General features: G+C 66.7%; 39 protein-coding genes. 11 read left to right on the top strand and 28 right to left on the bottom strand.

Going from position 1 to position 42426, the window contains the following annotated elements:
* The 6 genes from holA to LPZ50_RS02115 form a co-directional block, all read right to left on the bottom strand.
* Positions 1-807 (bottom strand): DNA polymerase III subunit delta (holA, locus tag LPZ50_RS02090; RefSeq protein WP_230657010.1); only part of this gene is annotated, 807 nt, incomplete at its 3' end.
* Positions 808-810: 3 nt separating this feature from the next.
* Positions 811-1467 carry an LPS assembly lipoprotein LptE gene (gene lptE, locus LPZ50_RS02095; RefSeq protein ID WP_230657012.1) on the bottom strand — a complete coding sequence of 219 codons (657 nt, stop codon included), beginning with the start codon at positions 1465-1467 and terminating at the stop codon, positions 811-813.
* 10 nt (positions 1468-1477) lie between these two features.
* Positions 1478-4135 carry a leucine--tRNA ligase gene (gene leuS, locus LPZ50_RS02100; RefSeq protein WP_230657013.1) on the bottom strand — a complete coding sequence of 886 codons (2658 nt, stop codon included), beginning with the start codon at positions 4133-4135 and terminating at the stop codon, positions 1478-1480.
* Between the two features lie 78 nt (positions 4136-4213).
* Positions 4214-5437, bottom strand: coding sequence for an MFS transporter (locus LPZ50_RS02105; RefSeq protein ID WP_230657015.1), 1224 nt, complete (start codon positions 5435-5437; stop codon positions 4214-4216).
* A gap of 37 nt (positions 5438-5474) precedes the next feature.
* Positions 5475-5999, bottom strand: a complete 525-nt coding sequence (locus tag LPZ50_RS02110; protein ID WP_230657017.1) for a MarR family winged helix-turn-helix transcriptional regulator — start codon at positions 5997-5999, stop codon at positions 5475-5477.
* A gap of 132 nt (positions 6000-6131) precedes the next feature.
* Positions 6132-6578, bottom strand: coding sequence for an HU family DNA-binding protein (locus LPZ50_RS02115; RefSeq protein ID WP_230657079.1), 447 nt, complete (start codon positions 6576-6578; stop codon positions 6132-6134).
* A 330-nt stretch (positions 6579-6908) separates the two neighbouring features.
* Between LPZ50_RS02115 and LPZ50_RS02120 the strand changes: the two genes are divergently transcribed.
* Genes LPZ50_RS02120 through LPZ50_RS02130 form a run of 3 tightly spaced genes read left to right on the top strand, consistent with a single transcriptional unit; the run spans position 6909 to position 10459 of the window.
* Positions 6909-8723, top strand: coding sequence for a chloride channel protein (locus tag LPZ50_RS02120; RefSeq protein ID WP_230657019.1), 1815 nt, complete (start codon positions 6909-6911; stop codon positions 8721-8723).
* Between the two features lie 11 nt (positions 8724-8734).
* On the top strand, positions 8735-9886 hold the full coding sequence (locus LPZ50_RS02125; protein ID WP_230657081.1) for a D-alanyl-D-alanine carboxypeptidase family protein: 1152 nt from the start codon (positions 8735-8737) through the stop codon (positions 9884-9886).
* A 27-nt stretch (positions 9887-9913) separates the two neighbouring features.
* Positions 9914-10459, top strand: coding sequence for a hemerythrin domain-containing protein (locus tag LPZ50_RS02130; protein WP_230657021.1), 546 nt, complete (start codon positions 9914-9916; stop codon positions 10457-10459).
* A 10-nt stretch (positions 10460-10469) separates the two neighbouring features.
* Here LPZ50_RS02130 and LPZ50_RS02135 read toward each other — a convergent pair whose 3' ends face one another.
* The 3 genes from LPZ50_RS02135 to LPZ50_RS02145 are packed head-to-tail and all read right to left on the bottom strand — an operon-like array spanning position 10470 to position 14287.
* Positions 10470-11717: a biliverdin-producing heme oxygenase gene (locus tag LPZ50_RS02135; protein WP_230657022.1), complete on the bottom strand. Its 1248-nt coding sequence runs from the start codon at positions 11715-11717 to the stop codon at positions 10470-10472.
* Between the two features lie 8 nt (positions 11718-11725).
* On the bottom strand, positions 11726-12088 hold the full coding sequence (locus LPZ50_RS02140) for a response regulator (protein WP_268903139.1): 363 nt from the start codon (positions 12086-12088) through the stop codon (positions 11726-11728).
* Positions 12089-12106: 18 nt separating this feature from the next.
* On the bottom strand, positions 12107-14287 hold the full coding sequence (locus LPZ50_RS02145; RefSeq protein ID WP_230657026.1) for an ATP-binding protein: 2181 nt from the start codon (positions 14285-14287) through the stop codon (positions 12107-12109).
* 328 nt (positions 14288-14615) lie between these two features.
* On the opposite strand from LPZ50_RS02145, the gene LPZ50_RS02150 reads away from it, so the two are divergent.
* Entirely contained in the window at positions 14616-16457 is a 1842-nt protein-coding gene (locus tag LPZ50_RS02150; protein ID WP_230657028.1) for a SulP family inorganic anion transporter, read from the top strand.
* On the opposite strand, the gene LPZ50_RS02155 is transcribed toward LPZ50_RS02150, so the two are convergent.
* The 6 genes from LPZ50_RS02155 to LPZ50_RS02180 form a co-directional block, all read right to left on the bottom strand.
* Positions 16452-17213, bottom strand: coding sequence for an ABC transporter ATP-binding protein (locus LPZ50_RS02155; RefSeq protein ID WP_230657030.1), 762 nt, complete (start codon positions 17211-17213; stop codon positions 16452-16454). The genes LPZ50_RS02150 and LPZ50_RS02155 overlap by 6 nt on opposite strands.
* Positions 17210-19087 carry an ABC transporter permease gene (locus LPZ50_RS02160; protein ID WP_230657032.1) on the bottom strand — a complete coding sequence of 626 codons (1878 nt, stop codon included), beginning with the start codon at positions 19085-19087 and terminating at the stop codon, positions 17210-17212. The genes LPZ50_RS02155 and LPZ50_RS02160 overlap by 4 nt, the downstream gene beginning before the upstream one ends.
* Positions 19087-20301 (bottom strand): ABC transporter substrate-binding protein, encoded by a 1215-nt coding sequence (locus LPZ50_RS02165; protein WP_419195554.1) that lies wholly within the window; start codon positions 20299-20301, stop codon positions 19087-19089. Before LPZ50_RS02165 ends, LPZ50_RS02160 begins: the two co-directional genes overlap by 1 nt.
* A gap of 124 nt (positions 20302-20425) precedes the next feature.
* Positions 20426-20593 carry a 50S ribosomal protein L33 gene (gene rpmG / locus LPZ50_RS02170; protein ID WP_003810296.1) on the bottom strand — a complete coding sequence of 56 codons (168 nt, stop codon included), beginning with the start codon at positions 20591-20593 and terminating at the stop codon, positions 20426-20428.
* 35 nt (positions 20594-20628) lie between these two features.
* A complete protein-coding gene (gene rpmB / locus LPZ50_RS02175) occupies positions 20629-20865 on the bottom strand; it encodes a 50S ribosomal protein L28 (RefSeq protein WP_012250213.1) in 237 nt (78 codons plus the stop codon).
* 250 nt (positions 20866-21115) lie between these two features.
* Positions 21116-22309, bottom strand: coding sequence for a multidrug effflux MFS transporter (locus LPZ50_RS02180; RefSeq protein WP_230657034.1), 1194 nt, complete (start codon positions 22307-22309; stop codon positions 21116-21118).
* A 140-nt stretch (positions 22310-22449) separates the two neighbouring features.
* Between LPZ50_RS02180 and LPZ50_RS02185 the strand changes: the two genes are divergently transcribed.
* The 4 genes from LPZ50_RS02185 to LPZ50_RS02200 all read left to right on the top strand — a co-directional run bounded on the left by LPZ50_RS02185 (position 22450) and on the right by LPZ50_RS02200 (position 27435).
* Positions 22450-23709 (top strand): class I SAM-dependent methyltransferase, encoded by a 1260-nt coding sequence (locus LPZ50_RS02185; protein WP_230657036.1) that lies wholly within the window; start codon positions 22450-22452, stop codon positions 23707-23709.
* 469 nt (positions 23710-24178) lie between these two features.
* Entirely contained in the window at positions 24179-25180 is a 1002-nt protein-coding gene (locus tag LPZ50_RS02190; RefSeq protein ID WP_230657037.1) for an ABC transporter substrate-binding protein, read from the top strand.
* Positions 25181-25348: 168 nt separating this feature from the next.
* Positions 25349-26206: an ABC transporter permease gene (locus tag LPZ50_RS02195; protein ID WP_230657040.1), complete on the top strand. Its 858-nt coding sequence runs from the start codon at positions 25349-25351 to the stop codon at positions 26204-26206.
* Entirely contained in the window at positions 26203-27435 is a 1233-nt protein-coding gene (locus tag LPZ50_RS02200; protein ID WP_230657042.1) for a quaternary amine ABC transporter ATP-binding protein, read from the top strand. The genes LPZ50_RS02195 and LPZ50_RS02200 overlap by 4 nt, the downstream gene beginning before the upstream one ends.
* A gap of 131 nt (positions 27436-27566) precedes the next feature.
* On the opposite strand, the gene LPZ50_RS02205 is transcribed toward LPZ50_RS02200, so the two are convergent.
* Genes LPZ50_RS02205 through LPZ50_RS02215 form a run of 3 tightly spaced genes read right to left on the bottom strand, consistent with a single transcriptional unit; the run spans position 27567 to position 30312 of the window.
* Positions 27567-28538, bottom strand: a complete 972-nt coding sequence (locus LPZ50_RS02205) for a Bug family tripartite tricarboxylate transporter substrate binding protein (protein ID WP_230657044.1) — start codon at positions 28536-28538, stop codon at positions 27567-27569.
* A gap of 56 nt (positions 28539-28594) precedes the next feature.
* Complete coding sequence (locus LPZ50_RS02210; protein WP_230657046.1) at positions 28595-29065, bottom strand: MaoC family dehydratase; 471 nt, start codon at positions 29063-29065, stop codon at positions 28595-28597.
* A complete protein-coding gene (locus LPZ50_RS02215; RefSeq protein WP_230657048.1) occupies positions 29062-30312 on the bottom strand; it encodes a CaiB/BaiF CoA transferase family protein in 1251 nt (416 codons plus the stop codon). The genes LPZ50_RS02210 and LPZ50_RS02215 overlap by 4 nt, the downstream gene beginning before the upstream one ends.
* Positions 30313-30382: 70 nt before the next feature.
* On the opposite strand from LPZ50_RS02215, the gene LPZ50_RS02220 reads away from it, so the two are divergent.
* The 3 genes from LPZ50_RS02220 (at position 30383) to LPZ50_RS02230 (ending at position 33404) form a co-directional block, all read left to right on the top strand.
* The gene (locus LPZ50_RS02220; RefSeq protein ID WP_230657050.1) at positions 30383-31294 is read left to right on the top strand and encodes a LysR family transcriptional regulator; all 912 of its coding nucleotides are present in this window, start codon (positions 30383-30385) and stop codon (positions 31292-31294) included.
* A gap of 95 nt (positions 31295-31389) precedes the next feature.
* Positions 31390-32349, top strand: coding sequence for a Bug family tripartite tricarboxylate transporter substrate binding protein (locus LPZ50_RS02225; protein ID WP_230657052.1), 960 nt, complete (start codon positions 31390-31392; stop codon positions 32347-32349).
* Between the two features lie 161 nt (positions 32350-32510).
* Complete coding sequence (locus LPZ50_RS02230) at positions 32511-33404, top strand: LysR family transcriptional regulator (RefSeq protein WP_230657054.1); 894 nt, start codon at positions 32511-32513, stop codon at positions 33402-33404.
* A 14-nt stretch (positions 33405-33418) separates the two neighbouring features.
* Here LPZ50_RS02230 and LPZ50_RS02235 read toward each other — a convergent pair whose 3' ends face one another.
* The 10 genes from LPZ50_RS02235 to LPZ50_RS02280 form a co-directional block, all read right to left on the bottom strand.
* Entirely contained in the window at positions 33419-33793 is a 375-nt protein-coding gene (locus LPZ50_RS02235) for a tautomerase family protein (protein WP_230657057.1), read from the bottom strand.
* An 82-nt stretch (positions 33794-33875) separates the two neighbouring features.
* Positions 33876-34970, bottom strand: a complete 1095-nt coding sequence (locus tag LPZ50_RS02240) for a mandelate racemase/muconate lactonizing enzyme family protein (RefSeq protein ID WP_230657059.1) — start codon at positions 34968-34970, stop codon at positions 33876-33878.
* Positions 34967-35749: an ABC transporter ATP-binding protein gene (locus LPZ50_RS02245; protein WP_230657061.1), complete on the bottom strand. Its 783-nt coding sequence runs from the start codon at positions 35747-35749 to the stop codon at positions 34967-34969. The genes LPZ50_RS02240 and LPZ50_RS02245 overlap by 4 nt, the downstream gene beginning before the upstream one ends.
* Positions 35749-36504 (bottom strand): ABC transporter ATP-binding protein, encoded by a 756-nt coding sequence (locus LPZ50_RS02250; RefSeq protein ID WP_230657066.1) that lies wholly within the window; start codon positions 36502-36504, stop codon positions 35749-35751. Before LPZ50_RS02250 ends, LPZ50_RS02245 begins: the two co-directional genes overlap by 1 nt.
* A complete protein-coding gene (locus tag LPZ50_RS02255) occupies positions 36501-37508 on the bottom strand; it encodes a branched-chain amino acid ABC transporter permease (protein WP_230657069.1) in 1008 nt (335 codons plus the stop codon). The genes LPZ50_RS02250 and LPZ50_RS02255 overlap by 4 nt, the downstream gene beginning before the upstream one ends.
* Positions 37505-38365, bottom strand: a complete 861-nt coding sequence (locus LPZ50_RS02260) for a branched-chain amino acid ABC transporter permease (RefSeq protein WP_230657071.1) — start codon at positions 38363-38365, stop codon at positions 37505-37507. The genes LPZ50_RS02255 and LPZ50_RS02260 overlap by 4 nt, the downstream gene beginning before the upstream one ends.
* Before the next feature lie 27 nt (positions 38366-38392).
* Positions 38393-39577 (bottom strand): ABC transporter substrate-binding protein, encoded by a 1185-nt coding sequence (locus LPZ50_RS02265; RefSeq protein WP_230657073.1) that lies wholly within the window; start codon positions 39575-39577, stop codon positions 38393-38395.
* An 86-nt stretch (positions 39578-39663) separates the two neighbouring features.
* Positions 39664-40785 (bottom strand): mandelate racemase/muconate lactonizing enzyme family protein, encoded by a 1122-nt coding sequence (locus LPZ50_RS02270; RefSeq protein ID WP_230657075.1) that lies wholly within the window; start codon positions 40783-40785, stop codon positions 39664-39666.
* Between the two features lie 14 nt (positions 40786-40799).
* Positions 40800-41771 carry a quinone oxidoreductase family protein gene (locus tag LPZ50_RS02275; RefSeq protein WP_230657077.1) on the bottom strand — a complete coding sequence of 324 codons (972 nt, stop codon included), beginning with the start codon at positions 41769-41771 and terminating at the stop codon, positions 40800-40802.
* 56 nt (positions 41772-41827) lie between these two features.
* The coding region (locus LPZ50_RS02280) for an acyl-CoA dehydrogenase family protein (RefSeq protein ID WP_268903146.1) at positions 41828-42426 on the bottom strand (599 nt) is incomplete at its 5' end.

Genomic DNA, 42426 nt, shown 5'->3' on the forward strand with positions numbered 1-42426 from the left:
GGCCACGCGCGCCAGCAGGCGGATTTCGTCGCCGACGGCCCACAGCACCAGGGGCAGGGCTTCGCCTTCGGCGCGCAAGCCGGAGATCATGCGCACGGTGCGCGGCGCGTCGCCCGCCAGCATGGCATCGCGCAGGCCGAAAACATCGTAGCGGGCCACGTTGAGCACGGCGCGCTCGACATCTTCGGCGGCCAGTTGGCCTTCTGGGTACAGCAGGCCGAGTTTCTGGATTTCCTGGTGGGCCGCCAGCAGATTGCCTTCGACTTTGTCGGCCATCCATTGCAGCGTGGCATTGTCGGCGCGCTGGTTCTGGCGGGCCAGGCGCGCGCCGATCCAGGCCGGCAGGCGGCCGCGTTCGATGGTGGGCAGGTCGACCATGATGCCGCCCTGGGCCAGGGCCTGCGCCCATTTCGAATCGCGCGTGGCCTTGTCCAGGCGCGGCAGTCCGACCAGGATCAGTGTGTCGGGATCGGGCTGCGCGGCCGCCTGGGCGGCCAGCCGCGCCAGGGTGTCGGCCCCCGCCTTGCCGGGTTTGCCGGTGGGCAGCTTGATCTCGAGGACGCGCCTGTCGCCGAACAGCGAGACGCTTTGCGTGGCCGCCACGACCGCGCTCCAGTCGCTGCGGGCATCCATGACCAGGCTGGTGCGGTCGGTGTATCCGGCGGCGCGCGCGGCCGCCCGTATGGCGTCGATGGCTTCGGTCACCAGCAGGGGCTCGTCGCCCGACAACGTATACAGGGGCGCCAGGCGCTGCCCCGCGCGCTGCAGGTGGTCGGCCAGCCGTTCGGCATCGAGCGCCTGTGCCATGGCTTACCAGCGGCCGGTACCGGGGGAACCGGGGGTGCGCCAGGTCTCGGGCCGCCCGTTGGGCTGCGTGGCGTTGGGATCGAACACGGGTGCGTCGGCAGCGGGTTCGCCCTGCGCCGCGGCGGCCGCGGCACGTACGTCGGGGGCCGTCAGGCGCCGCAGCAGCCGGCTGACCAGGGATTGCTGCATGGATTCGTACAGGCTTTCGATCTGGCCTTGCTTGGCCTGCACCACTTGGTCGTCGTACGGCATTTCGCGGTACACGGTCAGGGTGGTGTCGGGCAGGATGGCCACGCCCTTGTTGCTGACCAGGCGGAAAGTGAAGACGATGCCCAGTTCGTATTCTTCGACCCGGCCCTGGGCGTTCAGCGACACCTCGCGCAGCGAGCGGTCGTTGCGCACCATTTGCAGGACGGCCTGGGCGTCTTCGGGCTGGCCGACCAGGCGAGTGTCGGGCGAGGCCGCGCGCAGGGCGCGACGCACGTCGGCGCCGAAGCGGGTGTTGTCGGGAATGCCGACATACAGGGACTCGAACGGCAGGGGCGTGACGCCGCGCAATGCGAAGCCGCACGCCGCCAGCAGCAGCACGGCCGCCAGGCTGGCGCCGCGCAGCAGCCAGCGCGATCGTAGGAATGGCAGGCGATGCGGGGCGAAATGCATGAAGAACCTCTTAGCCTACGACGTTGACCAGCTTGCCCGGCACGACGATCACCCGCTTGGGCGGACGCCCCTCGAGAAAGCGGGCCACTTCGTCCTGGCCGGCGGCCAGTTTTTCGATGTCTTCCTTGGCGGCCTTGGCCGACACGCGGATGGAGCCGCGCAGCTTGCCATTGACCTGCAGCATCAGTTCGATTTCCTCGGCCACCAGGGCGGCTTCGTCCACGTGCGGCCAGGGCGCGTCGAGCAGGTCGCCCATGGAATCGGCATAGCCCAGGTCGCGCCACAGATGCCAGGTGACATGCGGCACCACGGGGTACAGCACGCGCAGCAGGATGCCCACGGTTTCGGCCCGGGCGGCATCGGCATGCGCGCCGTCGGGCAGTTGGGCGTCGTCGATGGCGTTGAGCATTTTCATGGATGCCGACACCACCGTGTTGTACTGGATGCGCTGGTAGTCGTAATCGGCCTGCTTGAGCAGGCCGTAGACTTCGCGGCGCAGGTCTTTGACGGCGGCGGGGGCCTGGGCCCAGTCGGCACCGGCGGCCAGGCCGCGCGCCACCGCCGCGTGCTGCGCGTGGCAGTGCGACCACAGGCGGCGCAGGAAGCGGTTGGCGCCGTCCACGCCGGAATCGGACCATTCGAGCGTCTGTTCCGGCGGGCTGGCGAACATGACGAACAGGCGGGCAGTGTCGGCGCCCAGCGTGTCGATCAGGGCTTGCGGATCGACGCCGTTGTTCTTGGACTTGGACATGGTGCCCACGCCGCCATAGGTGATGCCGGAGCCGTCGGACTTGAGCCTGGCGCCGGTGATGGCGCCCTTGGCGTCGTAGGTGTTCTCGACTTCTTCGGGCCAGAAATACTCGATGCCGCCCTGGGCGTTCTTGCGCGAGTAGATATGGTTCAGCACCATGCCCTGGCATAGCAGCTTGGTGAAGGGCTCGTCGAAGTTCAGCAGTCCGAGGTCGCGCATGACGCGCGTCCAGAAGCGGGCATACAGCAGGTGCAGCACCGCGTGCTCGATGCCGCCGATGTACTGGTCCATGGGCATCCAGTAATCGTTGCGGGCATCGACCATGGCATTGTCGTTGCCCGGCGAGGTGTAGCGCATGAAATACCACGACGAGTCCACGAAGGTGTCCATCGTGTCGGTTTCGCGGCGCGCCGGCTTGCCGCAGCTGGGGCAGGCGCACGACAGGAAGGCCTCGTGCTTGGCCAGCGGGTTGCCGCTGCCATCGGGAATGAGGTCTTCGGGCAGCACCACCGGCAGGTCTTGTTCGGGCACCGGCACGGGGCCGCAATCAGGGCAATGGATGATGGGGATGGGCGTGCCCCAGTAGCGCTGGCGCGAGATGCCCCAGTCGCGCAGGCGCCAGGTGGTCTGTTTTTCGCCCAGGCCTTGAGCGGCCAGATCGGCGGCGATGGCGTCCACGGCTTCGGCATAGGCCAGGCCGTCGTATTTGCCGGAATTCACGGTGCGGCCGCCTTGCTTGTCGCCGTACCATTCTTGCCAGGCGTCGGTGGAATAGGCCTTGTCCTGCACGGCCACCACGGGCTGGATGGCCAACTGGTACTTCTTGGCGAAGGCGAAGTCGCGCTCGTCGTGCGCGGGCACGCCCATGACGGCGCCGTCGCCGTAGCTCATGAGCACGTAGTTGCCCACCCAGACCTCGACCTGGTCGCCCGTGAGCGGGTGCGTGACGGCAAGGCCGGTGCGCATGCCGGCCTTATCGCGCGTGGCGATCTCGGCTTCGGTGGTGCCGCCCAGCTTGCATTGTTCGATGAAGTCGGCCAGTTCGGGGTTGGACGCGGCCGCATGCGTGGCCAGCGGGTGTTCGGGCGCCACGGCGCAGAATGTGACACCCATGATGGTGTCGGCGCGGGTGGTGAAGACGTACAGCTTGCCGTCCTGGATGAGCTGGCCGCCGGCGTCGGAAATGGTGTGCGGGAAGGCAAAGCGCACGCCTTCCGACTTGCCTATCCAGTTTTCCTGCATGACGCGCACGCGTTCGGGCCAGCCGGGCAGGCCGGAGCGCACCTGTTCCAGCAGTTCGTCGGCATAGTCGGTAATGCGCAGGTAGTATCCGGGGATCTCGCGTTTTTCCACCGGGGCGCCGGAGCGCCAGCCGCGGCCGTCGATGACTTGTTCGTTGGCCAGCACGGTGTGGTCGACCGGGTCCCAGTTGACCACCTGGGTTTTGCGGTAGGCGATGCCTTTTTCAAGCATCTTCAGGAACAGCCACTGGTTCCATTTGTAGTACTTGGGATCGCAGGCGCACATTTCGCGCGACCAGTCGATGGCCAGGCCCATCGCCTTCATTTGCTTCTTCATGTAGGCGATGTTGTCGTATGTCCATTTGGCCGGGGGCACCTTGGACTTGATGGCGGCATTTTCGGCCGGCATGCCGAAGGCGTCCCAGCCCATGGGCATGAGCACGTTGTAGCCGCGCATGCGAAGCTGCCGCGCCATCATGTCGTTGATGGTGTAGTTGCGCACGTGGCCCATATGCAGTTTGCCGCTGGGATACGGCAGCATGGAGCACGCGTAGAACTTGGGCCTTTCGGAACCATCGGCGTTCAGGGCGTGTTCGGTGACGCGATAGGCGTCGCGGGCCTGCCAGTCTTGGTGGGCGGCTGCTTCGACGGCGGTGGGGCTGTAGCGTTCCTGCATGGACTCGTGCGCGTTTCTGGTGGTAGGTGGGCCGCCGCCGCAGATGCGCGGCGGTCAAACCCCTAATTATAGGTGTAGCTATGTCCGAACAGGCCCGGGCGGGGTTTCGGGGATGCGCGCCGAGGGCGAACGGGCCGCATAGGCCAGCGCGATCGCGCAGACCAGGGCGCCGCCGGCGGTGACGCCCGGCCACCCTGCATGGGCGTACAGCGCGGATGAGGCCAGCGAGCCGGCCGCTCCGCCCAGGAAATACGACGTCATGTAACCGGCGGTGAGCCGGCTGCGGGCGTCGGGCCTCAGGCGGTACAGGGTGCTCTGGTTGGTGACATGTACCCCCTGGATGGCCATGTCCAGCACCACCACGCCGGCCAGCAGCGCGGCCAGCGAATGCCCGCCCAGCGCCAGCAGCGCCCAGGAACCCAGCAGCAGGGCCAGGCCCGCGTAGGTGGCCTGGTTGCCGCGGCCGCGGTCGCTGATGCGGCCGAACCGGTTGGCGGCAATGGCGCCGGCGGCGCCCGCCAGCCCGAACAGGCCGATCGTGCTGTCGCCATAGGAATAGGGCGGATTGGCCAGCAGGAAGGTCAGCGGTGTCCACAGCATGCTGAACGCCGCGAAGATCAGCGCGCCCAGCAGCGAGCGGGCGCGGAACAGGGGCTCGCTGGCATACAGGTGGAAAATGGACCCCAGCAGGCCGCGATAATCCAGGTCGATGGGGCTTTTGTAGCGCGGCAGCACGCGCCACAGGGCGCCAGCCATGCCCAGCATGAGCAGCGCGGCCACCCAGTACACCGTGCGCCAGCTGCCCAGTTCGGCCAGCACCCCGGCAAAAGTGCGCGCCAGCAGAATGCCGAGAAGCAGGCCGCTCATGACCGTGCCCACGGCCTTGCCGCGCTGCCGGGGCGCGGCCAGCGTGGCCGCGAAGGGCACCAGGACTTGCGCCACCACCGACAGGAAGGCGGTGAGGGCGGTGCCTGCCATCAGCATGGCGATGCTGTTCGAGCAGGCCGAGACCAGCAGGCCTGCCGCCGCCAGCACGGTCATTGCCACGATGAGGCTGCGCCGCTCCAGCATGTCGCCCAGGGGAACCAGCAGGATGAGGCCGGCCGCGTAGGCCAGCTGGGCGGTGGTGACGATGCCGCCGGCGGCGGTCTCGGATAAATGGAAATGCTGGCCGATGGTGTGCAGCAGCGGCTGCATGTAGTAGTTGCTGGCCACGATCAAGCCCGTGGCCGCCGACATCAGCAGGATGATGGGCGTGGTCAGGGGCGGTGCCGGGGTGGGCTGGGGGGATTCGAGAGGCATGGAAAGCGCTGCGGGGATAGAGAGTGTCCGGCGTGGGTCAGGGCCTGGCGCTGGCGCGGATGGCGCCGGGCGTGCGCCGATCGTGCGCGGACAGCAACCGGCGCAGCAGCAGCGCCAGGCGTTTACGGTCGGCGGCAGGCAGGGGGGCAAGCAATTGCTCGAGTTCTTGCAGATAGTCGCCGAGCGCGGCCTTGATGAGCCGCAGGCCCGGCGGCGTGAGCGACACCACGACGCTGCGGCGATCGCCTGGATTGGGTTCGCGGACCAGCAGGCCCGCTGTTTCGAGGCGGTCCAGCCGGTTGGTCATGGCGCCCGACGACAGCAGCAGGGCGCTGACCAGCGCCTGCGGATTCAGCGCATGCGGCGGGCCGGCCCGGTACAGCGTGGCCAGCACGTCGAACTCGCCCTGGTGCAGGTCATGCTTGCGGAAAGTGGCGTCCACCTCGCGCACCGCCAGCGTATGCAGGCGGAACAGGCGGCTGAAGACCGCCATGGGGGCAACGTCCAGGTCCGGGCACTGCTCGTGCCACTGTGAAATGACGAAGTCGACGTGGTCGCGCATATATCTTTATATCAAGTATTTTGACGTAAAGATAATTGCCAAGCCGGGCCGTGTCAAATCAGGGGGGCCGGAAACGGCAAGGCCCGCCTCTTGCGAGACGGGCCTTGCCGATGAAACTGCGGGGACGAGCGCTTATTGGGCGGCGTCTTTCAGCTTCTTGAGCGGGCGAACCTTGACCTTGACCGAAGCGGGCTTGGCCGGGAACCAGCGCTCTACGCCGGTGAAAGGATCTTTGCCGAAGCGCTTGGCCTTGGCGGGAACCTTCTGCACGGTGACTTTGAACAGGCCGGGCAGCGAGAATTCGCCAGCGCCCTTTTTGTCGACCGAACCCAGCACGGCGCCTTCCAGGCTAGCCAGAACGGCCTTCACCGATTTGGCTTCGACACCAGTCTGTTCGACCAGGTGAGCAACCAGTTGCGATTTGTTCAGCGCTTGCTTGATGGCGCGGGGAGCCGGGGCGGCCGCTTTCTTCACGGCAGTCTTGGCAGCGGTTGCCTTTTTGGCCGGAGCCTTCTTGGCGGGGGCCTTGGCGGCCGTTTTAGTGACTTTCTTGGCGGGAGCTTTTGCTTTGGTAGCCATGGTCGAAATCCGTATGTTGAGGACACGAGATAGCGCGGCACCGAAGATCGGCACTTGGCACCTCGCGCCCGATGATAGCGGAACTTCGCATTCCTGCGAGTATTTCTGCGTTTTGATGCCCTAAAACATGTTGTTTTCCGACAATGCGGCGTTATGGCTCGGTGCCGCGTTCGATGCGCGCGGTTCGCATGCGTGGCGAGTTGGATGACGCGCGGACACCCGGACCGGCAGCGAGGCGTCAGGCGTCTGTAATTTATATCGTTGTACGATATATTTCTTGCCAGGACCGCCATGTGGCCGGTCCTGTTTCTTTTTGTCCGTCTTCCTTATATGGCTTCCCCTGCCTCTTTTCCTGCCGCCCGCGCGCCGGGCACTGCCCGCCTGGGCGACTTCACGACCGATCGCCGCGTGCTGCTGCTGATGCTGCTGGCCGCGGTGGTCGGGCTGGCCGGCGTGGCCGCTGCCTGGGTGCTGCTGCGCCTGATCACGCTATGCACCAACCTGGCCTACTACGGACGCTTTTCCCTGGAGGACCTGCCCATTGCCGGCAACACCCTGGGTTGGGCGGCCGTGGCCGTGCCGGTGGTCGGATGCCTGATCATCGGGCTGATGGCCCGCTACGGTTCGGAGAAAATCCGCGGCCATGGCATTCCCGAGGCCATGGAAGCGATCCTGATCGGCAAGAGCCGCATCCAGCCGAAGGTGGCGGTGCTAAAGCCGGTGTCGTCGGCCGTGTCCATCGGCACTGGCGGCCCCTTTGGTGCGGAAGGGCCCATCATCATGACCGGCGGCGCCATCGGATCGTTGCTGGCACAGATGGTGCACGTGAGCTCCGGCGAACGCAAAACCCTGCTGGTGGCCGGCGCCGCGGCCGGCATGACCGCCGTGTTCGGCACCCCGGTGGCCGCCATTCTGCTGGCGGTGGAGTTGCTGCTGTTCGAATGGAAACCGCGCAGCTTCCTGCCGGTGGCCGTGGCGGCCGTGGTGGCGGCCGCCACGCGCCCCCTGTTGCTGGACGCCGCGCCGATCTTCCCATACGCGGGCGTGGGTGAGCCGTCGCTGCCGCATATGGTGGCGTGGGCCGGCGTGGGAGTGCTGGCGGGCCTGGGGTCGGGCGTATTGACCTCGATGGTGTACGCGGCGGAAGACCTGTTCGAGAAACTGCCGATCCACTGGATGTGGTGGCCGGCCATAGGCGGCCTGGTGATCGGGTTGGGCGGGCTGGTGGAGCCCGCCGCGCTGGGCGTGGGGTACGACAACATCGTCGATCTGCTGGCCGGCAGGCTGGCCGTGCAGGCGGTGCTGCTGTTGTTGATCGTGAAAGTGGTGATCTGGTCGGTGGCCCTGGGGTCGGGCACGTCGGGTGGCGTGCTGGCGCCGTTGCTGATTTTCGGCGGAGCGCTGGGTGCCTTGGCCGCGCCGCTGCTGCCGCAGGCCGATCCGGGCTTCTGGGCGCTGCTGGGGATGGCGGCGATGATGGGGGGCACCATGCGCGCGCCCCTGACCGCCACATTGTTCGCGGTGGAGCTGACCGGCAATTTCAGTGTGCTGCTGCCCGTGCTGACAGCTTGCGCATTTGCCTACGGCCTGACCGTGCTGCTGTTGAAGCGGTCTATCCTGACCGAGAAAATCGCGCGCCGCGGGCACCATGTCACCCGCGAATATCACGTCGACCCGTTCGATCTGGTGCGTGTGCAGGCCGTGATGACCACCGATGTCCAGACCCTGCCTGCATCGCTGCGGGTGGCCGACGCGGTTGCGCACTTCACCACCCTGGAACGGCGCCACACGGCTTATCCGGTAGTGGACGAACAGGGCGTGGTAGTGGGGGAAATGACGCGGGCCGATAGCCTGGCGTGGACACTTGAAGACGAGGATAATGCCAGGCCGCTGGGCGAAATGCTGGCTGGACGCGAACTTTTTCTCGCGTATCCGGACGAACTGGCCAGCCAGGTGGCCGACCGCATGGCGCTGACGGGCGTGGGCCGCGTGCCCATCGTCGAGCGATCCACCGGACGCCTGGTGGGGCTGGTGGGCCGCAAAGACCTGCTGCGTGTGCGGGCCGCGCGCTTGCGCGACGAACGCGAGCGCACGGCCTATTTCCGCTGGCGCGCGCCGCGCCGGCGTCCCATCGATATTCCGTAGGAGATCCCTTGATCAAGAAAATCTGCGCCGGCCTGCTGCTTGCCGCCGCCTGCCTGGCGAGCGCGCAAGCGCAAGTCGTGCCGCCGCCCCTGACCGCCAGGGCCTGGCTGTTGCTGGACGCCACCAGCGGCCAGGAAATCGCATCGTCCAATGCAGGCACGCGTGTCGAGCCCGCGTCGCTGACCAAGGTGATGACCGCCTATGTGGTGTTCCAGGCCTTGCGCGACGGGCAACTGTCGGCGCAGCAACAGGTCACGGTGTCGACCCGGGCCTGGAAAGTGGCGGCGGGCAGTTCCAAGATGTTCCTGGAGCCGGGGCAGCGCGTGTCGATCGATGACCTGCTCTTCGGCCTGATGGTGCAATCGGGCAACGATGCCGCCATCGCCTTGGCCGAGGCGGTGTCGGGGTCGGTGGAAGCATTCGTGCAGCGCATGAACGACCAGGCCGGCCAGATGGGGCTGAACAATACGCGGTTTGCCAGCCCGCATGGGCTTTCCGACCCCGGCACGTATTCCACGGCGCGCGATCTTTCCGTGTTGGCGCAACGCCTGGTGCGCGATTTCCCGGCCTTGTACAAGCACTACGATTCGGTGCGCACCTTCACCTACAACAATATCTCGCAGTCGAACCGCAATCGCCTGCTGTGGCTGGACCCCAGCGTGGATGGCCTGAAGACCGGGCACACCGACGCGGCCGGGTATTGCCTGATTGCCTCGGCCGAACGTCCAGACGGGGGCGCGCGCCGGCGGCTGATTTCCGTGGTGCTGGGCACCGCCTCGGACCGCGTGCGTACCGAAGAAAGCCGCGTGCTGCTGAACTGGGGCTTCGCCGGCTTCAAGACCATTAAGCTGTATGCTGGTGGCCAGGCACTGGAAACGCCGCAGGTGTGGAAAGGCCAGCGCGACTCCGTGCCCATAGGCGTGGCGCGCGATGCGTATATCACCGTGCCTGTTGCCGCCCAGGTCAAGCCGGTGGTAACCAGCCAGCAGCCGCTGGTGGCGCCCATTGCCGCCAACGACCAGGTTGGCGCGCTGCAGGTGCTGGTGGATGGCAAGCCGATGATGCAATGGCCCGTGGTGGCGCTGGATGCGGTGCCGCAGGCCGGGCTGGTGGGCCGTACCTGGGATTCGGTGCGGCTTTGGTGGCGGCAGAACATGGGGTGACAGGCCCCCATCTTGGCAGACACGAAGATGGCTGTGAACTTTCCCGGGTTTTCCTCGCCGGCCGCAGGGCCGGACGCGCCGCTGGACTTGTTGTCGGCGTGCCATGAACGCATGGGGCGCCAATGCGCCACGCTGAAACGGCTGGCGGCCCACGTGGCCGCGCATGGCGCCGACGCCGCGGCGCAAACGGCCGCGGCCAGTGTGTTGCGGTATTTCGATACCGCCGCCGTGCATCACCATAGCGACGAAGAGGAAGACCTTTTCCCGGCCCTGATCGAATCCATGGCCGGGTCTGATGCAGTGTGCCTACATGCATTGGTAGACGGACTGACGCGGGAACATCGCCAGCTCGAGGCCGCCTGGCGCCGCCTGCATGGGCCCCTGCAGGCGGTGGAGGACGGCCGCTCCGCCGAGCTGGACGCGGCGCAGGTGGACGCTTTTTGCGCCCTGTACGCCACGCACATCCAGCGTGAAGAAGAAGAGCTGCTGCCCATGGCCGCCAGGCTGCTGAGCGACCAGGCACTGGGCGACATTGGCCAGGCCATGCGGGCCCGCCGGGGCGGAGCCGCCTAGTTTTCAGGCCCTATGCCTGGCGCAGGACATCCCGGCTCTGGAACCAGCGCGTCAGGGTGTCGAACGCATCGCAGGCGCCGGCCAGGGCCTGGGCGCGGGTGTCGGCATCGTGCAGCTCGGCATTCAGATGTGTCAGGAAAACTTGCCACAACGGGCCCAGGCGCGGGCCGTAGCCGTTCAGATAACGCAGCGGCGAACCGGACGCGCCGGGCATGCGCTCGGCCAGTTGGCGGGCCAGTATTCGCCCGCCCAGCTGGGATCCCTCGATGACGTAGGCCACGCCCAAGGCATAGGCATCGGGCGCGCGTGGAACGGGAAGGTCAGTGCAGCGCTCGTCCGGGGGGGGCAGGCCGGCGTGGGCCAGATCGCTGGCGATCCAGCCGGATTTGTCGCGCCTTTCCGCCGCGCACAGCGTGTCCGGCCAGGGCAGTTCCCATAGCAGCGCCTCCAGCGGCTGCAACCAGGCATATAAGGCCTGCAGGTGCGCCAGGTATTCGGACAGCCCGGCGTGGGGTTGGGCCAGGGCCAGGTTCTGGTCCAGCCGGGCGTGGCGTTCCGCCGTGCCGGCGCGCAGCCAGGCGTGGACCGAATCATGGGCGGCATGGCTGGCTGCGCGTACGGGCGTGGGCGGCAGGTGCAATATCCAGGTGCTGCCCTGGCGCCGGCACTGCCAGCCGTAGTGCCGGGCGATGGACTGGCATTCGTCCAGGGAGATACTGGAAGCGCAGGGCGGTCCGGCCGATGCGCCGGCCGGATCTTCCGGCTGGGCCCACAACTGGTCGTCCGTGCCCAGCTCCAGGCGCACCCGGGCGCCTTCGGGCAGGGATTCGATCAGGCACAGCAGCCACGCCAGGACGACATAGCGCGCCGCATGTTCGGACAGCAGGATCTCTGGAATGGATTCGGGCAGCAGGATCTGCTTGCCGCTGCGCAGCAGTTGTGAAAACAGCAGGGTACGGCAGGCCTTGAGCAGGTCGTGCAGCGGCACGCGGTGGCCCGCATCATCGAACCAACTGTCCATCCGCCGCAGTTCGGCGGCACTGTCTTCCAGCATGCCATCCAGGCAGGACAGCAGGTCGTCCTGGCGCCGTTCGCGGTCTGCCGGGGCGGTTGCCGGCGTCTGGCGCAACATGGCAACCGACAGCGATGCGCTGGAAATGGGCGCGAGAGCTTCATGGCGCAGCACCGCGAACACCTGGGCCAGCACTTTGAATTGCACGCCGGAAACCGGGCCGATGGGGGCGGAATGCGGTGCCATGGAAGGTCTCAGTCGTTCAGCAGCAACGCCGTCAATGCGTCGGGGTCGGCCGGTTTTTCGACCCAGCCATCGAAAACGCTGGCGTCGCCGCCATGCTGGCCACGCGGCAGGCCGCTCAGGGCAATGAGGCGCGGCGCCCGTGGATGCTGCGCGCGCAGCCGGGCCGCCAGGTCGTAGCCGTTGGTGTCGGGCAGCAGTATGTCGAGGATGATGGCGTCGGGTTCGAAGGCCGCGCTGCGTTCGAGCGCATCGGCGCCGGTGCCGGCGATCTGCACCTCGATGTCGGAAAGCGCCAGGAATTCTGCCAGCAGCTCTGCTGCCATTTCGTTATCGTCGACGAGCAGAACGCGTCGGGCTCGCGTGGGTATCAAGCGGTGTACTCCTGTGGATTAGCCGGCCGTGCCGGTGGGAATAGTGAAGGTGAACGCCACCAGGCCGTCGGCGCAGTGTACGCAGAGCGTGCCGCCGTGCTCGGCCACGATCTGGTCGGCAATGTACAGTCCCAGCCCCAGGCCGCTGCGGTTGCGGGCCTGGCCCACCGATTCCGGCTTGAACGGCATGAACAGGTGAGGCATGACTTCTTCGGGGATGGGCTGGCCATGGTTGACGACCCTGACGGTCACCCGGCCGCCGGTGCGGCGCGCCTCGACGCTGATGGGGTAGCGCGGCGTGCCGTGATGCCGCGCATTGCTGAGCAGGTTGGTCAGGACCTGTGCGATGCGATCGATATCAGCCTGCACGCGCAGATCGGGGTCGAATGCCGCATCGATCTGCAGGCCCGGATACGCCTGGCGTTTTTCGTCGATCAGGTCGCGGGCCAAGGCGGCGAGGTCGATTTCCTTGAGGGTGACACCCAGGCCCAGCCCGCTCTGCAGGCGCGACAGGTCGAGCACTTGCGAAATCAGCCGTTGCATGCGGCCGCTGGACGAGCGGATGCGTTCGCCCATCTTGGCGCCGCTATCGGTGCGCGACAGCAGGGTGGCCGCCATGGAAATGGATTGCAGCGGGTCGCGCAGGTCGTGTCCCAGCATGGCCAGCAGCGCGGTGCGGGCCCGGTCGATATCGACCGCGCGCGTGGTGGCGATGTGGGAAAGCTCGTCGCGCAGGTTGTCCGCCGCTTCGATTTCGGCGGCAAGCCACGGTGTGCTGGTGTCGCGCACGACTTCGCGCCAGGCGTCGAACGAGCCGCGCGGCGTCAGGCGGACACCCATCGCGCCGACGGTGTACTGTTTTTCGGGCTTGCCGCCCCAGACCACGGTTTCCATCTGTTCTTTGCGCAGCCAGACCAGCCAGCCGTTATTCAGCGGATCGAACTTGCAGGCCAGCAGCCCCGCATAAGGGACCAGATCGGTATGCAGGTTGGGGAAGTCTTGCAGGATGGATTGCGTGTGCACCAGCCGCTGGCCTGTCTGGTCGAGCGTTGCCAGAATGCCGGTAAGCGTGCCGCGCGGGGCGATGCCGCTGAATACCGTAACGCTGTTGCTCCAGAGACATAGGGCCGCGTCGGCGGGCAGCAGTTCGGCCGGTGTTTCGGGCCCGGCCGCCAGGGCGGAATGCATGTTTTCCTGGGAAGTGGCGCGGCTGCCCAGGCGGCTGACCAGCGCCGCGTTGCGCGAGGCCGTGGTGGCTCGGTGGGCGCCTTCGCAACTGGCGATGGAGGCCGACAGTACCTGGGTGAGTATTTCGCAGGCCATGCGCACGCTATAGGGCACATGGCGGGGGGCCAGGTGATGGCAGGCGATCATGCCCCATAGCCGGCCGTCGATGACCAGGGACAGGCTCATTGAGGCCCGCACCCCCATATTGGCCATGTATTCCAGGTGCACGGGCGAGACGCTGCGCAGCACACTGTGGCTGAGGTCCAGAGGTTCGCCCGCCGGCTGGCTGGCCAGCAAAGGCACCGGAGTGTAGGTGGCGTCGGCGATCAGGCGCAGGGTGTTGATGATGTACAGGCGCCGCGCCTGGACGGGAATGTCGGCGGCGGGGTAGCGGCGGCCCTCCCAATTTTCCAGGTCGGCGCGGCGCGCCTCGCAGACGATTTCGCCGCTGTCGTCCGGGTGGAATCGATAGGCCATGACGCGGTCGAATCCGGTGGCCTGGCGCACTTCGCGCACCGCCATGGCCAGCAGTCCCTCGACCGTGCGCTGGCGCCGCAGCGGTTCGGCGCTGCGGTAAACGCGGTTCAGGGCGGAGTTCAGCGCGGCCGGGTCGTCCTGGCAGCGCTCGAGTTCAACGATACGGTAGCCGTGGTCATTGCGGTGTGTGATGACGTCGTAGCGCATCCCATGCAGCGTGGCCACGAAGGACTCGGGCGCGGGGTCGGGGTCGGCGGGGTGGAAGGCGAGCCCGTCGGCCAGGTTCGGCGGCAGGTCGGCGGGCGTGCAGGAGCCGTCCAGCGGCAATGCCATTCCCAGTGCTACCGCGGCATTGGCGCTGGCATAGCGCAGGCCAAGCCCGGCGTCGAACGCCAGCAGGGCGCCGTGCGGCTGGATGGCGCCCGGGATGTGGATGGGTTCGCTATCGCAGTTCGCAAGCGTGACTGCTGGCGCGGCAGGCGGCGAAGTATTCATGAATGGCCGTTGGCGCGCGCAAGGAGTAGTCGGCCGACGAGTACGCGCGATTTACTAACATTATGTCAAACTTCTACAGCAAAGACGCGCCGGGCAGGGGCGTCTTGCCATGCAATTGGCGATTTATCTTTTTTGCCCGGATGCAAAGCCGGTTATTGCCCGGCTGGAATTCGCGGTTTCGCATGGCAAGCGTGCGGGCGGAACCATTTGCGCTTGGCCTGGGCAGCGATTACCCTAGAGCGCGCCGCCGGAGCGCCGCTGTTGCGCCGATGGTGCGGGCCCGCACGGCAGCCCGGCATACTAATGACAACCAGGGACGACGCAGCAAGTGGGCAAGGCCGCCAGCAGATTATTCGGATCGTGGGTTCACGAGATCGGGCCGCAGACTTTGCGCGCGGATGCCTTGGCGGGCCTGTTGGGAGCCCTGCTGGTATTGCCGCAGGGCGTGGCATTTGCCACGCTGGCCGGTTTGCCCCCCGAATACGGCCTGTATTCGGCCATTGTCCCCTGTGTGGTGGCGGCCCTGTTCGGGTCTAGCCGCCACGTCATGTCGGGCCCGACTAACGCCAATTCGCTGGCCTTGTACGCGGTGCTGGTGCCACTGGCCGCGGCGGGCAGCCCGGCCTATGTACAAATGGCCTTGGCCGTCACGATCCTGGTGGGCATTCTGCAATGGCTGGTGGGCATGCTGCGCCTGGGCTCGCTGGCGAATTTCATATCCCCATCGGCCCTGTTCGGCTTCACCAGCGGCGCGGCGCTGTTGATTGCCGTGCATGCGCTGAAGGATGCGCTGGGCCTGGAAATCCATGCGCATGCTGCCGGCGCCGTGCTGGCGGACGTGGCGCAAGGCCTGGGCGACACGCATTGGGGGGCGTTGCTGGTGGCGGCGGCGACCATCGCGGCCTCGCTGCTGATGCGCCGCTGGGACCGCCGCAAGCCGCATATGCTGGTGGGCCTGGCGGCCGGCACGGCGCTGGCCGCGGGTTTGAATGCCTGGGTGTTCGAACCCGCGGGGCAGCCGATTTCCGTGCTGGGCGCCCTGGCGCAGCCCTGGCCTCCTTTCCACGTGCCCGATATCGATTGGGGCAAATTGCCCGACTTGCTGGCGCTGGCCTTCGCGCTGTCCATCGTGGCCTTGGCGCAGTCCATTTCTATTGCCAAGGCCGTGGCGGCGCGTTCGGGGCAGGCTATCGACGCCAACCGCGAGTTCATCGGGCAGGGCCTGTCGAATATCGTGGGCGGGTTCTTTTCCTCGTATTTGTCCTGTGGGTCGCTGAACCGGTCGATTCCCAACTACGAGGCGGGGGCGCGCACCCCCCTGGCGGCCGTGTTTGCCGCGGCGCTGCTGATCGCGCTGGTAATGATCAGCGCGCCGCTGCTGGCCATGATTCCGCACGCCGCGATCGCGGGCCTGCTGATGCTGGTGGCCTGGAACCTGCTGGAACTGCCGCGCTGGCGCTTCGTGGCGCGCGTGCAGCGCAACGAGGCCATCATTGCTTTCGCCACCCTGGTGGCCACCGTGACCATCCGCATGGAAATCGCCATTCTGCTGGGCACATTGCTGTCGCTGATGGTGTACCTGCACCGCACCTCGCATCCGGCCATGCGCACCATGGGGTTCGACGCCACGGATCCGGATCGCCATTTCGCAGTGCTGGAGGGCCGCCCGGATGAGCTGCCGGAGTGTCCGCAACTGAAACTGATGCGCATGGAAGGCTCGGTATATTTCGGCGCGGTGGCGCATGTGGCCGACCGGCTGCAGGCCTTGCGCGCCCAGCCGGACGCGCCCCGGCACCTGCTGGTCATGGCCAAGAGCATGAACTTCATCGACCATGCGGGTGCCATGGTATGGGAAGACGAACTGCTCAAACGCCGCGAGGCCGGCGGCGATCTGTATTTCCACCGGCCCCGTCCCGAGGTGATGCGCACCTGGCGCCGCCTGGGGTTCGTCGACCGGCTGGGCGAAGACCATATTTTTCCGGACAAGCGCACGGCCATTGCCGACATTTATGCGCGGCTGGATCCGGAGATCTGCGCGGGCTGCACCGCCCGCATTTTCCGCGAGTGCGGGCCGTTGGGAACGGCGGGGCAACCGGGGCAAGGGCACAGCGCCACGGAAGGCGAGTGCGTCCCGCCGGCCAGGGCGGACGATCGGGCCGCCCCGCTATAACCCGGGCGGCGCTTCGGTGCCCAGGTAGGCGGCCTTGACCGCGCTGTCCCCGGCAATGGCGGCGGGCGGCCCTTCCGCCAATACCTGGCCGCGCACCAGCACCACGATGCGGTCGGCGTGCTGGAATACGACGTCCAGGCTGTGTTCGGTGAACAGCACCGCCATGCCGCGCGTGTCGGCCAGGCCGCGCACCAGGCGCATCAGGGCATGGCGTTCGCTGGCGGCCATGCCGGCGGTGGGCTCGTCCATCAGCAGCAGGCGCGGCGCATGGGCCAGGGCCATGGCCAGTTCCACGCGCTTGATGTCGCCATAAGCCAGTTCGCCGCAGGTGCGGCCAGCCTGGTCGGCCATGTCCACCTGGCGCAGCAGGGCCAGGGCTTCGTCGGCGCCGTAACGGTCGGCGCGGCGCCAGCTGTTGAACAACCTCCGGTCGCGCGCGAGCAAGGCGACCTGCACATTTTCCTGCGCGCTCATCGAACGGAAGGTGGCGGCGGTCTGGAAACTGCGGCCCACGCCATGGCGCCAGATTTTTTCGGGAGGCAGGCCGACCAGTTCACGGCCGTCGAAGCGGACGGAGCCGGCGTCCGGGCGCATCTGGCCGCTGAGCGCGTTGAAGCACGTGGACTTGCCCGCCCCGTTGGGGCCGATCAGCGCCAGCATATGGCCCGCCTGCAGCGTGAACGACACATCGTCCAAGGCATGGATGCCGCCAAATGATTTGCGCAGGCCCTGCACCTGCAGCAGCGGTGCGGTCATCGGGTTGTCCCCCTGCGCCATGCCAGGCCGGCCAGCCCGTCGGGCCGGGCCATGATCAGCGCCAGCATGGCCAGGCCCAGCGCCGCATGCCAATATTCGGTGAGGCGGGCGGCTGTATCCTGCAGCCAGGTGTACGCGGCCGCGCCGGCAAGCGGGCCCACCAGGGCCTGCACGCCGCCCAACAGCACCATCACCAGCCCATCCACCGAACGCCCCACCCCCAGGACATCGGGCGCGATGCTGCCCTTGGAGTAGGCATACAGCGAACCCGCCAACCCGGCCACCAGGGCGGCTGCGGTAAAGCCGGCCCACTGCACGCGCTGTACGTTCATGCCGATGGCCTGGGCGCGCAGGGTGGAATCGCGCGCGCCGCGCAAGGCGTATCCCAGTGGCGAGAACACCAGGCGCCGCAACCAGACGACCCCCGCCACGCACAATGCCAGGCTGGCGTAATAGTAGGCCGGCGCACTCGACAGCCAATCCGAGGGCCACAGGCCGATCAGCCCGTTGCTGCCGCCGGTGACGTCATCCCATTGGTAGACCAGGGCCCAGAGAATCTGGGCGCAGGCCAGGGTCAGCATGGCCAGGTACACGCCGGACAATCGCACGCAGAACCAGCCGAACAGCAGGGCGCCGAAGCCCGCCACCAGGGGGCCCGCCAGCAGCGCCGCTTCCATGGGCAGCGAAGCCAGCTTCAGCAGCAGGGCGGATCCGTACGCACCCAGGCCGAACCAGGCGGCATGGCCGAACGACGTCATGCCGGCCGGGCCGATCAGGAAATGCAGGCTGGCCGCGAACAGCGCGGCGATCAGGATTTCGGTAAACAGTACCGTCAGGTAAGGCCAGGCGGCATCGGCCAGGGGCAGCGCCAGCAGTGCCAGGAGCAACAGGGCATAGGCGATGCGCACCCGGCGCGAGGCCGGCGCCAGCGGCCGTGCCGTCGCAACGGCGGCGCCGGAGGGCTCGGGGGGCTTGCCCAGCAGGCCCCAGGGGCGCAATACCAGCACCAGGGCCATGATGGCGAATTCCGCGACCAGCGTCAGCTTGGACAGGTTGAATGCCCAGGGGCCGATCTGCGTTTGCCCGGCGTAGACAAACACGGCCTTGGCCAGGCAGATCAGCAAGGCCGCGAGGAACGCACCCGGGATGGATCCCAGGCCGCCCACGACGACGACGACAAACGCGCTGGCGATGATTTCCAGGTCCAGGCCCAGTGTGGCGGGTATGCGCGGCGCCGCCATGGCCCCGCCCAGCCCGGCCAGGAAGGCGCCCAGCGCGAAAGCCGAGGTGAACAGCCAGGCTTGGTTGACGCCCAGCGCAGCCAGCATGGTGCGGTTTTCGGCGGCGGCACGCAGCAGCCGGCCCCAGCGGGTGCGCATCAGCAACAGCCACAGCAGCCCCAGCACGATGGGGCCCAGCGCGATCAGCAGCAGGTCGTATTCGGGAAAGCGTCGTCCCAGGATCTGGACGGCGCCGTCCAGCCCCGGCGCGCGTGCGGCGAATAAGTCAGTGGGGCCCCAGAAGGCCAGGGCGGCATCGCCGATGATCAGCACCAGCGCGAAGGTGGCCAGCAACTGGAACAGTTCGGGAGCGCGGTAAATGCGCCGCAGCACCAGCATTTCGATGGCGGCGCCCAGCACGCCCACGGCCGCCGCCGCCAGCGGCAGCGCCAGCCAGTAGCCCAGCGCGGAGCCGCCCAGCCATTGCGTGAACGTCCATGCCAGGTAAACCCCCAGCATGTAGAAAGACCCGTGCGCGAAATTGACGATGCGGGTAACGCCGAAGATCAGCGACAGCCCGGCGGCCACCAGGAACAGCGCGCTGGCTTCGGCCAGCCCATTGAGCAGCTGCAGCAGCAGCCCGGTCAGGTTCATCAGGGCGCGGGACGCAGTTGGCGCACGTATTGGTCGGGCGGCTGCAGGCGGCTGCCGTCCAGATAGGTGAAGTCTTTCATGATGCCCTGGCCGTCCTGCACGGCCGTTACGCCCACGTACACGCCCATGGTGGACTGGTGGTCGAGCGCGCGATAAGTGATGGGGCCGAAGGGGGTGTCCACCGGCAGCCCTGCGAAGGCGTCGACCAGTTTTTCGGTGTCGGTGCCGCCTGCCTTCTTGATGCCCGCCGCCAGCGACATCAGCGAGGCGTAGCCCACCACCGAGCCGACTTTCGGCGTTTCGTTGTAGCGCTGGCGATAGGCGTCGGCAAAGGCTTGGTGGGCCGGAGTATCGATGGCATACCAGGGGTAGCCGGTCACGATCCATCCGGTGGGACTGTCGGCGCCCAGGGGTTCCAGGTATTCGGGCTCGCCGGTCAGGACGGACACCACCGAACGGTTCTCGAACAGCCCGCGGGTGTTGCCTTCGCGCACGAAGCGGGTCAGGTCGGCGGCGAACAGCACGTTGAAGATGGCGTCGGGTTTGGCGTCGGCCAGGGCCTGGACCACCGCGCCGGCGTCGACCTTGCCCAGCGGCACTGCCTGTTCGGCCACGAATTCGATGTCGGGCTGGAACGAGGTCATCATGGCCTTGAAGGTGGCCACGGCGGACTGGCCGTATTCATAGTTGGGGTATACCAATGCCCAGCGTTTCTTGCGCAGCGCCAGGGCCTTGGGAGCCAGCGCGGCCACGTGCATCCAGGTGGACGGGCGCAGGCGGTAGGTATAGCGGTTGCCGTCCTGCCAGGTGATCTTGTCGGTCAGCGGCTCGGCGGCCAGGAAGAAAACCTTGCGCTGTTTGGCGAAGTCCGCCAGGGCCAGGCCGGTGTGGGAAAGAAAGCCGCCGAACAGCAGGTCGACTTTTTCGCGCGTCAGCAGTTCCTGGGCGGCGCGCACCGAGTCGCCCGGGTTGCCGTTGTCGTCGCGCCAGATGACCTGCAGCGGCCGGCCCAGCACGCCCCCCTGGGCGTTGACTTGTTCCAGCGCCAGTTGCCAGCCTTTTTTGTACGGGTCCAGGAAGGCGGGGATGGCCTTGTAGCTGTTGATTTCGCCTATCCGGATGGGGGGCGCGTCCTGCCTGGCGTGAGCCTGGGGCAGAATGGCCAGCATGGCGGCGAACGCGGCGATGCGCAACAGGGAAGGGGTTTGGAACATGGCGGTCGGGCAGGGCGCTTGAATGGGCCGCAAAGGGGCGGCAGGAAGTCGGGCGGTTTGGAACGGGCAAAAAAAACGGCCCCGCGATATGCAGGGCCGTATAACTATACTAAAACCAGCTGGATTACTTCAGCTTGGTTTCTTTGTAGTCGACGTGCTTGCGAGCGACGGGATCAAACTTCTTGATCAGCATCTTCTCGGGCATGTTGCGCTTGTTCTTGGTGGTCGTGTAGAAGTGGCCCGTGCCAGCAGTGGACTCGAGCTTGATTTTTTCGCGGATACCTTTGGCCATGTCGTGCTCCTAGATGTCGGTAAGGAAGGGCCGGATCAGGCCAGTTCGCCACGGGCACGCAGGTCGGCCAGCACGGCGTCGATACCGTTCTTGTCGATGATGCGGATGGCCTTGGCGGAAACACGCAGGCGAACCCAGCGGTTTTCGCTTTCAACCCAGAACCGGCGCGATTGCAGGTTGGGCAGGAAGCGACGCTTGGTTTTGTTGTTAGCGTGCGAAACGTTGTTGCCCGTCATCGGGCCTTTGCCAGTTACTTGGCATACGCGTGCCATGTTTTACCTCTAAGTATTCTGGCCGCGCATGGGGAAGGAAAGACAGGTGGATGGGCTGCCTGTGTTATAGGCCTGCCCGTGCTTATACCCGCTGCCTGCCGCCCTATACACGGGTGGGGGTCGAAAGTGGCGGTACAAAGCATAGTAGCCGCTCACGGGAAAACTTCATGCGAAGCTGGCTATTCTAGTACGGAAAGGGTTGTGAACGCAAGCTGGCCGTGTGTTGAGGCCGCCGAGGCGACTCAAGAACTCAAGCCGCCCCGCGCGCTACGTGCCCCGCCACCCAGGACAGGCAGGCGCAGATGGCCAGCACCGTGGCCAGCGGCAGCGGGCCGGTGCTTTGCCACACACTGACCACCATGCCGGCGATGGCGCCGCAGGAAAGCTGCAGCGTACCCAGCAGCGCCGACGCCGCGCCCAGCCGCGAACCCTGTTCCGACAGCGCCAGCGCGGCCGAATTCGGGTTCACGAAACCTTGGCTGAACATATAGCCCACCAGGCAGGCCATCAGCAGCGGCAGCGTCATCAGCCCCGCCAGAGCCAGCGCCAGGGCGGCCAGGCTGGCGACGGCCAGTGCGTTCAGGGCGCCGCGCTGCAATTGCAGCGGCGTGTGGCTGCGCAGTAGCCGGGCGCTGATCTGCGATCCGATGATCAGGCCGGCAGCGTTGGCTCCAAACAACAGTCCGTAATGCTGCGGGTCCACTCCGTACAGTTCGATGAACAGGCGGGGCGAACTGACGATGTAGGCGAACATGCCGGCCTGGCCCATTCCGCCCGCCAGGCTGTGCGCCATGAAGCCGCGGTGGCGCACCAGCGCCGCGTAGTTGCGGGCGATCGAGGCCGCGCTGAGCGGCTGCACGCGTTCGGGCGCCAGGGATTCCTTCATGATCAGCGCCGTTGCGACCATCAGGGCGAGCGAGCCCGCCGTCATCAGCCAGAACAGGCTGCGCCAGCCCACGTAGGCCAGTAGTTGTCCGCCTGCCAGCGGCGCCAGAATGGGCGCCAGTCCCATGATGAGCATCAGCAGCGACATGGCGCGCGCCGCGTCTTGCGTTTCATAGTGGTCGCGGATGACGGCGCGCGGGATGACCACGCCGGCGGCGCCGCCCAGTGCCTGCAGCACGCGGCAAAGGGTCAGCATCTGGATGCTGCCGGCCAGGGCGCAGCCCAGCGAGGCCACGGCATACAGTGCCAGCCCCGCCAGCATGGGCTTCTTGCGTCCGTAGCGGTCGGCCAGCGGGCCGTAGATGACCTGGGCCAGGGCCAGGCCCACCAAGTATGCGGCCAGCGTGCGCTCGACGTCGCCGCGCGGCACTTCCAGGCCGGCGGCTATGGCCGGGAACGCCGGCAGGTACATGTCGATGGAAAATGGGCCGATGGCGGTCAGCACGCCCATCAGGACGAGCCAGCCCGGCAGGCTGCGGGACAAGGATTGCGGTAGCATGAATGAAGGGGATGGATCCGTGCCGCCGGCTGCGACCGCAGCGGCGGGCAAGCCGACGACTGTATCACGGCCTGCTGGCCATTCAGCCAGCGGGCATTTTCCGATAAAGTTGCCGGGTTCTTTCGTATCGGGGAGAAGCTGTGAGTCCTTTGCTGTCTGTGGTGGAACGCAAATTGCAGTCCCTGCCGGTTGCCGTGCAGTTGGAACTGCCCGATGGAACTGTGGTCGGCCCCGCCGATCCGCAAGTGCGCTTCGTGGCCCGCGACAAGGCCGCGCTGGCGCACCTGGCCGAAGGCGCCGTGGGCGTGCTGGGCCAGGACTATGTCGAGGGCCGCATCGACATACAAGGCAATATGCGCGACGTGATGCGGGCGGCCGCGGCCTTGCTGCCGGGGTCTCCGGTAGATGCCGCGCGCGGCGGCTGGCTGACCGACCTGGTGCGCAAGGTGATCTCGGTCTGGCGCCACTCGGTAGAGCGCGACGCCAAGCAGATCGAATTCCACTATGACCTGTCCGATGATTTTTACGCGCTGTGGCTGGATCCGCGCCGGGTGTATTCCTGCGCGTATTACCGCACGCCGGACATGACCCTGGCGCAGGCGCAAGAAGCCAAGCTGGACCACATATGCCGCAAGCTGCGCCTGCAGCCCGGCGAACGTTTCCTGGACGTGGGGGCGGGCTGGGGCGGGCTGCTGCTGTGGGCCGCCGAAAATTATGGCGTGGATGCCACCGGCATTACCCTGTCGCGCAACCAGCATGCCTACGTCAACAAGCTGATCCAGGAAAAGGGCTTGTCGGGCCGGGTGCGCATGGAGCTGCAGGATTATCGCAACCTGGATGAGTCGCAGCCGTTCGACAAGCTGGCTTCGGTGGGCATGTTCGAACACGTGGGGCGCGCGCAGCTGCCCGCCTACTTTGCCAAGCTGCGCCGCCTGGTCAAGCCCAGCGGCCTGATCATGAACCACGGCATTACCGCCGCCGGCGTGTACAACGCCGAACTGGGCAGCGGCATGGGCGAATTCATCGAGAAGTACATCTTCCCGGGGGGGGAACTGACCCACGCCAGCAGCGTCATGGAAGCCATGACCAACGGCGGCCTGGAAGCCGTTGATGTCGAGAACCTGCGCCCGCACTATGCCCGCACCCTGTGGGCCTGGAGCGATGCGCTGGAGGCCCGGCTGGACGAGGCCGCCCGGGTGCTGCGGGGCGAGCAGGGCGAACGTTCGCTGCGCGCATACCGGCTGTACCTGGCCGGCTGCGCCATGGCGTTCGAGCATGGCTGGATCGCCCTGCACCAGATTCTGGGCGCCAGCCCGGCGACGGGCCGTTCCGATGAACTGGACAACCCCGCCGACCTGGCCTACCCATGGCGGCGCACTTATATGTACACCGACGGCTAACGTATCCGAAGGCGCCCGGCACCGCGCCAGACAGGGGCTGTGCCGGGCAAATATGGTCTGTTGGAAACTATAAGAAACTAAATATTTCTTTATCATGTTGCGGCGCAATACTGCGCAAACAGGGGCTTGCAGCTCTGGTCCTCAGTGCTTTCCCTAGGTGTTTTTGCCCTGTTTGTATCTAAATGATACTTCGCTGCGTTTGGCCGTAAAGGCAAGATCGGCTAAGATGCTGCCTTCTTCATTCAGTTTCGTTCAATTCACTGTCAGTCTGTTTTGTGGCTTTTTGTTTGGCCATATGCAGGCTGCTGTCTGACCAAGACCGCCGCCATCCACCGGTTGCGCGTCTTGCTGCTAGTGTCGGTTTGTATTGGCGGTTCTGCCCGTCTTCCGCACACCCCCCTTAGCTCCACGGCACAACGCAGCCTTTGCTGCTGGCGTTGTGTCCCTGAACCTATGGAGGCAAAAGCCAATGCGTTTCACCCCTATCAAGACCCTGGCCGCCGCGGCGGTATTTTTTGCGTTTGCCGGTGCCGCCCAGGCGGCCGATGCGCCCAAGTGCGAACTCGACCGCCCGGTCAAGTTCGGCGGCATGAACTGGGAATCCAACCTGGTGCTCGTGGATGTCGAGCGTTTCATCATGGAGAAGGGCTACGGTTGCAAGACCGATACCCTACCCACGGAAACCTTGCCCGCCCTGGCCGCGCTGGAGCGTGGCGACCTGGATATCAACACCGAGATCTGGCTGAACAGCGTGGCCGATCCTTGGGAAAAGGCCGAGAAATCCGGCAAAGTGAAGCGCATCGGCGATATCTACATGGGCGGCGAGGCCTGGTTCATTCCCCGCTACACCGCCGAACGCCTGCCGGAACTGAAGTCGGCCGCCGACTTGCCCAAGTTCAAGGATGAGTTCACGGATCCGGAAGAGCCCTCGAAGGGCCGCTTCTATGGTTGTCCGGCGGGCTGGGGCTGCGAAGTCGTCAGCACCAATCTGTTCCATTCCCTGAAGCTGGGCGATTCCTACACCCTGTACTCGCCGGGCACGGGCGCCGCCCAGAAGGCCGCGCTGACTTCCGCCTACAAGCGCAAGCAGGATGTGGTGTTCTACTACTGGTACCCCACGCCCCTGGTGGGCTCCATGGACCTGGTCAAGCTGGAACTGCCGCCCTACGACGCGGAAAAGCACAAGTGCCTTACCGCGCCCAAGTGCGAGAATCCGCAACCCAGCGCTTATCCGGAAAACCCGGTGTTCACCGCCGTCAATACCGATTTCTCGAAGCAGGCGCCCAAGCTGACCGAGTTCCTGTCCAAGGTTTCCGTCCCGCTGCCCGTCATGGACGAAACGCTGGCCCACATGGAAGAAACGGGTGACGACTCGGCGGCCATCGCCGAATGGTTCCTGAAGAACAAGTCCGACGTGTGGAGCAAATGGGTGCCCGCCGAGGTCGCCACGCGCGTCCAGGGCGCGCTGTAAACCCATACCGCCGGCCGCGCCGTTGCCATGGCGCGGCGCCGGTAGACCCGGTTTTATCCCCGCGCGCGGCCATTGCCGCGTCGCGCGGGCCCTGCGTGTCCAGGGCAATGCGGCTGGCCGGCATCCGTCCGGACGCATCGCCCGCGGCACACTCGCAAGGAGTTGCCTATGTTCCCTGAAATTATTCCGCCGCGCGCCGTGCGCGGCGCCATCGACGGATTCGTCGATCAATTGGTCACCCGCTACGCCGACAATCTGGAAGCCATGTCGCGGCCGTTCCTGCACGTGCTGGTGTGGTTGGAGCAATTGCTGCGCAGCACACCCTGGTGGATCGTGGTGCTGGTTACCATCGCCATTGCCTGGGGCGTCAGCCGCCGCATCGGCCTGAGCGTGGCCATGGGCGCGCTGCTGTGCGTCATTGGCCTGCTGGGCCTGTGGGACGCCGGCATGCAGACGCTGGCCCTGATGATCATGGCGGCCGGGCTGTCGGTCATTATCGGTATTCCGCTGGGGATACTGATGGCGCGCGCCAACTGGCTGCGGTCCATCATGCTGCCGCTGCTGGACATCATGCAGACCATGCCCAGCTTCGTGTACCTGATCCCGGTGGTGATGTTGTTCGGCCTGGGCAAGATTCCCGCCATCATCGCCACGGTGATCTACGCGGTGCCGCCGCTGATCCGCCTGACCGACCTGGGCATACGCCTGGTCGACCGCGAAGTGCTGGAAGCCTCGCGCGCCTTCGGTGCCACGCCGCGCCAGCAATTGTTCGGCGTGCAGCTGCCGCTGGCGCTGCCCAACATCATGGCTGGCATCAACCAGACCACCATGATGGCCCTGTCCATGGTGGTGATCGCCTCGATGATCGGCGCGCGCGGCCTGGGCTATGAAGTGCTGCTGGGCATCAACCGCCTGGAAGTGGGACGCGGGCTGCTGGCCGGCCTGGGCATTGTGGTGCTGGCCGTGCTGTTCGACCGCATTACGCAATCCTACGGGCACCGTGTACGTAAAGGAGGCCATCGATGAGCAAGATCGAAGTCAAGAACATCTACAAGGTCTTCGGCCCGCACTCGGCCAAGTGGCTGCCCGCCGCGCAGGAAGGCATCAGCAAGGAAGACCTGCTGGCCAAGAGCGGCCACACGCTGGGCCTGCGCGACATCAGCCTGTCGATCGAAGAAGGCAGCATCTACGTCATCATGGGCTTGTCCGGTTCGGGCAAGTCGACGCTGATCCGCCACTTCAACCGCCTGATCGAGCCCAGCTCGGGCCATATCCTGGTGGACGGCGTGGACGTGGTCAGCCTGGGCAAGCGTGAACTGGAGAACTTCCGCCAGAAGAAAATGAGCATGGTGTTCCAGCGCTTCGGGCTGTTTCCGCACCGCACCGTGCTGGAAAATGCCGCCTATGGCCTGACCGTGCAGGGCATGCCCAAGGCCGAGCGCGAACAGCGCGCGCGCCACTGGCTGGACCAGGTGGGGTTGAACGGTTTCGAGGCGCAGTATCCGCACCAGCTTTCCGGCGGCATGCAGCAGCGGGTGGGCCTGGCGCGCGCGCTGGCGACCGACGCCGAAATCCTGCTGATGGATGAGGCCTTCTCGGCGCTGGACCCGTTGATCCGCCGCGAGATGCAGGACCACCTGCTGCAGCTGCAGGCCAAGCTGAACAAGACCATCGTGTTCATCACGCACGACCTGGACGAGGCGCTGCGCCTGGGCAACCGGATCGCCATCCTGAAGGACGGCGAACTGGTGCAGGAAGGCACGCCGGAAGATATTCTGCTGAATCCGGCCAACGATTACGTGCAGGCCTTCCTGCAGGACGTCAACCGCACCAAGGTGCTGAATGCGGCGCACGCGGTCAACCCGCCGCGCCTGACGCTGACCATGCGGTCGCGGCCCGCGCACGCGCTGGACCGCATGCGGGCGCTGAATTTCGAGTATGCGCCAGTGCTCGACGGCAAGCGGCTGGCCGGCGTGCTGACCGCAGACGTGGCGCAGCGCGCGGTGGATGACGGCGCGCGCGACGTGTCCGCGTTCGTGGAAGACCTGGCTTCCGTGCCGGCCACGGCGGGCCTGGATGAAGTGCTGGCCCGCCTGGTGCACAGCGACCAGCCGGTGGCCGTTACCGGCGAAGACGATGAGTTCATCGGCATGCTGTCGCGCAAGAAGGTCGTGGACTTGGTGACGCCCGCGTCCGTCGAGCCGGGCACGGAAGAGCCGCAGCCCCAGCCGCCGCAGGCCGAATCGGCCGCCTGAGGGGCGGCCGGGCTTATGCGCGGGTGCCTGACTCCCCGCCAGGGGTGTCAGACACCGATGTGTGCGCAGGCTCGACCCGACGGGGTCAGGCACCCTGCGGGAGCCAGACCCCAAGGCCGGCTACCTTGGGTTCAGTCCAGGCGCACGTTGGCGGCCTTGACCACTTCGTGCCAGCGGGCGATTTCCGAGCGTATGTAGTCGCCATATTCCTTGGGCGAGGCGCCCAGCGGCTGGGCGCCCTGTGCCGCCAGCTGCTTCAGCACCGCGGGCGATTGCAGCGCCTTGCGGATCTGCGCATTCAATTCATCCACGATGGCCTGCGGCGTGCCGGCGGGCACCACCATGCCTTGCCAGGCCCCCATTTCGAAGCCCGGCACCACCGTTTCCGCCAGCGTGGGAGTGTCGGGCAGTTGCGGGCTGCGGGCCTTGCTGCTGACGGCCAGGGCCTTCAGCTTGCCGTCGCGCACGAAGCCCAGTGAGTCATTCAGGGTATTGGTCATGAACTGCACCTGCCCGCCGACCAGGTCGGCCATGGCAGGGGCGCTGCCGCGATAGGGCACGTGCACCGCCTCGACATCCACCGAGCGCAGCAACAGCAGCGCGCCCAGGTGGGTGACGTTACCCGCGCCCGCCGAACCATAGGACAGCTTGCCCGGATGGGCGCGCGCGTAGTCGACGAATTCCTGCACGTTCTTCACGGGCACGGAAGGGTGTGTCAGCAGTACCAGCGGGATCACCGCGGTGGATGAGACCGCGGTGAAATCCTTGACCGGGTCGAACGGCAGGTTGCGGTACAGGTTGGGGCTGAGTGCAATGGACGATGTGTTGTACAGCACGGTGTAGCCGTCGGGCTTGGCGGCCGCGGCGTGCTGCATGCCGATGTTGCCGTTCGCGCCGCCCTTGTTTTCCACCACGAAGGTCTGGCCGGTCTGGTCCGCCAATTGCTTGGCCAGCACGCGCGCCACCAGGTCGGTGGGGCCGCCGGGCGGGAAGGGCACCACGACGGTCACGGGCCGTTCCGGCCAGGCGGCCTGAGCCGGCACCGCCATGGCGGAACACGCGGCAAGCGCCAGCGCCGCCAGGGTCTTCAGATGGGTGTTCATGTTGTCTCCTTGTGTTGTTGTTGCTTTGTGGGTGCGGCGGGACCTGTCCGCCGCGGCTATTCGGGCCTGCCCGCCAGCAGGCGCCTGGCGGTATAGGTCATGACGGTGTTGCCGTGCTGGTTGCGCACCTCGATGGACGAGTCGACCACCGCGCGGTTGTGTTTGGATGTGGGCCGCACGCCGGTGACCTCCACCTCGGCCCAGACGGTATCGCCGGCCACCACGGGCGCCAGGATTTTCTTGTGCACTTCCAGCAGCGCCAATCCGGTGCCCTGCACCATGCCCTGCATCAGCAGGCCTTCGATCAGCCCGTAGGTCAGCCCGCCGGGCGCGGGCCGGCCGCGCATGGCGCCGTGTTCGTACGTGGTGTCGATGAAAATGGTTTCCAGCATGCCGGTGACGCTGATGAAATTGACGATGTCCGTTTCGGTAACGGTGCGCCGGAACGTGCGAAAGCGCTGTCCGACGCGCAGGTCTTGCCAGTAAAAGCCTTGGCCCAGCAGCGGGGCCTGGTCTTGTCCTGTCATGGTGTCTCCTGTGATGGGGGTGGGGTCATCTGGTGGGCATGGTCGAGCGCGGCGCCGCTGGCCAGCAACTGCTCGATGGCGCTGGGGTCCAGCCCGGCCTGCGCCAGCAACTGGCAGGTGTGTTCGCCCAGCCGCGGCGGCATGGCCGGCGCCACATGCGAGCGCTGCAGGCGCACCGGGCTGCGCGCAAAGCGGTAGCGGTGCCCGGCGGCGCTTTGCAGGGGAACGAAGAAATCCACGCTGCGCAGGTGTGGGTCGTGTTCCAGGTCTTCCAGGCGGTTGACGGGCGCGGCGGGAATTTCCAGGCGCCGGCACAGTGCCAGCCAATGGGCGTTGTCATGGCCCGCCATGATCGCGCCCACCTGTTCGTACAGCGCGTCGATATGCCGGGTGCGCGCGCCGATATCGGCGTAGCGCGCATCCGCGGCCAGCTCGGCGTGGCCGGTTTCCGTGAAAAATCGCTGCCAGTGCCCGTCGGTGTACGGCATCATGCACAGCAGCCCGTCGGCGGTCTGGTAAGGGCGCCGCCAGGGTGCCAGCACGCGCGCGTAGCCGGCCGGCCCGGGGCTGTCCTGCAGATGGCGGCCGTAGAAATGTTCCACCAGCACGTACGATGTCATCGCCTCGAACATCGGCACTTCCAGTTGCTGGCCCTGGCCGGTCCGTTCGCGCTGGAACAGGGCGGCCAGGATGGCGTGCGCCGCCACCAGGCCGCAGGTCTTGTCGGCCGCGATGGTGGGCAGGTAGCGAGCGGTGCCGCCCTGACGCTGCGTGATGTCCGCCACGCCCGACAAGCCCTGCACGATGTCGTCATAAGCGGGCTGGCCCGCATAGGCGCCGCCCTCGCCAAAACCGTACAGCCCCGCGTACACCAGACGTGGATTGCGTGCGCACAGGGTTTGCGGGTCCAGCCCCAGGCGCGCCATCTTGGCGGGGCGCATGCTGTGCATCAGCACATCGGCGCCGTCCACCATGGCCAGCAACGCATCGCGGGCCGCGGCCTGCTTCAGGTCGAGCACGATGCTGCGCTTGTTGCGGTTGATGCCCAGGAATATGGCCGACAGTCCCGGTTCCTGCTGTGGCCCGGTGTTGCGCGTGGAGTCGCCCTGCGGCGATTCGACCTTGATCACGTCGGCGCCGTAGTCGGCCAGGATCTGCGACGCATAGGGGCCGAACACGATGGACGTCAGGTCCAGCACGCGCACCCCGGCCAGCGCGCCGCCTGCGGAAGATAGGGGGGAAGTCATGGCTGCATCCTAAACACCCGGCGCATAAGCGTCTAATATGGCGTCGGTATAGCGTGATATGGAATTCGTTATGACTGTGGATCTCCGGCAAATGCGCCAGTTCGTCACCATCGCGGAACTGGGCAGCTACCGCCGCGCGGCCGAAGCCCTGCACATCGCCCAGCCTGCCTTGTCGGTGTCGATCCAGAAACTGGAGCACAGCGTGGGCGTGCTGCTGCTGGAACGCGGCGCCAAGGGGGTGTCGCTGACGCCCGCGGGGGCGGCCCTGATGGCCGATGCGCGGCGCGCCCTGTTCCATGCGGACCAGGCCCGCCAGTCGGCCCGCCGCGTGGCATTGGGCGAACAGGGCCGGCTGCGCCTGGGGTTCGTCGGGTCGGCCACTTACATGCTGCTGCCGCGCTGCCTGCCCGAATTCCGCCGCCGCTATCCCGATGTCGAACTGGAATTGCGCGAAGACAGCACCGTGCGGCTGGCGGAAATGCTGCGCGCCAACGACCTGGATGCCGGCCTGGTGCGCGGCCCGCTGGCCGAAGACCCGTCGCTGTCGGCCTGGGTAGTGGAACGCGACAGCCTGATCCTGGCGCTGCCCGCGGGCCATGCGCTGGCCGGCCGGCCGGTGGCCCTGGCGGAGGTGCGGGCCGAACCTTTCGTCATGTATGCCCCCGGCAAAGTGCCGGGCCTGCATGGCGTGGCCCAGGCGCTGTGCCGCAAGGCGGGATTCTCGCCGCGCATCAGCCAGGAGGCCATCCAGGTGCAGACGCTGGTCAGCCTGGTGGCCAGCGGCCTGGGCGTGGCGCTGGTGCCGGGCGTGACCCGCGCCTACTCGACGCCGCACGTGGCCTTCGCGGACCTGGCAGACGCCGAGGCGCGCGATGTGCTGGCGCTGTCGCTGGTGTCGCATCGCGACACCTCTTGCGCGCCGGTACTGAAACTTCGCGACACGATGCTGGCGTCGGGCGCAGCGATACCGAATCAGTATTGAGAACTAAAGAATCAGTATTAGACGTACCCGCGGCGCCTGCCTACCCTGGGGGCCGCGCACCTGGCGGTGCGCGCCATAACTTCAGGGAGACACACATGAACCGATTTTTCCGGCTTGCCGCGTTATTGTGCGCGGCCTTGCTGCTGCCCGCCGCACACGCCGCCTATCCCGACAAACCCATACGCCTGATCGTGTCGTTCCCGCCGGGCAGCGGCACGGACAGCAATGCACGCTACGTGGCGCAGCAGATGGAAGCCCGGCTGGGGGTTCCGGTGTCCGTGGAAAACCGGCCCGGCGGCAACAGCTTCATTGCTGCGCAAGCCGCCGCCGGCGCGGAGCCGGACGGCTATACGCTGTTGCTGGCCAGCAATTCGCCGGTGGCAACCAATGCCGCCATGTTCAAGCAACTGCCCTACGATCCCGTCCAGGACTTCGCGCCCGTTGCGCGCCTGGGCTTTGGCGCCATGGCATTGGCGGTGCAAGCGGATTCGCCGTATCGCACGGTTGCCGACCTGGTCGACGCGGCGCGCCGCGCACCCGGAAAGCTGAACTACGGCAGCGGCAGCGCTTCGTACCAGATCGCCACTGAATTGTTTCTTGCCATGGCCGATATCAAGGCTACCCACGTGCCCTACAAGGGGGCCGCGCCCGCGCTGGCCGACCTGGCGGGCGGCCAGGTAGATTTGGTGTTCGCCGACTACGGGGCCGTGATTCCCTTCGTACAGGCCGGCAAAATGCGCCTGCTGGCGGTCACCGGCAATGAGCGCCTGCGCAGCGCGCCCGATACCCCCACGCTGCAGGAGTCCGGTTTCGACGGCTACTACATGGTGAACTGGACAGCGGCCTTCGCACCCGCCAGGACGCCGGCGGATGTGATCGAGAAGCTGTCCCGCACCTTGGTGGATATCTACCGCACCGACGATGCCGAGGCGTTCCTGGCGCGCACCAGTTGGGAAGCCTTTCCGGCGGGGCCGCAAGAACTGGGTGAATTCCAGCGCGCCGAGATCCGCAAGTGGGCAGCCGCCGCCGAGCGCGCCGGCATTCCCAAGCAATAGGGCGGGCGCGCGGCCTTGAGCCCGCCACCGGCCCGGTCGACCCAGCCGCACTATTCCCATATGATGCGGGGACAAATAGATACTGATCCAGTATCAATGCCCGGCCGGCCGGCAACCTGCAACGCGCGGCCGGCCGGCATCCAGGGGGAGACGGGCCGATCATGGATTTCAAGCATATCCAGCAGTTCCTGACACTGGCGGAAACGCTGAACTTTCGCCGCGCGGCCGAGAAGTTGCACATGGCGCAGCCGCCGCTGTCGGTGTCCATCCGCAAGCTGGAAGCCGAGGTGGGCGTGACGCTGTTCACGCGCGGAAAGGATGGCGTGAAGCTGACCGAAAGCGGCGAGGCCGCGCTGGCCGAGGCGCGGCGCGCGTTGTTCCATGCCGCGCAGTTCCGCCAGGCCGCGCGCGCGGCGTCCACCGGCGACCTGGGCACTTTGCGCATCGGCTTCGTGGGCTCGGCCACGCACGAGGTGCTGCCGCGCATCCTGCCGCGATTTCATGCACTGTACCCCGGGGTCGAACTGGAATTGCGCGAGGCGATCTCTATCCGCATCATGCAAAGCATCGAGGAAGAGGCGCTGGACATCGGCGTGGTGCGCGTGCCCGTGGCGTTCGGTTCGAATACGCGCCTGGCCACGTTATTTACCGAGACCTTCGTGCTGGCGGTGCCCCGGAACAATCCGCTGGCTCAGCGCGCCACCATCAGGCTCAAGGACCTGTCGGACGAAGGGTTCATTCTGTATTCGGGCCTGGACGCCCCCGGGCTGCGCACCGCGGCCATCCACGCCTGCCAGCTATGCGGCTTCATGCCGCGCGTCACGCAGGAAGCCATTCAGGTGCAGACGGTGCTGAGCCTGGTCGAGGCCGGTTTCGGGGTGGCGCTGGTGCCATCGGTATCGCGCCGCTTCAACAGCCGGCACGTGGTGTACAAGAAGCTGGCGGACTTTCCCGCCAGCGCCTCGATCGGCATTTCACTGGCCTGGAAGCCTTCCACGGAAAGCGCGGCGGTGCGCAACTTCCTGGACGTGGCTACCCAGGCATTCAAACCATAGTGCGGGCGGGAGCTTCAGCGCCCCGCGGCCAGCGCGGTGATGCCGCCGGCCACGCCCATGTCGGACTTCGGCACATCGCTGATGATGACGCGGATGTCCTGTTCTGAAATGCCGATGCTGGCATGCACGGCCTTGCTCAAGGCGGCGATGAGCGCGGCCTTTTTCTCGGGCGTGCGGCCTTCGATCAGGCGCGACAGCACCAGCGCCATGGGTTTGCCCAGTTCGCCCGCCACGATCACGTGCGCGGGCGCCACTTCTTCCAGCACGATGCGTATCGAGGGCAGCGGCGCGGCGATGCTGTCCACGACGGCCTGCGAGCAATTGTTGAGCAGGCTGGCTTTCTGTTCGGCGCTGTGGCCTTGCATGATCTGGATATTCAGTATGGGCATGGCGGTTCCTGGAACGAGTGGCGGGCCGGGCGGCCCGAGTGAATGTCGGGGTTTGCGCAAGCGGGCATCATAGCAACAGGCCCTAGACGCGGTAGCGGGCCAGCACGGCGGGGTCCGGGTCGCAGCCCAGGCCGGGGCCTTGCGGAATGGCGATCTGCCCATCGGGGCCGGGCAGGCCCACATCGCCGAACAGGCCGGTTTCAAGCTGTACGCCGAACAGCTCGACGCCCCCGATGTGCGGGTACAGCGCCGCCATCTGCAGGGTGGCCAGCAGGCCCGGGCCGAAATACGGCGAATGCGGCGCTACGGCGCGGCCGTGGCGGCTGGCCAGTTCGGCCACGGCGCGGAACTCGGTGATGCCGCCCACCTTGGTGATGCTGGGTTGAAAATAGTCCAGCACGCCGGCCTCGGCCCACGGCTGGAATGCCCAGGCGTTGCCGATGTTCTCCCCGGCGGCCAGTGGGATGCGTGCCTCGCGCTGCAGCCGGGCCATGCCCGCCACGTCCTCCGGCGGCCACACGGGCTCTTCCAGCCACTTCAGGCCGTAGGGTTCCAGCTGGCGCGCCATGCGCAGCGCCTCGTCGGCGGGCCAGGCGCAGTTCACGTCCAGCATCAGGTCGACGTCTGGTCCCAACGCCTGGCGCGCCGCGGCCACCGCGGGTACGGTGACCTCGTGCAGCTTCAGGCGGCGGAATCCGCGTTCCAGCGCGCGTTCGCAGGCCGTGGCGACGGTGGCGGGCTGGTGCAGCCGCATCAGGCTGGTATAGGCCGCGATCGAGCGGCGCGAACCCGCCCCCAGCATTTGGCATACTGGTAGGTTGGCGCGTTTGCCTGCCAAGTCCCACAGGGCGATGTCCAGCCCCGACAACGCATACATGACCGGCCCGTTGCGCCCGAAGATGTGCAGCGGGCGCTTCAGGTCTTCCATCAATTGCAGGATATCGCCGGCCTCCTTGCCCAAGGCCAGCGGGCCCACGATATTCTCCAGCGCGGCCCGGGTGGCGGGAATGGCGTTGTAGCCGAACGCCTCGCCCCAGCCGACCAGGCCGTCGTCCGTGCTGACCTTGACCAGCAGGTAATTCAGCTGCGCCCACACCGTGCCGCCAAACCCCGTGGGAGGGCCATCGTGGCGATAGGGAATGGAAACCACAATGGGTTCGATCGCGGTGATCTTCATGTTGCGGCTCCTTCGGAGCGGGCGGCCGGCTCGGCGCGGCCGCCCAGGTAAATGCGTTGGATAAGTTCGCCGGCCTGTACCTCCGCCGGCGTGCCCGCGCCGCCGATATTGCCGGTTTCGACCAAATAGCAATAGTCGGCGAAACGCAAGGCTTCCTTCACCAGTTGCTCTACCAGCAAGACCGCCATGCCGGTGCGGGTCAGGTCCTTGGCCACGGTCAGGATGCGGTCTACCACCAGCGGGGCCAGCCCGCCGGAAGGCTCGTCCAGAATCAATAATGCCGGCTCGGCGATCACGCCCTGGGCCACGGCCAGAATCTGTTGCTGCCCCCCGCTCAGGCGCGAGGCCGGCTGCAGCCGCTTTTCCGCGAGTTCGGGGAACAGTTCGTAGATGCGCGGCAGGCGGCTGCGGTCGCCGTGGCGGTGGGTGGCGTAGGTTCCCAGCAGCAGATTGTCTTCCACCGTAAGGCCGGTGAAAACGCGGTGCCCTTCCAGCACCACGTTGATGCCGGCGCGCACCGTCTTGCGTGTATCCGCAAGCGTGATGTCCTGGCCTTTGAAGGTCACCTTGCCGGCCCGCTTGGGGATCAGGCCGGCCAGCGCGTGCAGCATGGACGTCTTGCCGGCGCCATTGCGGCCCAGCATGACCACGAACTCGCCCTGGTGCACTTTCAGGTCCACGCCGTGCACGACCCGGGCCTTGCCGTAGGCGACTTGAAGCCCGGACACCTCCAGCAGGACGGGCGCCGAACCGTGGGTACGTTCATCGTTGGGCATCATCAGGCTCCCAGGTAGACACGAATGACTTCCGCGTTGCCGCGCACATCGGCCGGAGCGCCGTGGGCGATCATGCGGCCCAGGTTCAGGGTGGTGACCCGGTCGCACAGCCTGAACACGAAATCAGTATGGTGCTCGACGATCAGCACGCCGATGCCGGCCTCGCGCAGCGTGGCCACGATGCGCGACAACTGTTCGATTTCGTGCTCGGTCAGGCCGCCCGCGGGTTCGTCCAGCAGGATGAAGCGCGGCTTCATGGCCAGGCCGCGCGCGATTTCCAGAAAGCGCTGTTCGGCATGGTCCAGCATGTTGGCGGGCCGTTCGGCCACGCGTTCCAGCCCCACGCCGCACAGCATTTCATAGGCGAGCTCGCGCGCCTGGCGCTCGCGGCGGCGCATGCCGGGCAGGGCCAGCGCGGTTTGCAGGAAGCCGGCGTTGCTGTGTTTCCAGTTGCCCAGCATCACGTTCTGCCAGGCGCTCAGGCTGCCCAGCAGGCGCGGCTTCTGGAACGTGCGCGCAATCCCGCTCAACGCGCGGCGCTGCACCGAAGCCTGCGTGATCGGCGCGCCGTCCAGGCTCAACGCGCCCGCGTCGGCCGGGTAGTAGCCCGACAACAAATTGAGCAGGGTCGTCTTGCCGCTGCCATTCGGGCCGATCAGCCCGTGGATCTCGCCTTCCGCGAGCGTCAATGACACGCTGTCTACGGCGACGACGCTGCCGAAACGCTTGGTGACCTTGTCTGCGCTGAGCTGGTTCATGAGGATCGTCCTTCGCGCACGGCGGCCAGCAGGCGGGGCAGGTCGGGGGCGACCACGTGCTGTTCGGGTTTGCGCGGCCGGAATTTGTCGCGCAGCACCCGCACGATGCTGCCTATGCCTTCGGGGGCCAGCAGCACCACCAGCAGCAGCAGCACGCCATAAAACAGCTGTCCCCAGCGCGCCAGGGGAGCCACCAGCTCCGGCAAGGCGGCCAGCACGATCGTGCCGACGAACGGCCCCATGATGACGCCGCGTCCGCCGATCACAATGCACACGAAGAAGAACAGACTGAGTTCGAAGACAAAGGTCTCCGGCGTGATGTAGCTTTGCAGCGAGGCGAACAGGGCGCCGGCGACACCCGCGGTGATGCCGCTGAATGTGAATACTGCCAGCTTCACGCGGAAAACCGGCACGCCCGTCGCGGCCGCGGTGACGGTGCTGTCGCGCAGCGCGATCATGGCGCGGCCCCAGGAAAAACGCGTCAGGTTCCATACCAGCCAACTGACGAAGGCCGCCACGCCGGCCACCAGCCAGTACAGGCCCGATGGGCTGTCGAAGGGCGCGTCGAAAGAGGCGACGCTGATCCCCGCGCCGCCGCCGGTAAGATCGTCGCGGGCCAGCGAGAATTCCGTCACCATCAGCGCGAACGCCATGGTCGCCATCGCAAAATAGAAACCCGGCAGGCGAAGCGAGGGCAGGCCCAGCAGAAACCCGCAGGCCCCGCACAGCACGGCCGACGCCGCCATGGCCAGCCAGGGGCCGACGTCATGGTGTCCGGTCAGGATGGCAAAGGTGTAGGCGCCGATGGCCAGCAGGCCCACGTGCCCGATGGACAGCAGCCCGGTATAGCCCACCACCAGGTTCAGGCTGGCGATCAGGATCCAGTACGTGCCGATCAGCGTGGCGACATGCAACTGGTAGGCGTTGCCCGCCCAGAAGGGCAGCGTGGCCAGCAACAGCAGGCCCACGGCCAGCGGCCATTGGGAAGAGCGTTCCGTCTTCATACTTGGCGCACCTGTTTGTTGCCAAACAGGCCCTCGGGTTTGATCAAGAGAAACACCATCAACAAGCCCACCGCGATGGTCTGCTGGTATTCGCCGCCGAAAAAATAGGCCGCGAACGTGCTGAGCAGGCCCAGCGTCAGTCCGCCCACGATGGCCCCCACATTGCTGCCCAGGCCGCCCGCGGCCAGGGCGATGAATCCATACAGGGTCAGCGTCAGGCCCAGGGCGAAGAACGCGAACGTCAGCTGGCCGGCGGCAAAACCCACCAACCCGCCCAGCAGCCCCGCCAGGGCGTAGGAAAAAGCCCGCACCCGTTCGGTGGAAATGCCGCGCGCCCGCGCGGCGTAAGCGTCTTCGGCCACGGCCAGGAATACCTTGCCGAACAGGGTGCGCCGGTAGAACTGGTCCAGGCCCAGCGCCAGCAGCGCCACGCAGCCGATGGGCAGCCAGTATTTCTGGTCCCAGACGCCGGCGGTGAATTCCTGCGGGATCAGGCGGGGGAATGCGCGGGGCTCGGTGCCCCACCACAGGCCCACCGCCTGCTGCACGATGGTGGCCAGCGCCAGCGTGCTCAGCAACCACAGGTGCTCATCCGAGCGGGCGAGAATGCGGCGGATGGCCACGGCCTCGGTCACCAGGCCGAACACGATGGCCACCGCCACCGCGCCGGCCAGGCCCACGGGCCAGGGCAGGCCCAGGTCGCCCATCAGCCAGGCCCCCATGACGCTGCTGACCATGAACAAATGGCCGGTGGTGATACTGAGCACCTTGGAAGTGGAATACATCACGTTGTAGGCCAGGGCGGCGGCGGCATAAAGCGCGCCGATCGCCAGGCCGGTGACCAGGACGGTCAGCATAGCGATACTCCTCTGCAGTACGGACGTTTATCGGGGAGCCAGGTCGAAACTGCCGTCCTTGAAGGTATTGGCGCGGTTCACCACCATGGCGGAATCCGGGAAGCCATTGTGGTTGCTGGCGCTCCAGGTATAGCTGGCGTATACGCCCGGCAGCTTGCCGGTGCTTTCCAGTACTTTGCGCACCTCTTCCGGATCGGTGCCGCCGGTCTGCTTGACGGCATGCTCGATGATCTTCACCGTGTCGTAGCCCAGGGCCACCCACCAGAAGGTGAAATCGATCTTGCCGCCCAGCTTGGGACGAATGGCATCCATCAGCGCCACCGTGGCCTCGGGCAACTTGCCCGTGGCGTCGTACGTCGTGCTGGCGTAGCCGGCGGCGTAGGTGTTGTCCCAGTACGAGGGCTTGTTCAGCAGGTCGCGGATAGGCAAGCCCATCAAGGCGGGGTGGCCCACCACGGGCACGTCCCATTGCAGGTCGCCGCGGGCATTCAGGATGCGCGCCAGCAGTCCGGTGGCGGCCGACCACGGCATGATCACATCGGCGCCGGCGGCGCGCGCCTTTTCGATGTCGTCGTTGACGCTGGTTTTGTTGGGGTCGATCAGGGCCGAGTACACGGGCTTGATGCCCGCCTGCTCCAGCAGCGCGGCGGCCCGCTTGGCCGACGAGGTGCCGTAGCCGGTCGTGTCGCCCAGCACGGCGATTTTCTTTTTCTTCAGCACATTCAGGGCGTAGTCATTGGCCGACGTGATCCATTGTTCATTGGTATTGATCACGCGGAAGGCCAGGGGGTATTTCTTGGGGTTGGTCAGCTCGTCCACCGTGCCGATGATCAGGTTGGGAATGTCGGCCTTGGCCAGGATGGGCACCGTGGCCAGCGACTCGCCCGAATTCACCGGGCCGATCACGAACGCCACTTCGTCGTCGTACGCCAGCTGCTTGGCGTAGTTGACGGCCTTGGTGGGGTCGCCCGCCGTATCGCGGGTGATCAGTTCCAGCTTGCGCCCGTTGATGCCTCCGGCCTTGTTGATTTCTTCTACCGCGAACTGCACGCCCTGGTTCTCGGCAATGGCGGCCGACGACAGCGGCCCGGTCAGGGACGACAACCAGCCGATGCGGATGGGGTCGGTTTTCTGGTCGGCAGCGTGCGCCCATCCAGGCGCCAGCGCGGTCAGGCAAAGAACAGGCACAGCAAGTGTCTTGGCAAGGTTCATGTTTGTCTCCGTTTGTTTTGTCCACTTCTCGAACGAGTGGAATGCGGCGGAATACGGCGGGCGCTATCGCGCGCGCCTGCCCGGGCTCAGTTGCCGCCGGCCGAGCGCGGGGTAATCAGGTAGGGGTCGATGCGGTCCCAGTTGAACGTGAAGCCGGCGCCGCCCTGCCGGGGCACGGCCACGCAGCCGTCGGCATCGATGTCCATGCGTTCGTGGAACAGGGGCTCGAACCACGGCATGTGTTCGGCCCAGGTGGCATTGCCGGCCGACGCCACGATATGCAGGCTGTGTTCCGTGAAAATATGGGGTGCCACGGGCAGGTCGTGCGCGGCCAGGTAGCGCACGGCTTTCAGCATTTCGGTGTAGCCGCCCATGCGCTGCAGGTCGGGCATGAATACCCCGGCTGCCTGGGCGCGGGCCATGCGGCGTATGCCATAGCGCGTGTATTCGGTTTCTCCGCTGGCCAGGGGCATGGGCAGGCGGCGCCGGATTTCGGCCGCGCTGTCATCGTCCCAGGTGGGCACGGGTTCCTCGAACCACGCCAGGTCGAAGCGCGCCAACTCGCGGCCCAGCCGCAAGGCGCGCGTCAGGTCCAGGCCCTGGTTGGCGTCGGCCATCAGCGTGATGTCATCGCCGATGGCATCGCGCACGGCCTCGACGCGCGCCACGTCCTCCTTCCAGTCAGGCGAACCCAGGCGCATCTTCATGGCCTTGAAGCCCTGCGCCAGGAACTGCCGCGCCTCGGCTTGCAGTTCATCGCGGCTGGACGACAGCCACAGGCCCGCGCTGGCATAGACGGGGACTCGATCGCGGTGCGCGCCAAACAGCTTGTACAAGGGCTGCCCGGCCTGCTTGCCCACGATGTCCCAGCAAGCGACGTCGATGGGATGGTAGGCCAGGATGGACACGCCGGCCTGCCCGTAGAAATTGCAGCTGCGCTGGAAGTCCTCCCACAATGCCTCCACATCGTGAGGGTCGCGGCCGATGACCAGGGGCGCCAGCGATTCCGTGAACTGCGCAATGGCGGCCAGGCGTTCCGGGCTGAAGCAGAAGCCGTAGCCCTCGCCGGTGATGCCGGCATCGGTTTCCACCGAGACCAGCAGGCAGCAGACATCGGCGATATGGTGTATGGAAGTCTTGAGCGGGCGCGGCAACGGAATCTTGGCAAGCCGGGTATGCAGCGCGGTGATGCGTACAGCGTTCGACATGACGGTCTCCAGGTCTAGCCGGGTATTAATACCGCGGCGGCAATACTGTTCTTTTCCAGCTCGGCGTGGGCCTGGCCGGCCTGCGACAGGGGATAGTGGCGGGGAATGTGCGCGTGCAGCGTCCTGGCGCGCATATGTTTGAACAGTTCAGCGGCGGCCGCCTGCAGGCGCCGGGGCGTGTCCAGGTAGGCGGCCAGGCTGGTGGGCGCGAGATACAGCGACTTCGGCTGCAGGGCCGACAGCGCCACCCCCGCGACCGGGCCGGAAGCATCGTCGAAACTGACCAGCAGCCCGCGCGGCCGCAGGCAGGCCAGCGAAATGGTCCAGGTGTCGCGTCCCACGCCGTCATACACGGCAGCCACGCCGGCTCCGTCGGTCAGCATCATGACGCGTGCCACCGCGTCTTCATGGCGAGTGTCCACCACGCGCCATGCGCCCTGTTCGCGCGCCAGCGATGCCTGGGCCGCCCCGTGGACGGTGCCGATCAGTTTCACGCCCAGCAGCCGGGCCCATTGGCAGGCAAGCAGCCCGATGCCGCTGGCCGCGGCGTGGAACAGCACGGTTTCGCCGGCCTGCAGGCGGTAGGCCTGGCGAAACAGATACTGCACGCTCAGGCCCTTGTACAGGATAGCCATGGCGGCGTCGAAACCGATGTCGGGCGGCAGCTTGATGACGTGGCGGGCGGGCAGGTTGCGCGCCTGCGCGTATGCGCCCAGGGGCCCGGTGGCATAGGCCACGCGGTCGCCGGCGCGCAGGCCCGCCACGTCGCGGCCCACGCATTCAATCACCCCCGCTGCCTCGAAACCCAGGCCGTGCGGCAAGGCGTGGGGATACGCGCCGCTGCGGTAATGCAGGTCGACCACGTTGATGCCCACCACGCGGTGCGATATCGTCACCTCGCCGTCCGAGGGCGGGGGCAGGGGGGTGGCCGCCAGCCGCAGCACGTCCGGGCCACCATGGGACTCGAGGATCACGGCCTGGTTCATGGGCGTGGCTCAGGCGGCAGCGCCGGAACGAACCGCGGCGTGGCGGTGGCGCATGTTCACTCGACCATGCCGAACAGGTTTTCGCGTACGTAGTCCAGCGCCGCCACGTCGGTGGCGGCCAGGGCATCCGCCCCGACGCGCGCCTGCCAGTAGGTTTCGCTGCCGCCGGCCCGGCGCCATTCGCGCAGGCGGCGGGTATAGCACTGCAGATCGTATTCGGCGGTGACGCCGATGGCACCGTGCACGGCATGGGCGATGTCGGCGGCAACCGGCACGGCCGCGCTGGCGCGCGCCTTGCCCAGGGCGGCCAGCATGGGCCGAGGTTTCCAGTCGGAGCTTTGGAATGCCAGTTGCGCCGCCGTGCGCACCGACCACACGTGTTCGGCCAGCACGCTGATCTGCTGCTGCACTGCCTGGAAGCGTCCTATGGGCTTGCCGAACTGCGAACGCTGGTTGGCGTATTCCACGGTCAGGTGCAGAATGCGTTCCAGGGCGCCGGCGATCAGGCCGGCGCTGGCGGTGGCCGCCAGGTCCGCCAGCGGCGCATGGTGGCCTTGCAGCAGCACGGCCTGTTCGACGCTTGCCTGTGTCCAGCGCAGGTCGGCGTCCAGGCAGCCGTGCCCGCCCGAGGGCTCGGATTCCGCATCCGCCGTGG

The sequence above is a fragment of the Bordetella petrii genome (assembly GCF_020991325.1).
GTDB classification, from domain to species: Bacteria; Pseudomonadota; Gammaproteobacteria; order Burkholderiales; family Burkholderiaceae_B; genus Bordetella_A; species Bordetella_A petrii_E.

Excerpts from the sequence above, each read along its gene's own strand:
- LPZ50_RS02225 (WP_230657052.1), top strand. The coding sequence starts at position 31,390 with ATGAACCGATTTTTCCGGCTTGCCGCGTTATTGTGCGCGGCCTTGCTG.
- LPZ50_RS02190 (WP_230657037.1), top strand. The coding sequence starts at position 24,179 with ATGCGTTTCACCCCTATCAAGACCCTGGCCGCCGCGGCGGTATTTTTT.
- LPZ50_RS02235 (WP_230657057.1), bottom strand. The coding sequence starts at position 33,793 with ATGCCCATACTGAATATCCAGATCATGCAAGGCCACAGCGCCGAACAG.
- LPZ50_RS02165 (WP_419195554.1), bottom strand. The coding sequence starts at position 20,301 with ATGTTCCAAACCCCTTCCCTGTTGCGCATCGCCGCGTTCGCCGCCATG.
- LPZ50_RS02110 (WP_230657017.1), bottom strand. The coding sequence starts at position 5,999 with ATGCGCGACCACGTCGACTTCGTCATTTCACAGTGGCACGAGCAGTGC.
- LPZ50_RS02215 (WP_230657048.1), bottom strand. The coding sequence starts at position 30,312 with ATGACTTCCCCCCTATCTTCCGCAGGCGGCGCGCTGGCCGGGGTGCGC.
- LPZ50_RS02250 (WP_230657066.1), bottom strand. The coding sequence starts at position 36,504 with ATGAACCAGCTCAGCGCAGACAAGGTCACCAAGCGTTTCGGCAGCGTC.
- LPZ50_RS02230 (WP_230657054.1), top strand. The coding sequence starts at position 32,511 with ATGGATTTCAAGCATATCCAGCAGTTCCTGACACTGGCGGAAACGCTG.
- LPZ50_RS02180 (WP_230657034.1), bottom strand. The coding sequence starts at position 22,309 with ATGCTACCGCAATCCTTGTCCCGCAGCCTGCCGGGCTGGCTCGTCCTG.
- lptE (WP_230657012.1), bottom strand. The coding sequence starts at position 1,467 with ATGCATTTCGCCCCGCATCGCCTGCCATTCCTACGATCGCGCTGGCTG.
- LPZ50_RS02200 (WP_230657042.1), top strand. The coding sequence starts at position 26,203 with ATGAGCAAGATCGAAGTCAAGAACATCTACAAGGTCTTCGGCCCGCAC.
- LPZ50_RS02115 (WP_230657079.1), bottom strand. The coding sequence starts at position 6,578 with ATGGCTACCAAAGCAAAAGCTCCCGCCAAGAAAGTCACTAAAACGGCC.
- LPZ50_RS02195 (WP_230657040.1), top strand. The coding sequence starts at position 25,349 with ATGTTCCCTGAAATTATTCCGCCGCGCGCCGTGCGCGGCGCCATCGAC.
- LPZ50_RS02205 (WP_230657044.1), bottom strand. The coding sequence starts at position 28,538 with ATGAACACCCATCTGAAGACCCTGGCGGCGCTGGCGCTTGCCGCGTGT.
- LPZ50_RS02130 (WP_230657021.1), top strand. The coding sequence starts at position 9,914 with ATGGCTGTGAACTTTCCCGGGTTTTCCTCGCCGGCCGCAGGGCCGGAC.
- leuS (WP_230657013.1), bottom strand. The coding sequence starts at position 4,135 with ATGCAGGAACGCTACAGCCCCACCGCCGTCGAAGCAGCCGCCCACCAA.
- LPZ50_RS02145 (WP_230657026.1), bottom strand. The coding sequence starts at position 14,287 with ATGAATACTTCGCCGCCTGCCGCGCCAGCAGTCACGCTTGCGAACTGC.
- LPZ50_RS02270 (WP_230657075.1), bottom strand. The coding sequence starts at position 40,785 with ATGTCGAACGCTGTACGCATCACCGCGCTGCATACCCGGCTTGCCAAG.
- LPZ50_RS02210 (WP_230657046.1), bottom strand. The coding sequence starts at position 29,065 with ATGACAGGACAAGACCAGGCCCCGCTGCTGGGCCAAGGCTTTTACTGG.
- LPZ50_RS02255 (WP_230657069.1), bottom strand. The coding sequence starts at position 37,508 with ATGAAGACGGAACGCTCTTCCCAATGGCCGCTGGCCGTGGGCCTGCTG.
- LPZ50_RS02135 (WP_230657022.1), bottom strand. The coding sequence starts at position 11,717 with ATGGCACCGCATTCCGCCCCCATCGGCCCGGTTTCCGGCGTGCAATTC.
- LPZ50_RS02155 (WP_230657030.1), bottom strand. The coding sequence starts at position 17,213 with ATGACCGCACCGCTGCTGCAGGTGCAGGGCCTGCGCAAATCATTTGGC.
- LPZ50_RS02105 (WP_230657015.1), bottom strand. The coding sequence starts at position 5,437 with ATGCCTCTCGAATCCCCCCAGCCCACCCCGGCACCGCCCCTGACCACG.
- LPZ50_RS02160 (WP_230657032.1), bottom strand. The coding sequence starts at position 19,087 with ATGAACCTGACCGGGCTGCTGCTGCAGCTGCTCAATGGGCTGGCCGAA.
- LPZ50_RS02245 (WP_230657061.1), bottom strand. The coding sequence starts at position 35,749 with ATGATGCCCAACGATGAACGTACCCACGGTTCGGCGCCCGTCCTGCTG.
- rpmB (WP_012250213.1), bottom strand. The coding sequence starts at position 20,865 with ATGGCACGCGTATGCCAAGTAACTGGCAAAGGCCCGATGACGGGCAAC.
- LPZ50_RS02240 (WP_230657059.1), bottom strand. The coding sequence starts at position 34,970 with ATGAAGATCACCGCGATCGAACCCATTGTGGTTTCCATTCCCTATCGC.
- LPZ50_RS02120 (WP_230657019.1), top strand. The coding sequence starts at position 6,909 with ATGGCTTCCCCTGCCTCTTTTCCTGCCGCCCGCGCGCCGGGCACTGCC.
- rpmG (WP_003810296.1), bottom strand. The coding sequence starts at position 20,593 with ATGGCCAAAGGTATCCGCGAAAAAATCAAGCTCGAGTCCACTGCTGGC.
- LPZ50_RS02220 (WP_230657050.1), top strand. The coding sequence starts at position 30,383 with ATGACTGTGGATCTCCGGCAAATGCGCCAGTTCGTCACCATCGCGGAA.
- LPZ50_RS02265 (WP_230657073.1), bottom strand. The coding sequence starts at position 39,577 with ATGAACCTTGCCAAGACACTTGCTGTGCCTGTTCTTTGCCTGACCGCG.
- LPZ50_RS02260 (WP_230657071.1), bottom strand. The coding sequence starts at position 38,365 with ATGCTGACCGTCCTGGTCACCGGCCTGGCGATCGGCGCGCTTTATGCC.
- LPZ50_RS02275 (WP_230657077.1), bottom strand. The coding sequence starts at position 41,771 with ATGAACCAGGCCGTGATCCTCGAGTCCCATGGTGGCCCGGACGTGCTG.